The sequence below is a fragment of the Herbidospora sp. RD11066 genome (assembly GCF_054661255.1).
The window spans coordinates 231,973-287,546 of record NZ_BAAGDO010000010.1; the positions used below are offsets into that span (position 1 = coordinate 231,973).

The following is a 55,574-nucleotide window of genomic DNA, read 5'->3' on the forward strand; positions in this document are numbered from 1 at the left end:
GTGCCCGCGGGGACGAGCAGGGTGCGCCAGGGCGTGATCCGCAGCCACTCGGCCTCGGCCAGCACCAGCGCCTGGGCGGCGGTCAGGCGGCCGAGGGGGACCAGGGCGCCGGTCATCGCGCCGAAGTCGCCGACGTAGCCGCTGGTCCGGGGTTCGGGGAAGGTCGCCTTCGGTCCCGGGAAGGTGCCCTCGGGGATACGCCATTCGCCCTCGGAGAGCCGGAGGAAGGTCTGCGCGACGTGGACCGCTGCGTGGATCGCCTCAGTGGGCGGTAGCCGTAAAGAAAGATCGGTGGTTCCGGCGAAGACGGCGAAGTGCTCACCGCGGGACATCAGCACCACGTCGGCGCCGAGACCCGCCACATCCCCGGAGCCGTCGTCGACCGCGAACAGGAACCGCCCGGACAGATCGGCCAGTTCCGGTACGGCGCAGATCGCCTCGTCGAGACCCTTCACCAGCGCGCGGAAAGCGGCGGAACCGGACAGCGGCGAGGCGACGATGTTGCGCACCCGCTCGTGGGAGGCCGACGGCAGCAGCCCCGCCGCCGCGATCGCCTCGGCGAACCCGGCCGGGTCGTCGACCCCTCTGACCTGGATGTTCGCGCGCGAGGTCAGCTCCAGCACGCCCCCGCCGGCGGTCGCGAGGACCGCGAGCTGCGCCCCGGTCAGGTCGCCTCCGGGCAGCCGGACCCGGGCCAGCGGCCCGTCCGCCGCCTGATGGACCTGGAGCGCGCCGGGACAGGCGTCGCGCGAGGAATGTCCGGTAATGGCCACGTCGAGGATGGTAAAGCCCCCCGTGGGTCTTGCAAGCCGGGGGAGTCCCGTAGTCTCATCGGGCGACGGCACAAACGAGGAAGCCGGTGTGAATCCGGCGCGGTCCCGCCACTGTCACCGGGGAGCGAACCCCACCAACGGCCACTGTCACAGGGAAGGCCGGGGTGAGCCCTGATCCGGGAGCCAGGAGACTCGGCCGTCACCTGAACACACGACCCGGGGCGCGGACCCCGAGGGAGGGCTCGCCATGATCGTTTTGCTGTCCACATCGGACACCGACCTCCTGAGCGCCCGCGCGAGCGGCGCCCCCTACCGGTTGGCGAACCCCTCCCGAACCCCCGACCCGACGTCGTTACTCGACGACGCCGACGTGATCGTGGTCCGGTTGCTGGGCGGCCGCCGCGCCTACGAAGAGGGCCTGGACATCCTCCTGGCCGGCGGGAAGCCGGTTGTGGTGCTGGGCGGCGAACAGGCCCCCGACGCGGAGTTGATGGAGCTCTCGACGGTCCCGAGCGGCGTGTGCGCCGAGGCCCACGCCTACCTGGCCCACGGCGGCCCCGCCAACCTGACCGAACTGCACAACTTCCTCAGCGACACCCTGCTCCTGACCGGAAACGGCTTCGCCCCTCCGGCCGCACTGCCGTCGTGGGGCCTTGGCGAGACTGCCGGCCTCAGCGTCACCCCTCCCCATGCATTGCCCGAAATTTCGGCAGATCCGGGTGTTCGGCCCGATCCCGAAAGCCACGTGGCGGAGCCGAGCACGGCGGCAGAAACACGGACAGGGCAAACTGCGGAAGCAGCGGCAAAGGTTGGCGCGCAGGGTGCGGGGGGTCCGGACAGCGCTGCGCGCAGTCCGGAAATTTCAGGACAACCGGTGGTTGGGATCCTCTACTACCGCGCCCATCACGTCGCCGGCAACACCTCTTTCATCCGGACTTTGTCCGAAGCGATTGTCCAAGCCGGTGGACGTCCCCTGCCCGTCTACTGCGCCTCGCTGCGCACCGCCGAGGCCGGGCTGATCGAGACGCTGAGCGAGTGTGACGCGCTGATCGTCACCGTGCTGGCGGCGGGGGGTACCCGGCCCGCGACCGCGCAGGCGGGCGGCGAGGACGAGGCGTGGGACGTCGGCGCGCTGGCCGATCTCGACATCCCGATCCTCCAGGGGCTCTGCCTGACCACCGACCGCGCCACCTGGGAGGCCGCCGACGACGGGCTGTCCCCGCTGGACGCGGCCTCGCAGATCGCCATCCCCGAGTTCGACGGCCGGATCATCACGGTCCCGTTCTCGTTCAAGGAGATCGACCCCGACGGCCTCACCGTCTACGCCGCCGACCCCGAGCGCGCCGCCCGGGTGGCGGGAGTGGCGGTCCGGCACGCCCGGCTGCGCCACATCCCCGTCGAAGAGCGCCGCGTGGCGATCATGCTGTCGGCCTACCCGACCAAGCACTCCCGCATCGGCAACGCCGTCGGCCTGGACACCCCGCGCAGCGTGGTCCGGCTGCTGCGGGCCATGGGCGAGGCCGGGTACAAGATCGGCGACTTCCCCGGCGTGGCCGCCCAGGACGGCGACGCCCTCATCCACGCCCTGATCGCCGCGGGCGGCCAGGACCCCGACTGGCTCACCGACGAGCAACTCGCCGGCAACCCGGTCCGCATCCACAAGGACGTCTACCGGCGGCACTTCGACGGCCTGCCCGCCGACCTCCGCGAGGCGATGGAGCGGCACTGGGGCCCCGCCCCGGGAGAGCTGTTCGTCGACGGCGACGACATCGTGCTCGCCGCCCTCCAGGACGAGAACGTCGTCGTCATGGTCCAGCCGCCGCGCGGCTTCGGCGAGAACCCCATCGCCATCTACCACGACCCCGACCTGCCGCCCAGCCACCACTTCCTGGCCGCCTACCACTGGCTGTCGAACCGGTACGACGCCGTCGTGCACGTCGGCAAGCACGGCAACCTCGAATGGCTCCCCGGCAAGTCGGCCGGCCTGTCGGCCGCCTGCGGCCCCGACGCCGCCCTCGGCGACCTGCCGCTCATCTACCCCTTCCTCGTGAACGACCCGGGCGAGGGCACCCAGGCCAAACGCCGCGCCCACGCCACCCTGGTCGACCACCTCGTGCCCCCGATGGCCCGCGCCGAGACCTACGGCGACATGGCCCGCCTGGAGCAGCTCCTCGACGAGCACGCCTCCATCGCCGCCATGGACCCGGCCAAGCTCCCGGCCGTCCGCGCCCAGATCTGGACGCTCATCCAGGCCGCCCGCCTCGACCACGACCTCGGCCTGGACGACCGCCCCCACGACGCCGAGTTCGACGACTTCCTCCTGCACGTCGACGGCTGGCTGTGCGAGGTCAAGGACGTCCAGATCCGCGACGGCCTGCACGTCCTCGGCCAGGTCCCTTCTGGCGAAGCGAGAATCGACCTGGTCCTCGCGATCCTGCGGGCCAAGCAGATGTGGGCCGGCGACCAGGCGCTCCCCGGCCTGCGCGAGGCCCTGGGCCTGACCGAACACGGCGACGCCCGCGCCGACGTGGACGCGGTCGAGGCCGAGGCGCGCGCCTTGGTCGCGGAGATGGAGGCGGCGGGCTGGGACCCCGGCGCCGTCACGCAGGACGGCCCGGTCGGCGACATCCTCCGGTTCGCCGCCACCGAGATCGTCCCCCGCCTGAACGGCACCGCCGACGAGATCACCAACGTCCTGCACGCCCTCGAAGGCGGCTACATCCCCGCCGGGCCCAGCGGATCGCCCCTGCGCGGTCTGGTCAACGTGCTGCCGACCGGCCGCAACTTCTACTCCGTCGACCCCAAGGCCGTGCCCAGCCGCCTGGCCTGGGAGACCGGCCAGGCCATGGCCGAGTCGCTGGTCGAGCGCTACCGGACCGACACGGGGGAGTGGCCCCGCTCGGTCGGCCTGTCCATCTGGGGCACCAGCGCCATGCGCACCGCCGGAGACGACATCGCCGAGGTGCTCGCCCTGCTGGGCGTCCGCCCGGTCTGGGACGACGCCTCCCGCCGCGTGACCGGCCTGGAGATCATCCCCGCCGCCGAACTCGGCCGCCCCCGCGTGGACGTCACCGTCCGCATCAGCGGCTTCTTCCGCGACGCCTTCCCCCACGTGGTGGCGCTGATGGACGACGCCGTCAAGCTCGTGGCCGACCTCGACGAAGAGGGCAACTACGTCCGCGACCACGTCCAGGAAGACGGGTCGACGTTGCGGATCTTCGGCTCGGCTCCCGGCGCCTACGGGGCCGGGCTGCTCCCGCTGATCGACAGCCGCACGTGGCGCGACGACCGCGACCTCGCCGAGGTCTACGCCGTCTGGGGCGGCTACGCCTACGGCCGGGGCGTCGACGGCGTCCCGGCCCGGGAGCACATGGAGTCGGCGTACAAAAGGATCAACATCGCGGCCAAGAACGTCGACACCCGCGAGCACGACATCGCCGACTCCGACGACTACTTCCAGTACCACGGCGGCATGATCGCCACCGTCCGCGCCCTCACCGGCCGCGACCCGAAGGCCTACATCGGCGACTCGACCCGCCCCGACGCGGTCAGGACCCGCAGCCTCACCGAGGAGACCAGCCGGATCTTCCGCGCCCGCGTGGTCAACCCGCGCTGGCTGGCCGCGATGCGCCGCCACGGTTACAAGGGCGCCTTCGAACTGGCCGCCACGGTCGACTATCTCTTCGGCTACGACGCCACCACCGGCGTGGTCGCCGACTGGATGTACGACAAGATCGCCGCCACCTACGTCCTCGACGAGGAGAACCGCAAGTTCCTCAGCGAGTCGAACCCCTGGGCCCTGCACGGCATCGCCGAACGCCTCCTCGAAGCGGCCGGACGCGGCATGTGGGCCGAGCCCGACCAGGAGATCCTCGCCGCCCTCCAGCAGGCCTTCCTGGACACCGAGGGCGACTTGGAATCTACATCGTAAAGGCGTCGGGCGGCAGGTAGTCGGCCCGCCGCCCCGGCGTCGCCGCCGCGATGCCCTCGCGGTGCAGCAGGCCCGCGAGCAGCATCGACACGTCCTTCCCGGGAAGGCGGTCGCGCGGCCCCCGGCGCAGCAGCGCGTCGAGCACGGGCAGCAGCGCCCCCGCCTTCGACGGGGGATCGGGCTGGAGGGTCGAGGTCAGCACGGTGGCGCCCGTGCCGGGGAAGGGCGGGCGCCCCTCGACCGCGGCGTAGATCGTCGCACCGACCGACCACAAGTCGGCGGCCGGGCTGGCGGGCTCGCCGGCCATGCGCTCGGGCGCGATGAAGTCGACCGAGCGGGCCGCGCGGGCGGTCGACTCGTGTTCGAGGGCCGAGAGGCCGAAGTCGGTCAGCACGACCCGGTCGCCGGTCAGCAGCACGTTGCCCGGTTTGATGTCGCCGTGGACGACCCCGGCGTCGTGGGCGTGGCGGACCCCGGCCAGCAACTGGTAGCCGATCCAGGCCGACCAGTGGACCGGAAGTGACCCGAGGTGCTCGATGGTCTGCTTCAGGGTCAGGCCCTCGAGGAATTCGGTCACGATCCAGAGACGGCCGTTCTCCTCCAGCAGGTCGTGGACCGTGATGATCGCCGGATGGCTCAGCCGGGCCGCCGAGCGGGCCTCGCTGAGCGCCTTGCGCCGGGCGAGCTCCATGTCGAGCGCCTGGCTGCGCTGGGGCGGCTGGACTTCCTTGATCGCGACGTCGCGCTTCAGCAGCAGGTCGTGGGCCTGCCACATGATGCCGGAACCGTCGCGGCGGCTCGGGTTCCCGAGCTGGTAGCGGGCACCGAGCAGCGGTGGCTTCGGGCGATCGGGCGTCACCGGCGGAACGCCCTTGGCGAACCTGGAGCCTTCATGGTGAGCAGGCGCCGTGTGCTTACCGATCTGAACCAACCACCTGTCTGAGCCGAATCCGAGCTCCCCATGCGCTCAATATTCTGGTGGTCCGGAGGCGGTTTCGCTCCGTATCCGGGAGATCTGGAGGAACCCGATTCCGTGATGATCATACCTGGCTCCGCTGGGCCGGATCGACTGGTCGGCCATCATCTGACTGAATTGTCCGGATATACGGGTATACGTCCAAGTATGTGAACTAGCAGACTGAACCCGGGCGCGCCCCGAGCCTGATTGATCGACACCGCCGAAGATCGCATGGCGATTCAGGCGAGTTGTCGGTCGGTTCGGGGAAGATATGAAGCAGACACGTCCCCCGAGTGGAGGTATCACCGATGGCGAGCAAGGACACCGGCGGTCAGAAGCAGACCGGCCGCCAGGAGACCGAGACCGAGCAGGTCGAGGAGCAGTCCGGAAGCGACGTCCAGGAGCGCCACGAGAAGCTCAGCGACGACGTCGACTCGATCCTCGACGAGATCGACGAGGTCCTCGAAGAGAACGCCGAGGAGTTCGTGCGGTCCTACGTGCAGAAGGGTGGCGAGTAAAGGGGCCAACGCCCACCTCGTCACGCTCGGCGAACTCACAGACAGCCGTCCTCGTCGCGGTCGCGGGATCATCCGTGGCCGCGACGAGTCGTTTCCACCGAAAATCTCCGATCATGAAACTGGTCCGAAACTGGTTCGCGGTCAGCTGATCGGGAAGAGTGCAACCAGCGCTGTCACATGAGTAGGGTCGGCGTAACAACACGACCTAGGAGGGAGTCGCGTGGCATCTCAGCAGGCCTGGATGAACAACCTCTTCACCAATACGGGTTCCTCGTCCTTCACCGAGTTCGTGCGTGGCTACGCCCCGGAGATGCTCCCGGGTAACCGCGAGGCGCTGCCCGCGCCCGTCGGCGACCAGATCCCCCACGCGACCACCATCGTCGCCGTCACCTGCGCCGGCGGCGTGGTCATGGCCGGCGACCGGCGGGCCACCTCGGGCAACATGATCTCCAACCGGGACATCGAGAAGGTGTTCCGGACCGACGAATACTCCTGCATGGGCATCGCCGGCACCGCCTCGACCGGCATCGAGATGGCCCGGCTCTACCAGGTCGAGCTCGAGCACTACGAGAAGCTCGAAGGCCGCTCGCTGTCGACCGAGGGCAAGGCCAACCGGCTGGCGACCTTCGTCCGGCAGAACCTGGGCGCGGCCATGCAGGGCCTCGTCGTCGTCCCGATCTTCGCGGCCTACGACGAGAAGATCGACGGCGGCCGGATCTTCGGCTACGACGTCGGCGGCGGCCCCTACGAGCACTCGCCCTACCACGCCATCGGTTCCGGCTCGATCTTCGCTCGCGGCTCGCTGAAGAAGCTCTACCGCGAGAACGCCGCGCCCGACGACGCCGTGCTCACCGTCCTTCAGGCGCTCTACGACGCCGCCGACGACGACTCGGCGACGGGCGGCCCCGACGTCACCCGCAGGATCTGGCCGGTCGTGGCGGTCATCACCGCCGACGGCTTCCGCCGCCTGCCCGACGAGGAGATCGCCGTAGCGGTCGAGGGCCTGCTCGCGGGCCGGATGATCGATCCCGACGGGCCGACCGCCCCGCTGCGCTAGAAAGGAACCCCACAGGTGTCCATGCCGTTCCCTTACGCGTCGCCTGAGCAGATCATGCGCGACCGCGCGGAATACGCGCGGAAGGGCATCGCCCGAGGCCGCAGCGTGGTCGTGGTCCAGTACGCCGACGGCATCCTGCTGGTCGCACCGAACCCGTCCAAGGCGCTGCACAAGATCAGCGAGATCTACGACCGCATCGGCTTCGCCGCCGTCGGCCGTTACAACGAGTTCGAGACCCTGCGGCAGGCGGGCATCCGCTACGCCGACGTCAACGGTTACAACTACAACCGCAAAGACGTCACCGCCCGCGCCCTGGCCAACGTCTACGCCAGCCAGCTCGGCATGATCTTCACCGACTCGATCAAGGCCCTCGAGGTCGAGATCGTGGTCGCCGAGGTCGGCGAGTCGGCCGAGCAAGACCAGATCTACCGGCTGACCTTCGACGGCTCGGTCTTCGACGAACAGGGCATGGCCGTCATCGGCGGCCAGTCCGACACCGTCGCGACCCGGCTGAAGGAGCGCTACCGCGTGGGCGCGCCCCTGGCCGAGGCCCTCGACGCGGCGCTCAGCGCGCTGACCGAGCCGGGGGGCGAACGCCCGGCGTCCGGCCAGCTCGAGGTCGCGGTCCTCGACCGCAACCGCGAGCACCGCAAGTTCCTGCGCCTCAGCGGCCCCCGCCTGGAGCGCCTCCTCAACGAGACCAAACCGGCCGCCACCCCGGAGACCCCCGCGGCCCCGGCCGAGGGCGGCCCGAAACCCCCGCCGACGGCGCCCGACGGCGACATCGACACGGGCTCCGAACCACCCCTGTAACCAGGACGAACGCCTCACGGGGCCGCCCGCCGCTTGTCCGGCGGGCGGCCCCGTGGCATGTACGAGCCCAAAAGCGGCTTCTGTTTGGGGGTCGGCTCATCCGGGCGGCGCGCTGCTGCGGGCACCGGCTGTCAGGCGCGGTCGTGGAGGGTGACCTGGTAGCCGTCGGGGTCGGCGAAGGTGAAGGTCCGGCCGAAGGGGCCGTCGATCGGTGCGGAGACGATGGTGTGGCCGTCGGCGGCGAGGGCGTCGTGAATGGCCTGGACGTCGGTGGCGTGGAGCCAGATCGCGGCGCCGATGCCGGGCTGGGCGACGGAGGCGAGATCGGTGCCGGGAACGACGTCCCGGAGGGCGAACGCGATCGGCTTCGTCTCGAAGACGACGGCGTGCGGAGGCCCGGCCGGTGACCGGACGAGGCCGAGGTACCGCTCGTAGAACGCCTGCGAGGCGCCGAGGTCGCGCGCTTGGAGCGAGATGAAGTCGGGGCCGGTGACGGGCATGATGATGCTCCTCCATTCGTGTCAGTTTCCTGACACGGAGCAATCTATGTCAGAATACTGACATGAGTCAAAACGGTCCCGGCATCCACCTGGAGACGTCGCTGGGCTACCTGCTGAAAGAGGCGTCGAGCGCCCTCCGCGTCGCCATGGAAGAGGTGCTGCGGCCGCTCGGGATGAGCGTGACCCACTACTCCTGCCTCGAACTGCTGGCTCAGCGGCCGGGCCTGTCCAACTCCGAGCTCGCCCGGGGCGCGTTCGTGACCAGGCAGTCGATGAACGTGCTGCTCCAGGCCCTGGAACGGGATGGCTACGTGACCAGGCCCGCCGAGGCCCCCGTGGGGAAGGCCCTTCCCGCGCGGCTCACGCCCCTCGGCCGCCGGAGCCTGGAGCAGGCCACCGCGGCGGTCCGGTCGGTCGAGATCAGAATGCTGGCCGGCCTGACCGAGACCGAGCAGTCGGAGGCGTTCCGGCTCCTGAAGAGCATGATCCACTCTCTGCGCGGTGGCAGCGACGACGCATAGCCGACATGCGTCCCACGGCGGAAAGGTGGGCGCGCATAGGGTCGGCTCGAAAGTGGTGGACTTTCGGGAAGGACGGAAACGTGGACCGAGGCGCCCGCGAAGAGGTGCTGCTCCGCCTGGCCGAGGCGGTCGGGTCCATCACGGTCGCGCATCCCACGCGGGTCGCCGTCGACGGGCCGCCCGCCGCGGGCAAGACCACCCTCGCCGACGAACTGGCCGTCATCCTGCGCGGCCAAGGGCGCCATGTCATCCGCGCCACGATCGACGACTTCCTCTTTCCCCGGGCGCGGCGCTACCCACGTGGCGAGTTCTCGGGCGAGGGCTGCTATTTCGACACCCACGACAACGCCGCGCTGAGCCGGGTCCTGCTCGATCCGCTCGGCCCGGGCGGGGATCGCAGGTTCCGGCCCGCCGTGTACGACCGGGCGACGGACACCGCGCAGGCCCCGCCGTTCACCACCGCCCCCGCCGACTCCGTGCTGCTCTTCGACGGCGTCTTCCTCCTGCGGCCGGAGCTGATCGACCGGTGGGAGCTGCGCGTCTTCGTCTCGACCGCACTGGAGCAGACCGTGGATCGTGCCGTGATCCGGGAGAGCCGGGTGTCGTCCCGGGCCGACGTCGAACGCCGCTGGCGCGAGCGCTACCTCCCCGCCCAGCGGCTCTACTTCGCCACGGCCCGCCCGATGGACCACGCCGACGTCATCGTGCACAACGACGATCCCCGGGAACCCGTCTGGGCGACGCGAACCCGAGAGGGCGGATCGCCCTCGTGACCTGGAATGCCATGATTTGACCGTCCAAATAAAGAATTTTGGGAACGTCGTGGAGGACACGCGGCCATTGAGTGGGTTTCGCTAGGCTCGTGGGCGCTATGACGATCACATTCCGGCGGGCCCTGCTGGCCCTGGCCGTCCTCCCCCTCGCCGCCTGTTCCTCCACCCCCGAGGCGGCCGCGCCCGCTCCGGCGGTCACCGTGACCGTCACCGAGACGGCGACGCCGCCCGCGCCCGAGGTGACGGACACCGCGACGGGCGAGGCCACCACCCCTGCGGAGAGCGCCACGCCGACCCAGTCGCCCAAGGTGAGCGCCGACGTCGACAAGGAGGACCCGATCTCGGGGAAGATCCCGAAGATCAAGGCGGCCAAGTTCCAGTACGACGAGGGGCACGACTTCACCGCGGTCTCCCCGAGCGCCGACGGCGTGCTGCGCGGCCGCCTCATCTCGTGGGGCGACGACGAGGCCCGGTACGTCCCGGTCCGCTACGCCGGCGGTGACTTCGTGGGGCCCGAGGGCGGGATGACCTACGCCGCCCCGCTCGCCCCCGACGTGGTCTTCCTCAGCGCCGTCGGGTGCAAGGGCGACGACCAGACGATCAACTCGGCCTCCCTCGGCACCGAGCCGTGCCCGCGCGACCGCCTGGTCGAGCTCGCCGGGCAGGGCGAGCCCACCGCGCTCATCACTGTGAAGAGTGGCCAGATCGTGAAGGTCGTCGAGATCTATTACTGACGTTCGCGGGGAATGAGACGACCATGAGTTTCCTACCGCACACGACGGATCTGGGAATAGGGTGAGGTGATGGATCGTCGCATCTTCGGGCTTGAGAACGAGTACGGCGTCACCTGCACGTTCCGGGGCCAGCGCAGGCTGTCCCCAGACGAGGTGGCCCGCTACCTGTTCCGGCGAGTGGTGTCCTGGGGCCGATCGAGCAACGTCTTCCTCCGCAACGGCGCGCGTCTCTATCTCGACGTCGGCAGCCATCCTGAATACGCCACCCCTGAGTGCGACAACGTCGTGGAGCTGGTCACCCATGACAAAGCGGGCGAACGCATTCTCGAGGGACTCCTCGTCGACGCCGAGAAACGCCTCCGCGAAGAAGGCATCGCCGGGGACATCTACCTCTTCAAGAACAACACCGACTCCGCGGGCAACTCCTACGGCTGCCACGAGAACTACCTCGTCGGCCGCCACGGCGAGTTCGGCCGCCTGGCCGACGTCCTGATCCCCTACCTCGTCACCCGGCAGATCATCTGCGGGGCCGGCAAGGTGCTGCAGACCCCGCGCGGTGCCGTCTACTGCGTCTCCCAGCGTGCCGAGCACATCTGGGAGGGCGTGTCGTCGGCGACGACCCGCAGCCGTCCGATCATCAACACCCGCGACGAACCCCACGCCGACGCCGAGCGCTTCCGGCGCCTCCACGTCATCGTGGGCGACTCCAACATGAGCGAGACCACCATGCTGCTCAAGGTCGGCGCCACCGACCTGGTGCTGCGCATGATCGAGGCGGGCGTGGTGATGCGCGACCTGTCGCTGGAGAACCCGATCCGGGCCATCCGCGAGGTCTCCCACGACATGACCGGCCGCCGCCGGGTGCGCCTGGCCAACGGCCGCGAGGCGTCCTCGCTGGAGATCCAGCAGGAATACCTCGGCAAGGCGAAGGACTTCGTCGACCGCCGCGGCGGCGACGAGATCAGCAAGCGGGTCCTGGAACTCTGGGAGCGCACCCTGCGCGCCGTGGAGACCGGCGACCTCGACCTGGTCTCGCGGGAGATCGATTGGGTCACGAAATACCAGCTGATTGAACGTTACAGAAACAAGTACGACCTCCCGCTCTCGTCGCCCCGGGTGGCCCAGCTCGACCTGGCCTACCACGACGTGCACCGCAAGCGCGGGCTGTTCTATCTGCTGCAGAAGCGCGGCTCGGTCGAACGGGTCGCGTCCGACATCAAGATCTTCGAGGCGAAGTCGGTCCCGCCGCAGACCACGCGGGCCAGGCTTCGTGGCGAGTTCATCCGCAAGGCCCAGGAGAAGCGGCGCGACTTCACCGTCGACTGGGTCCACCTGAAGCTCAACGACCAGGCCCAGCGGACCGTCCTCTGCAAGGACCCTTTCCGGAGTGTTGACGAACGGGTCGACAAGCTGATCGCCGGAATGTGATCTCCTTACGTCGAGTAGACAGCGGGTTCGGGTAGTGTGACCCGAACCCGCTGTCATATCCTGAGGACTTTCACATGCGCCGCCGCACGGCCATCGCCGCCGCCGCACTTCCTTTGCTGCTGACCGCCGTCGCGTGCGGTACCGCCGAGAAGACGGCCACCGGAGCAACGCCTCCAGCCACCACCAGCGCGGCGCCCAGCGCCGCCGCCTCGAGCGCAGCCGCGGCTGCTCCGGTCGGCCCCGCCGCCGACCCGAAGGACATCAAGGTCGCGGGTGATCCGGGCAGCAAGCCCACGGTGACCTTCCCGACCGGTGGCCCTGCCCTGACGTCGTCGGCCCGGGTGATCTCGGAGGGCAGCGGCGCCGCCGCCGCCGACGGCGACACCCTGGTCGCCAAGGTCAGCGTGTGGACGTGGGACGGCAAGGAGAACAAGGCCACCGGCTCCGCCTATGACTCCGGCCAGTCGGAGTTCGTGCCGATCACCCAGCAGCAGATGCCCAAGGCCCTCTACGACGGCCTGCTGGGCGCCAAGCCGGGCGGTCGCGTGCTCGTCGTGGTCGGCAAGGACTCGATCGACCCGCAGGTGATCGAGCAGGCCAAGAGCCAGGGCACTGACTTCACCACCAGCTCGCAGGTGCTCGTCATCGACGTCGTCTCGGCGACCGCGAAGGCCGCCAAGGGCAAGGCCACCGACCCCGGCATCGAGGGTGTCAAGCTGGTCAACCCGGGCGACGACACCGCCCCGACGCTGACCACCACGACCACGGCCCAGCCGCCGAAGGACCTGACGGTCAAGACCGTCATCAAGGGCGAGGGCCCGAAGGTCACCGACAAGCAGACGGTGATGGTCCACTACACCGGCAAGATCTGGGGCACCGACAAGCAGTTCGACAGCTCGTGGGAGCGTAAGCAGCCGACCTCGTTCGCGCTCGACCAGGTCGTCCCGGGCTGGAAGCAGGGCCTGACCGGCGTGCCCGTCGGCAGCCGCGTCGTCATCACCATCCCGCCGGCCCTCGGCTACGGCGAGCAGGGCCAGCCCGACGCCGGGATCAAGGGCACCGACACCCTGGTCTTCGTCGTCGACGTGCTCGGCGCCCTGTAAGACCCGGTAAGACCCGATGGACGATCTCGCGGCGGTCGCGGCCCTGAACGACCCCGTCCGCCGTGAGCTCTATCGATACGTCACCTCGAAAGGCCGCCCGGTCGGGCGCAACGAGGCCGCGGAAGCGGCCGGTGTCGCGCGCCCCCTGGCGGCCTTTCATCTTGACAAGCTTGTCGAGGCGGGCCTCCTGGAGGCCGATTTCGCCCATCTGACCGACAGGAAGGGCCCCGGCAGCGGCCGCCCCGCGAAGATCTACCGCAGGGCCCCGGGCGAGCACCAGGTGAGCGTGCCGCCGCGTGACTACCGCACCCTGGCCATGATCCTGGCCGAGGTCGTCGACCTGCTCGGCGGCGACGAGGTGGCCGAGAAGGCCGCCCACCGCATCGGCACCCGTCTCGGCGCCGCGAGCGCGGCCCCCTCACTCTCCGATCTCCTCGGCGAACGCGGCTACGAGCCCTACGACGACGACGGGGTGCTGCGCCTGCGCAACTGCCCGTTCCACGTGCTCGCCGACGAGCATCCGATGCTCGTGTGCTCCATGAACCTGTCCCTCTGCCAGGGACTTCTCGCCGGACATGGCGATTCCGGGGAGGCGCGGCTCGATCCGCGGCCGGGGGAGTGCTGTGTGGTCTTCTCTAAAACAAATAGAAGTTGACATAGAAGGCGGGGGTTGCGACGGTGGGGCCATGCATCTGGCCCAGTTCAACGTCGCCCACATGCGCGCGCCCATCGACGACCTCCTGCTGGCCGACTTCGTCGCCGCCCTCGAACCCGTGAACGCCCTCGCCGACGCCGCCCCGGGGTTCGTGTGGCGCGCCATCGCCAACCCCGACGACCCCGAAGAGACCATCACCCACGACTTCGGCGACCACCTGCTGATCAACTACTCGATCTGGGAGTCGCGCGAGACGCTGTGGAACTTCGTCTACCGGTCGGCCCACCTGGCGATCCTCCAGCGCAGGCGGGAGTGGTTCCAGCGGGTGGCCGAGCCCTACACGGTGATGTGGTGGGTGCCCGACGGCGAGATCCCGCCGCTGGCGGAGGGCTGGCGGCGGCTGACCCTGCTCAAGGAGAAGGGGCCCACGCCGGACGCCTTCACCTTCAAGGAGTTCTACGACCCCAGCAGCGCGGCGCCGTGGCGGCCGGCCGCCGCCGAGGTGAGGAAGTAGGCCAGGTCCTGGTCGAGCTTGCGGCCCATGGTCGACAGACCCACGGGGGAGGCCTGGAGGGCGTCGTACAGGCCGTCGATCTTGACTTTTACCAGGGTGTGGCGCTCGCCCAGGACCTCGGCCTGCGACTCGACCTTCGCGCCGAACTCGCCGGCGAGCTCGGGGACCACCACGTCGGCCCTGGTCAGGGCCACGCGGCCGTAGGCGGTCAGGGAGTGGTGGGAGACGCCGATGTGGCGCTCGCGCAGGTCGCCCTCGCTGACTCGCAGGGCCCCGACGGGACGGCCGTTCAGCACACCGGCGGCGTTGATCGCCTCGCCGGCGGAGACGCCCGAGAAGCCCCACTTGGTGCCGGTGCCGAGGTTCCCCGGGCCCTGGGCCACGATGGTCAGGTCGGCGCCCAGGATGTGGCGGGCGGCGAGGAGGCCCGTGTGGGTGGTGACCGCCTCCAGGTCGCCGCCGAACGACTGGCCGACCGTGACAACGCCTGTCAACCAGCCGATGTCGCGGAGTTTCGCGCACGCCATCGAGAACCACGCCGGCAGGGCGCCGCCGTCGAGCATCACATAGGCGACCCGGGCCGAGGGGTTGTCGAGACGCAGGCCGCAGAGGATCGCGGGCAGGGCCGAGTGCAGGTCGGCGACCACGACGGGCATCCCGTCGAGTGAATCGGCGTCGCGGAGAATCTCGTGGTGGGGGGAGTCCTGCTCGTCGGCGCCGAGGACCGTGGCCTGCAGAGGGGTGTAGCGGGCCTTGACCAGATGGCCCGGCCCGGAGGGATCTTGTGGCAAACGGTCAGGAATCGCCACCACCATGGCGTAACCTCCCGTACCGAGGCCCATGGCGAGGGCGGTCGTGTTCAGCAGCACCGTGTCGCCGGGCTCGGGGCGGCCCACCAGCGGCGGATAGGCCAGCGCCCGGCATCGAGTGCCGTCGTCGACGGCGACCTCGATTTCGAGCGCGCCGGGCCATTCGCGCCTGATCTCACGGACCTCGCCCCTGCGCCATCTGATCACCGGAAAAGGGTAGCGTTCGAGTCAGGAGGGAGGGCCGATGTCGCGGCGGAAGACGGAACGGTTGCTGAATCTGGTGATCTGCCTGCTGTCGACCACACGTCCGTTGAGTGCGGAGCAGATCCGATTCGCCGTGCCCGGGTACGATCCGGCCAACGACGAGGCCTTCCAGCGGATGTTCGAGCGGGACAAGAACGAACTCCGCGAGATCGGCATCCCGATCGAGGTCCAGAAGGACCCGTGGGACGACGACCCCGGCTATCGCATCGTCAAGCAGTCCTACGAGCTGCCCGAGATCACCCTGGAGCCCGACGAGGCGGCCGTGCTCGGCCTGGCCGCGCAGGTCTGGCAGCGGGCCAACCTGGCCGAGGCGGCCGGGGGCGCGATGCTCAAGCTGAAGGCGGGCGGGGTCGAGACCGACCTGGCCGAGGGGCCGCTGGAGCTGCGGGTCGACACCCGCGACGCGGCGTTCACCCCGCTGTGGGAGGCGGTCCGCGACCGGCGCGCCGTCACCTTCCACTACCGCTCGGGCGGCAGCGAGTCGGTTCTCAAGCGCGTGGTCGAGCCCTGGGGCGTGCTGTCCCGGCGCGGCCGCTGGTATGTGGTCGGCCACGACCGCACCCGCAACGGCACCCGGGTCTTCCGGCTCAGCCGGATCGTCGGCGACGTCACGCCGTCGGGCCGCCCGGGAGTGGTCGAGGTGCCCGAGGGCACCGATCTGCGGGCGCTGGTGGCGTACGGCGAAAAGGACCAGGGCCCCGAGCGGATCGCCTCGGTACGGGTGCGCCCCGGCACCTGCCAGGGGCTCCGCCATCTCGCCCGCGAGGTCCGGCCCGGCACCGAATGGGACGAGGCCGACATCGCCTTCACCGACCCCGAACGGCTGGCCGGCTGGCTGGCGAGCCTGGGGCCCGACGCGGTCGTCGACGGCCCGCCCGACGCCCGCGAGGCCGTCATCCGCCGCCTGAAGGGTGCCCTGCATTGAACGACCGGCTGCCGCGGCTGCTCGCCCTCGTGCCCTACCTGATGTCCCACCCGGGCGCCTCCGTGCCCGAGGTCGCCAAGGTCTTCGGGCTCAACGAGAAGCAGCTCATCGACGACCTCCAGCTGGTCTGGATGTGCGGCCTGCCCGGCCACACCCCCGGCGACCTGATCGACGTCTCCTGGGACGGCGGCGAGATCCTCATCGACAACGCCGACACGATCGCCCGCCCCCTCAAGCTCGGCGTCGACGAGGCCAGCGCGCTGCTGGTCGCGCTGCGGATGCTGGGCGAGCTGCCCGAGTTCGCCGGCGGCGAGGTGCTCGGGCGGGTCGTGGCCAAGCTGGAGCAGGCCGCGGGCGACGGCGCCGCCGCGATCAGCAACCAGGTCACCGTCGAGGTCGAGGCCGCCCCGGGCGCGCTCGTGACCGTCACCGACGCCGCCCGGCGCAAGCGCCGCCTGTCGCTCGTCTACTACACCCCCGGCCGCGACGAGATCACGCCGCGCGAGGTCGACCCGCTGCGGGTGGCCCTCGTCGACGGCCGCCACTACCTCGAGGGCTGGTGCTACCGCGCCGAGGCGATGCGGATGTTCCGCGTCGACCGGATCCAGGAGGTCGCCATCCTCGACGTCCCGGCGAACCCGCCCGCCGAGGCGGAGCCGATGGACGTCACCCAGGGCGTCTTCCGCCCGTCGGAGACCGACGAACTGGTCGAGCTCGAAGTGACCCCGGCCGGTCGGTGGATCTCCGAGTACTACCCCGTCGAAGAGGTCGAGGAGCTCGGCGAGGGCCGTCAGCGGGTCGCGCTGCGGGCCCGTGACCAGGGCTGGCTGGTGCGGCTGGCGCTGCGGCTCGGCGATTCGGGCCGGGTGGTCAGGCCCGAGAGTTTGGCCGCGCGGGTCGCCGAGACGGCCAAGGGCACGCTGGCCAATTACGAGGGAAGCGCGTGATCTGGTTATTCGCCGCTCTCGGCGTGGTCGGTCTCGCGATCGTGGGGTTTCTGGCGGTTCGCGTGTTTCGTGCCGCACGCGGCCTGGGGGCCGAAATCGAGCGGGCCAAGACCCAAATGCGGCCGATTCGTCCTCCCGAAGGGTGATGAGCACCCCGATCGCAGCGTACGATCGGGCAGAGACGTGCATCACCCGCCGCGTAAGGAAGTGCCATGCCAAACCTGGGACCCACCGAGCTGATCATCATCGGGCTCATTGTCATCCTTCTGTTCGGCGCGAAGAAGCTTCCTGACACGGCTCGCGCTCTGGGGCAGTCGATGCGTCTGTTCAAGAAGGAGACGCAGAAGATGCGCGAGGAAGACGACGACAAGGACACCGTCGTCACCGCGCAGGCCGAGACGGTCACCCCGCAGCCGGCGCCGGCTCCTCCCGCGCAGATCCCCCCGGCCGTCCCGACCCCCTCGGTCGAAGACCGGCTGCGTCAGCTGGAAGAGGAGAACGCGAAGCTGCGTGCCACCTCGCAGCCCGGCGCCGCCCAGCCGTCGGACAAGCAGAACTGACCTCCGCCCCACCTTCTCCCGAGACAGGATCATGGGATGGCCCTGTTGAAGAGGTCGTCGACGCCCAAGGCCTCGGCCGCGGCGGACGACCCCGATGGGCGCATGTCGCTCATGGACCACCTCCGCGAACTGCGGAACCGCCTGACCAAGATGATCATCGGTGTGGTGGTCGGGACGATCGTCGGCTTCATCTTCTTCGACCCGATCTGGGATTTCATGACCGGGCCGTTCTGCCGGCTGCCTGACGCCTACCGGCTCGGCGGCGGCACGGAGTGCAGCCTGGTGGTCAACAGCGTCACCGGCGGCCTGTTCATCAACCTCAAGGTCGCCTTCATGTTCGGCATCGTGGCGGCCTCGCCGATCTGGCTCTACCAGATCTGGGCGTTCGTGACCCCCGGCCTCTACCGGAACGAGAAGCGCTACAGCTTCTCCTTCCTCGGCCTGGCGATCCCGCTGTTCCTGGCCGGCGCGACGCTCGCCTACCTGACGATGGACAAGGGCCTGTCGCTGCTGCTGGGGTTCGTGCCCGAGAACTCGGTGCCGCTCATCGACGTGAACGAATACCTCACGTTCCTGATGATGATGCTGCTGATCTTCGGCGTGTCGTTCCTGCTGCCGCTGCTGCTGGTGTTCCTCAACCTGATCGGCGTGGTCCGCTACAAGACCGTCGCCAAGCACCAGCGCATGGTGGTCTTCGGGATGTTCGTCTTCGCGGCCGTCGCGACGCCGAGCCAGGACCCCTTCACCATGCTGGCGCTCGCGCTGCCGATGATCGCGCTGTTCTTCGTGGCCGAGGCGTTCATGTTCGTCCACGACAAACGCGCCGACGCCGCCGAGGCCGCCAAGGCCCGGGCGCTCGAAGAGGAACTCGACGGCACCCCCGCCGAGTGACCGCCATAACGGTTCTCGCGAACCCGGCCGCCCGCGGCGGCCGGGGGATGCGCCGCCTCGACCCGGTGCTCGCCCGGCTGCGCGCCTCCGGCCGCCCGGTCTCGGTCATCTCCGGCGCCTCGCCCGGCGACACCCTGGAGCGCGCCCGCGCCGCCGTGCGCGAGCGTCCGTCGGTGCTGGTCGCGTGTGGTGGTGACGGCCTCGTCCACCTGGCCGTTCAGGCGGTGGCCGGTACGGGCGTGCCGCTCGCGATCGTCCCGATGGGCACCGGCAACGACATCGCGGCCGACCTCGGGATCCCGCGCGACCCGTTACGGGCGGCCGACCTGGTCACCGGGGGAGTGCCCCGGGTCATCGACGCCGTGACCGCGGGCGACCGGTGGTTCGCCGGGGTGCTGGCCTGCGGCTTCGACTCCCGCGTCAACGAGCGGGCCAACGCGATGACGGGCCCGGCCAAATACGTCGTCGCCGCGCTGCGTGAGCTCAGGGAGTTCGAGCCGATCCCGTTCCGCGTCACGCTCGACCACGGGCCGGTCGCCGAGGTCACCGCGATGATGGTGGCGGTCGCCAACACCAGGGCGTACGGGAACGGCATGAAGATCTGCCCGACCGCCCGGCCCGACGACGGGCTGATCGACGTGGTGATCCTCAAGGCGCTGCCCAAGGCCGCCTTCCTGCGGACCTTCCCGAAGGTCTTCCTGGGCGCCCACACGAAACACCCGGCCGTGGAGATCCATCGTGCCGCGTCCGTGACCCTGGAGGCACCCGGCGTGATCGCCTACGCCGACGGAGAACGCGTCGGGCCCACCCCGCTGACCTGCACGGCCCGTGGCGGTGCGCTGACGGTGATGACACGGCCGTAACAGGAATATCGGTAGGGTTGACGCCATGAGCACGCCTGCGGAACGCTACGCCGCCTTCCGTGACCAGCAGAACGAGTCGGGCCCGGCGCTCACCTCGTTCCGCGGGTTGTACGACTTCGAGCTCGACGAGTTCCAGCTCGACGCCTGCCAGGCACTGGAGGCCGGAGACGGCGTGCTGGTGGCGGCACCAACGGGTTCGGGCAAGACCGTGGTCGGCGAGTTCGCCGTCCACCTGGCCCTCGAGCAGGGCCGCAAGTGCTTCTACACCACACCCATCAAGGCCCTGTCGAACCAGAAGTTCAACGACCTGGCCCGTCGCTACGGCGCCTCGAAGGTCGGCCTGCTGACCGGCGACAACAGCGTCAACGGCGACGCCCCGATCGTCATCATGACGACCGAGGTGCTGCGCAACATGCTCTACGCCGGGTCGCAGACCCTGGCGGGGCTCGGCTATGTGGTGATGGACGAGGTCCACTACCTGGCCGACCGCTTCCGCGGCGCCGTCTGGGAAGAAGTGATCATCCACCTGCCCGAGTCGGTGCGGGTGGCGGCCCTGTCGGCCACGGTCTCCAACGCCGAGGAGTTCGGCGAGTGGCTCGGCGCGGTCCGGGGCGACACGACGGTGATCGTCGACGAGCACCGCCCGGTGCCGCTGTGGCAGCACATGATGGTCGGCAACCGCATCTACGACCTGTTCGCCAGCGAAGACGGCGCGACCCGCATCAACGCCAACCTGATGCGCATCTCCCGCGACGAGCAGCGGCTCAACCAGGCGCGCGGCAAGCGCGGCTACAACCGCCCGCGGCGCACCCCCCACGACCGCGCCCAGGTCATCGAGCGCCTCGACGCCGAGGGCCTGCTGCCCGCGATCACGTTCATCTTCTCGCGCGCGGGCTGCGACGCCGCCGTCAAACAGTGTTTGTACGCGGGCCTGCGGCTGACCACCGACGAGGAGCGTCACGAGATCCGCCAGCTCGTCGACGAGCGCACCGCCCACCTGCCCGACGAAGACCTCGCGGTGCTGGGCTATCTCGACTTCCGCGACTGCCTGGAGCGCGGCCTGGCCGCCCACCACGCGGGCATGCTCCCGGCCTTCAAAGAGGTCGTCGAAGAGCTGTTCACCAAGGGCCTGGTCAAGGCCGTCTTCGCGACCGAGACGCTGGCCCTGGGCATCAACATGCCGGCCCGCTCGGTCGTCATCGAGAAGCTCGACAAGTGGAACGGCGAGACCCACGCCGACCTGACCCCGGGCGAATACACCCAGCTCACCGGCCGGGCCGGGCGCCGCGGCATCGACGTCGAGGGCCACGCGGTGGTCGTCTACCAGCCCGGCATGGACCCGATCGGGGTCGCCGGTCTGGCCAGCACCCGCACCTACCCGCTGCGGTCGAGCTTCCGGCCCTCCTACAACATGGCCGTGAACCTGGTAGGCCAGGTCGGCCGCGAGCGCGCCCGCGCCCTGCTGGAAGACTCCTTCGCCCAGTTCCAGGCCGACCGCGCGGTCGTCGGGCTCGCCCGCCAGCTGCGCAAACACGAAGACGCCCTCCAGGGCTACCAGGAGGCGATGACCTGCCACCTGGGCGACTTCCCCGAATACGCCGCGCTGCGCCGCGCGCTGTCCGACCGGGAGGCCGACCTGTCCAAGCAGCGCGGCGCCGCCCGGCGGGCGCAGGCGGTGCAGAGCCTCGAGACGCTGAAGGTCGGCGACGTGATCCGGGTCCCCGGCGGGCGCCGGGCCGGGCTGGCCGTCGTCCTCGACCCGGGCATGAGCGTGCGCGGTGAAGGCCCCTCGCTGCTGGTCCTGACGGTCGGCAAGCAGGTCAAGAAGCTGACCCCGGCCGACTTCCCGGTGCCGGTCGAGCCGGTCGACCACATCCGCGTGCCGCGCAACTTCAACCCGCGCAGCCCGAAGGAACGGGCGAACCTGGTCGCCACCATGCACGCCAAACTCGCCGACGTCGACCTCGGCAAGCCCGTGCGCGCCCGCGACCACTCGGCCGAAGACGACGAGATCCTGCGCCTGCGCCGCGACCTTCGCCAGCACCCCTGCCACGGCTGCGACGAGCGCGAAGACCACGCCCGCTGGGCCGAGCGCTACTACAAGCTGCTGCGCGAGACCGAGGGCCTGCGCCGCCGCGTCGAGGGCCGCTCCCACGTGATCGCCCGCACCTTCGACCGCGTCTGCGGCATCCTCGACGAACTCGGCTACCTCGACGGCGAGACCGTCACCGACGAGGGCCGCCGCCTCGCCAAGCTCTACACCGAGCTCGACCTGCTGACCGCCGAGTGCCTGCGCGGCGGCATCTGGGAGAAGCTCGACGCCGCCGAACTGGCCGCCTGCGTCTCTTCCCTGGTGTACGAATCCCGCCAGACCGACGACAACCGCAGCCCCCGCATCCCCGCAGGGGCGGCCAAAGAGGCCCTCGCGTCGATGGTGAAGCTCTGGGCCGACCTGGAGGCCGTCGAGCAGGACCACGAGCTGTCGTTCACCCGCGAGCCCGACATGAACTTCGCGTGGGCGGCCTGGCGCTGGGCCAAGGGCCACACCCTCGACGCCGTGCTGACCGACAACGACCTGGCGGCGGGCGACTTCGTCCGGTGGATCAAGCAGCTGCTCGACCTGCTCGGCCAGCTGCGCGACGCCGCGCCGAAGGGCAGCAAGGTCCGGGAGACCTCGGTGAAGGCCATCGAGGCCATGCGGCGCGGGGTGGTGGCCTACTCGTCGCTGACGTGAACTGACCGGCCGGTCAGGAGCGAGTGGTGGTCTGTTCGCCCACCGTCACCCCTGAGGGAGATTCCGGGTGTTACACGGCGGACATCCGCTATGTACAAGCCCCGCCCTTGGAGGTCCGGATGTTCGCTCTCCTCGCCGCTGTCCTGTTCCTCGCCGCCCTCGTCTTCGCGATCGGCGGCTACGCCGTCGGCGCGGTCCTGACCGTGACCACGCTGACCATCGCCGGCGCCGTCTTCCTGGCCCTGCACCTGGGCGGATACGGCACCACCTGGAGCCTCAAGAAGTAACCTGATCACTGACTGAAGGGCCGCCCGCGACCACGCGAGCGGCCCTGCCGGTTTTCCGCGTACGGCGACCGCCCCTTCGCCGAGATCGGCGACCCCGCCCTCGCCGTCACCGACGACCGTCATGGCCTTCTGGCCGTGGCCGGAGCCACGGACTTCCTCGGCCCGGTGCCCCGTCGGCGTCTACTCCCGTCGCGACCTGACCTGCCGGGCGCTGGTCCACTGGCGCCATCCCGTCCACGCGATGGCCTTCCATCCCCGCCTGCCGCTCCTCGCGATCGGCACCGGCCGGTACGACGGCGGCCACCACTTCGGCGGGGAACTGCTCCTCCTGTCCCTGGACACCGGCGTGGCCGTGCCCCTTGTCGAGCACCTGTCCGGCGACGACGCGTCCGGTCGGCAGGTCCTCGGCCTGGAGTGGCTCGACGATCAGGCCCTACGGGTGCTGATGGCGCCCCCGGACGACTGGCAGGACGCCGCCGCGTGTACCGAGGGACATGTCGCGGTGGTGCGCCGGACCGACTGGAGCAGAGTGCCTCCCGGCTCGGTCACCTCCGACGATCTGGCCGGACCCCGGATCCCGGTGGCGCGCCCCGACGGCCGGGAAGCCGCCCGCGCGCTGGTGACACGGCTGAGCGCGGGCTGGAAGCCACGCCGCAACGTCCGCGCGGTGGAACCGCTGCCCGATGGCCGGATCCTGGCGACTCTCGACGGGGTGCTCCTGGAGGCGTGGTCGCCCTCCGGGGAGCGAGAGTGGTCGGTCGCCGACGAGGAGGGCGGCCGCGAGATCGTGGTCACCGGGGAGACGGTCTGGGTGTCGTCGATGCGGCCCGATGGGGAGATCATCCGTCTGTCCCTCGCCGATGGCGCGCTTCTGGACCGCGTCACCCCGTCCGGGCCGGTCTCGCTCGTGCGCTGCTCGGACGGCCGACCGGCACTCGCACCCCGCGCACTCGACGCGTTCCCCATCAGGTCGGCGAGCCGCCTCTACTTCCTGACCTTCACGCCGATGAAGGGCGATGAGCTCGCTCGGGGCGAGGCGTCGGTCGACGCCGTGGCGCTGTCCACACTGCCGGCGGACCGGCCGGGCGAACCCGATCCGGCCGAGATCCGGACGCTGTTCCCGCACGCATGGGAAGCGGGCGAGCGACACATCGCCGGACCCGGCGCCGAAACGCCGGACGGCACCCTCGTCCACGCAGGGCGGATCTACGACGGACGCGGACTCCAGCCGGGCGGGTCCTTCGTCGTCCGCCGCTCGGCGGCCACCGGGACACCCCTCTGGGTCTTCCGCACCGACCGACCCGCCACGACCCTGGCCCTCGACGAGGACGCCGTCTACGTCGCCTACGACGACGGCGAGATCATCGTGCTCGACCTACACGACGGAACGGCGAGGCGGCGCGGGCACATGAAGGTCGGGGCCGTTCCCGTTCGCCCCACGGCGCTCACCGTCGCGGGGCCAGGGCGGCTGCTGATCGGCACGAGCGACGGGCGGGTCGTGGACTTCGCGGATGGCTTGGAAGTGCTCACGGAATGACCCCGGCAGCGGCAGCGCGCCGTCGGTATGCGCCGACTAAGCGGGTGACGCGTATCGCCGCACCGGCGTGAAGTTCGGCCAAGCGCGGCGACCTACCGGGCGGTCCTGTGGGGAGCCCTCGGTGGCCGCCGGTCGTTACCGGTTGGTCGGACGTTGATATCCGTCAGTCGGTCGTCGGTTGTTCCCAGGTGAAGCGGATCTCCCTGGTGGTCGTGTCGGCGCGGAGCAGCCGGGCGGCGACGCGCTGGCCCAGGGGCAGGCCGGGGCCGTCGCAGCGGGCGATCACCGCGGGGTCGGAGATCTGGATCTGGCCGCCTTTGCCGTTCTCGGCGACGTCGATGACGACCGCGTCGAACGTCTCGCCGATGCGGTCGCGCAGCAGGAACGCCTCGACCAGGTCGACGCACGCCCGGTCCACCCCGGACGTCCGCCGGGTGGCCGCCGCCATCTGCTGGGGGAGGACCATCAGCGCCTCGCCGATCTCCTCGGGGACCGGCTCGCCGGCGGCCACGGCCAGGCAGACCTCGGTGGCGTAACGGTCGACCAGGCGCCGCAGGGGAGCGGTCACGTGGGCGTAGGGGGCGGCGACGGCCGCGTGCAGGGCGTCGGGGGGCGGGTCGCCGTTGAAGGCGACGTAGGCGGCGCCGCGCAGCAGGATCGTCGACTCGTGGAGGAAGGCCGCGTGGCCGGGGATCTTGGGGTCGAGGCCGTGGACGACCTCGCCGTAGCCCACGCCCTCGGGCCAGGGTACGCCGAGCGCCAGCGCCATGCGGCGGACCTTGCCCACATCGGACGGACCGGCCGACGGGAGCACCCGGAGAACACCGACTTCGGCGTCGAGCATCATCTGAGCCGCGCACATGCCGGTCAGCAGGGAGATCTGGGCGTTCCACTCCTCGCACGGCTGCGGCGAGCGGAACTCGACCCGGTAGCCGTCTCCGGAACGCACGACCTCCTGGTCGGGGGTCGGCAGGGTCACGCCCCCACGGGCGCGCTCGATCTCCAGCCGCAAAGGCCCGATCTCGGCGAGCAGCCGCAGGGTGCCGTCGGCGCGGCCGGTGTCGACGAGGGTCTGCACGTAGTCGTAGTCGAGCCGCTCCCGGCTGCGGACCAGCGCGGGACGCACGTCGGCGCCGACGACCTCGCCCTCGGTGTCGAGGTCGATGCACCACAGGGCGACCGGGCGGATCTCGCCGGGCAGCAGGCTGGCCGCGCCCTCCGACAGCACCGGCGGATGGAGGGGCACCCGCCCGTCGGGCAGGTAGACGGTCTCGCCCCGGCGCCTGGCCTCCAGGTCGATCGCGCCGCCGGGGCGGACGAAGGACCCGACGTCGGCGATGGCGTACCAGACCCGGTAGCCGTTCTGGCGTTCCTCCAGGCAGAGGGCCTGGTCGAGGTCCATCGAGCCGGGTGGGTCGATGGTCAGGAACGGCAGGTCGGTGCGGTCTTCGAGGCGGAACCGCCGCGAGGCGGTGGCCGTGGCCTCGTCGAGGACCGCCTGCGGGAACCCGGCGGGCAGGTCGAACTCCCGGCGCACCCGGTCGAACCCCTCGCTCAGGCGGGGCGGTTCGGCATCGGGTATCCGGATTCTTCGGTGGGGCACGAGCCTCAACGTAGCGGTTCAGCCCTTTCCGAGCACGGTCAGCAGCCGGTTGAGGGGGCTGTCGAGACCGTAGCGGTCGGCCAGCGCGACCAGCGCCTCGGGGTCGTGGGGCTTGGCCGGGAGGTCGAAGGACACGGCCGGGATCGGCACGTCGTGGGCGACCTTCACCACGGCGGGCGCCACCGCCAGGTAGTCGCGGGCGGCCTCCAGCTTGTTCCGCGCCCCGGCCGGGAAGCCCTCGTCGCCGGCGGCCGCGAGCAGTGCGTCCAGAGAACCGAAACGCGTGATCAGCGAGGCCGCCGTCTTCTCGCCGATCCCGGCCACGCCGGGCAGCCCGTCGGAGGGGTCGCCCCGGAGGGTGGCGAAGTCGGCGTAGGCGCGGCCGGGGATGCCGTATTTGGCGCTCACCCACGCCTCGTCGACCGACTGGAGGTTCCGGATGCCCCGGACCGTGTAGAGGACCCGCCGCTCTTTGGCGTCGTCGACGAGCTGGAAGAGGTCGCGGTCGCCGGTGACGATGTCGACCGGCTGGTCGGCCTGGCCGGTGAGGGTGCCGATGACGTCGTCGGCCTCGTAGCCGTCGACCCCGAACGACGCGATGCCCACGGCGGCGAGGACCTGCTCGATGACCGGCACCTGCGGCGCCAGCGTGTCGGGGATCTCCTCCTCGTCGCCGGTGGCGACGCGATGGGCCTTGTACGACGGAATCGCCGCCACCCGGAACGCGGGCCGCCAGTCGGCGTCCATCGCCGCGACCAGATGGGTGGGGGAGTGGGCCTTCACCAGCGTGGCGATCATGTCGATCAGGCCCCGGACGGCGTTGACGGGCATGCCGTCAGGGGCGGTCATCGACTCCGGCACGCCGTAGTAGGCGCGGAAGTAGAGCGACGGGGTGTCGAGAAGCATCAGCACTTCTCTATGCTCCCAGCACACCCACCGCGAGCAGGCACGTGTCGTCGCGCGGGTTGGGCCCGCCGACGGTTTTCAGCATCGCGTCGACCCCGTTCGGCAGGTCTTCGACCGTCAGCGAATGGGCCGCCGACAGCACCTGGGCCACGCCCTCGTCGATGTCGCGGTCGCGCCGCTCGATCAGGCCGTCGCTGAACATCACCAGCACGTCTCCCGCGCGGAGCTGGACCTTCGCCACGCCGTACATCGGCTTTTTGGTGGCGCCGAGCAGCACGCCGGGCGGGGCGACCAGGGCGCGGGCGACGCCGCCGCGCACCAGCACCGGCACCGGGTGGCCCGCGGTCGCCCACGTGAACTTCAGCGTCTTGGGGTCGAACAGGCCGACGACCGCGGTGGCGGTGGTGTCGTCGAGGCGGGTCATCGTCAGCGTGTTGAGCCAGCCGAGCATGGCGCCGGGGCCCTGGCCGGTCATCGCGAGGGCGGCCAGGCCGTGGCGGAGCTGGGCCATGTGGTTGATCGCCGGGATGCCGTGGCCGGAGACGTCGCCGACGGCGAGCAGGATGCGGCCATCGGGCAGGTTGCTGGCCTCCCACCAGTCGCCGCCGAGCACGTTGAACAGCTGCTCGGGTTCACCGGCGACCCGCCGGTGATGGCTGCCCACGGGACGGTCCTCCATCGGCACGCAGCGCACGGCGATGCGCGCGCTGGGCAGCATCAGGTCGGCGCCGGGGTCGGGCAGGATCGCGTCGCGCAGCAGGTAGGTGAGCTCCCGCTGTTCGGCGAGCCGTGACTCGGCGCGGTCGAGCCGCTCCCGCAGGGAGGTGACCATGTCGGCGGCGGTGTGGGCGCCGACGAGGGCAGGCTCCTCGACGGAGGGTAGGGGCGGCTGCTCGCCACCGGCTGCGCCGGTCATGGTGAGGCTCGCTCTCGGGAAACGCATGGTCCAAACGGGGTGAGAAGTGACAGAAGGGGGACGAGCCGTAAACGGCCCTGTGCGGAGCGTAGCATCGGTCTAGACAAGCTGCCGGGTTTTTCGCCGATCCACGCCACTTCTAGTATGACGCTGTGACAACGGAGTCTCTTGACGTGTTTTCGGCCGACCGGCTCGACCTGGTGCGATCGGCCACCGCGGCGGCCGGCGTCGGCGCCCTGCTGCTGACCCCCGGCCCCGATCTGCGCTACGTGTCGGGTTACGACGCGCACGCGCTCGAACGGCTGACCTGCCTGGTGGTGCCCGGCGACGGCGGCGACCCCTTCATGATGGTGCCACGCCTGGAGCTGCCCGCCGCGCGGAGTTCGGCGGCCGGGCGCCTGGGCGTCGAGTTCGTGCCCTGGGACGAGACCGACGACCCCTACGCCGTCGTCGCCCACCGCCTGGGCGACGTCGCGAGCGTGGCGCTGGCCGACCGCATGTGGGCCATGCAGTCCCTGCGCTTCCGGGCCGCGCTGCCGAAGGCGGAGCAGACGCTCGCCTCGTCGGTCCTGCGCGACCTGCGGATGCGCAAGTCGGCCGCCGAGGCGGCGGCGCTGGCCGGGGCCGGGGCCGCGATCGACGCCGTCCACGAGCTGGTGCCCTCGTTCCTGCGGCCGGGCCGCACCGAGCGCGAGGTCGGCCGCGACATCGCCGACGCGATCCTGAGCGCCGGTCACGTCACGATCGACTTCGTCATCGTCGCCTCGGGCCCCAACGGCGCCTCGCCGCACCACGACGTGTCCGACCGGGTGATCCGGGCCGGTGAGCCGGTCGTGGTCGACATCGGCGGCACGATGGCCAGCGGCTACTGCTCCGACTCGACCCGCAACTACTGCGTCGGCGAGCCCCCGGCCGACTACGCGCGCTACTTCGAGGTGCTGCGCGCGGCCCAGGACGCCGCCTGCGAGGCGGTGCGTCCCGGCGTGACGTGCGAGTCGATCGACGCCGCGGCCCGCGAGGTGATCGCGGAAGCCGGTTACGGCGACTACTTCGTCCACCGCACCGGCCACGGCATCGGGCTGGAATCCCACGAAGACCCCTACATCGTCGCGGGCAACGACGAGCCGCTGGCGCCGGGCATGGCGTTCTCGGTGGAGCCGGGGATCTACCTGCCGGGCGAGCACGGCGCCCGCATCGAGGACATCGTCTTGTGCACGGAAAACGGGGTCTCCCGGCTCAACAACACCACTAGGGATCTTGTCGTAATCTAAATAGGGACGTTTGGGTGTGTGGCCAAGAATAGTTAATTCTTGGCCCGCATGCTGTGATAGACCTGAGCGTGCTTGACATCAATCGCAAAGAGTTTGGGTGCTGGCGATCAGCCTAATATTTAGGAAATGCGAAGCGGTGACATGTCATTGCTGTGTCTCAGGAGAAGCCTCTGAGGCTGGATCGCTGGCTGAGAGCGATTTCACCTCGGTTCGCGTTTGACTTGTTCAAGCGGTACGTATGCCTGCCCGCATTCCCTTCGCATGGACGTTCGAACACTGCGTACAGTTCGTTTGCGCACTGTTCGCAGGAGACGCTCAGTACCTTGACTTCCTGCTGGGGGAGGATCTTGTAGTCCGCACGTGCATAGGGTAGGTCGTCCTCGTCAAGGTTGATCTCGATTCCCGCCACCCATGCATGCGTTCGGATTGCGTATTCGTCTGATCTTTTCGGAATGGCTCGAATTGGATACCCTCCACTCGGAATCCTTCCAACGTTTGTTGATATCTTGTTTTCGGAGAGTCGTTTCGCGCGTTCATGTGGGAACCCTCCCCGAAGATGTTCGTTCCCTCTGTTGATGCAGTGGTTGTCAGCCAATGCTGAATAGTCCTGGCGGCAACGGGCGCAGTAGATGCCTCCGTAGGGAACGCGGGCCCAAGTTTCAAGTTGGACAACGGTTTTTCGCTGGTGGACCGCATCAATGGCTCGGCGTGAACTGATGGGGATCAGCAGACCGGCTACCCAGGTGTGCCCATCGACGGGCAGCAGACTAGGCATCATGACCTCCTTGCAGGCGACGGTGACACCTGTGACTACAGGAGTTGCTGGTGCGACGAGGGTCATCTGTGAGTCTTGGTATACGTCAAGACCGTCAGGGGCAGTACCGTGTGCGAGATGGAGGAGATCGACAGGCGGATTGTCGCGTTGCTGGCGGCCGACGGGCGGATGAGTTTCACCGATCTGGCCAAGGAGACCGGGCTCTCGGTCTCGGCGGTCCATCAACGCGTCCGGCGGCTGGAGAAACGCGGCGTGATCAAGGGATACGCCGCGCTGGTCGACTTCGACGAGGTCGGCCTGCCGCTGACCGCCTTCGTGTCGATCAAGCCGATCGACCCGGCCGCCGCCGACGACGCGCCCGACCGGCTCCGCCATCTGACCGCCATCGAGTCGTGTCACAGCGTGGCGGGCGACGAGAGCTACATCCTCAAGGTGCGGGTGGGCTCGCCCCACGACCTTGAGGAGCTGCTCAACCAGATCCGGGCCGCCGCCAACGTGTCGACCCGGACCACGGTCGTGCTCTCCACCCCGTTCGACTACCGGCCTCCCGCCGTCTAGAAGGCCGCCCTCACGCGCTCGTAGGCCTCGGGGGCGGCGCTGAGTGCGTCCAGGCCCTTGAAGGCCGCGCCGACGATCGGGGGGACGTCGGCGACGACGAGTTTCGCGTGCGGCGCCTGGGCGGTGTACCGCGCCTCGACCAGCTCCGTCAGGAGCGGGTCGCGGGCGGTCAGCACACCGCCGCCCAAGACCACCTCACACGGCACGTCGAGCAGGTCGATGCGGCGCATGGCGACCACACCGAGCACGGCGATCTCGTCGGCCAGCCGCACGACCACCTCGCGGGCGATCGGGTCGCCCTCGCGCGCGGTCTCCAGCAGGGGCGCCACCAGGTCGTGCAGGCGGTCGTAGGCCAGGTCGCCGAAGTGCAGGGCGATGACGACCTCCTCCACGGTCGCGGTGCCGAAGACCCGGCAGACCATCCCGGCCAGCGCCGTGGCGGGACCCCGGCCGTCTTCGGCGCGGGCGGCGTGCCAGAGGGCCTCCTCGGCGATGCCGCCCCCGCCGCCCCAGTCGCCCGACAGCCGGCCCAGCGCGGGGAAGCGGGCGACCCGGCCGTCGGGGCCGACGGCGACGGCGTTGATGCCGGCGCCGCAGACCACCGCCGCGCCCCACGGGCCACTCGCGCCCGCCCGGAGCAGCGCGAACGTGTCGTTGCCGACGACGATCTCGGGGGCGAATCCGCGGCGGGCCATCTCGTCGCGCAGCCGCACCTCCTCGATCGGCAGGTCGGCGCCCGCGACGTAGGCGAAGACGTGGTCGGCGTAGGGGGCCGAGCCGTAGAGGGCGTTCTCGATCACGTCGACGGCCGGGACCACCCCGCTGCTCTGCGGGGTGAAGGGGCCGCCGCGCCAGGTGCCCAGCACGGCGCCGTCCTCGCCGACGAGCGCGATGTCGGTCTTGCTGTTGCCGCCGTCGATCGCCAGGAAGGTCCGCATCACAGGGCCCACGGCAGATGTGCACGGTTGGCGGCGATGAGCCGTGAGGTCAGGCCGGTCGCCAGGTCGGCCTGGCCGACCAGGGGGTGGGCGAGCAGGGCGTCCCGCACGCGGCGTTCCCCACCGTTGATGGCGGCGTCCAGGGCCAGTTCCTCGTACGCGGACACGTTCGCGATCAGCCCCCGGTACAGCGGTTCGACGGGATCGACCGGCACCGGCGTGGCGCCGGACGCGCCGACCACGGCGGGCACCTCGATGACCGCCTCGTCGGGCAGGAACGGCAGCGTGCCGTTGTTCCGGGCGTTGACGACCTGCACGTCGCCCCGGTCTCCGGCCAGCGACGCGATCAGCGCGACCGCCGCCTCGGAGTAGTAGGCGCCGCCCCGCTTGGCCAGCAGTTCGGGCTTCGTGTCGTTGGCGGGGTCGGCGTAGACGTCGAGCAGGGTCTGCTCCATCGCGGCCACCTCGGCCGCCCGCGACGGCTTCACCCGCTGTTCGGCCACCACGTTGTCGTGCTCGTAGAAGTAGCGCAGGTAGTAGGAGGGCACGACCCCGAGGTCGCGCAGGATCCACTCGGGCAGCCCGACCTCGGCGGCGATGGCGGCGGCGTGCTCCTCGAGGAGCGAGGGCAGCATCTCCTTGCCGTCGACGGTGACGGAGCGCTCCCACGTCAGGTGGTTGAGCCCCACGTGGCCCAGCCCGACCGACTGCCACGGCACGCCGAGCAGCCCGGCGAACCGGCGCTGCATCCCGATGGCCACGTTGCACAGCCCGATCGCGCGGTGGCCCGCGTCCAGCAGGGCGCGGGTGACGATGCCGACCGGGTTGGTGAAGTCGACGATCCAGGCGCCCGGCGCGCGGCGGCGGACCTCCTCGGCGATCTCCAGCACGACCGGGACCGTCCGCAGCGCCTTGGCCAGGCCGCCTGCGCCGGTCGTCTCCTGGCCGACGCAGCCGCACTCCAGCGGCAGCGTCTCGTCGACGTTCCTGGCGGCCTGGCCGCCCACGCGGAGCTGGAGCAGCACCGCGCCCGCGCCCTCGACGCCCGGCCCGACCTCGGCGTGCTCGGTCACCACGGCGGGGTGCCCCGCGCGGGCCAGCATGCGGCGGGACATCCCGGCGACCAGGGACAGCCGGTGGGCGTCCGGGTCGACCAGGGCGACCTCACTCAGCGGCAGCTCGTCGCGCAGCCGCGCGAAGCCGTCGATCAGCTCTGGTGTGTACGTCGAGCCGCCCCCGACAACGGCGAGTTTCACTTCATCCTCCTTGAACGGTGGAGCCGAAAACCTCGTCGCGGACCGCGCCGAGTCCCAAGTGCAGCGCCCCGGTCAGGACCGGGTTGCCCCCGACGGCCGACAGCCGCAGCGGCGGCCGGGGCAGCGTGAGGGCGTGCAGTTCGCGTTCGGTCATCGACCGGAGCGTCTCGCCCCCGGCCAGCGGCATCCCGCCCGCCAGGACGATGACGTCGGGGTCGAGGACGGCCGTGATCGAGGCCAGCCCCATGGCGAGGCGCCGGGCGATCTCCCGCAGCCCCTCGGCGGCCTCCTCGGCGTGCCGCCCGCCCTCCTCGACGACCTGGACGGCGCGTTCCACCGCCTGCGCCGCGGACGTTCCACGGATGCCCCGGGCCCGCAGCAGCCGCAGCACCGCCGGGCCGCCCGCCAGGGCCTGGAAGCCGTGGTCGACCCGCTTGCCGACCTCACGCGCGGTCGGCGCGCCGACGGCCGGCATGTAGCCCACCTCACCGGCGCCGCCGGTGGCGCCCCGGTGGAGCCGTCCGCCCAGCACGATCGCCGAGCCGATGCCGGAGTCGACCCAGAGCAGCACGAAGTCGCCGTGGCCCCCGTGGTCGCGTTCGGCCAGCGCGACCAGGTTGACGTCGTTCTCCACGTCGACCGGCACGCCGATGCCCTCCGACAGGGTCGTGACGAGGTCGGGGATGTGCCAGCCCGGGATGTGGGCGGCGTAGCCGAGACGGCCGGTGCCCGGATCGACGGCGCCCTGGATGCCGATCACGACCCGGTTCACCGGGTGCGGCCAGGCGGCCTCCAGCGCGGTGCGGACCTTGTCGACCACGTCGCCGCCCGCCCGGCCGGGGGTCGGGAGCGTGGACGTACCGACGATCGAACCGGTGAGGTCGGCCACGGTGACCTCGACCCGGTCGCGGGTGACGTCGAGCGCGGCGACGTGGGCCGCCCCGGCGTTGATGCGGTAGAGCTCGGCGGTACGCCCCGGCAGGCCCTCGCGGATGCCGTCGAGGACGACCAGCCCGGCCTCCTGGAGGCGGAGCAGCAGCTGGGAGGCGGTCGGCTTGGACAGGCCCGTCAGGGCGCCCAGCTCGGGGCGGGTCAGCGGGCCCCGGTCGAGGAGGACCCGAAGCGCCGCGCGGTCGTTGATGGCCCGCAGCAGGCTGGGGGTCCCGGGGGTCGGCTGGCTCACTTTGGAGAAAGTAAAGAAACCTAACGAAATAGTCAATCGCCCGAAACCGCATCGTGACCGGTGGCCTTCGCGGTACGCGTAGAATCTATCGGCCTATGCCACAGTCATCCGCGCCCGAGCTGACCCGTGAACGCGACTACGTCGCCGGCCTCTACGACCGGCTCGACCTGTTGCGGGTGCGCACCCGCGGCCAGCTCGACGGCGTGCTCGCCCAGGGCGCGTTCGGCACCCACCAGAACCGGTCGGAACGCGACAACTTCGCCGTCATGTACTCCCAGCGCCTGGCCCGCCTGTGGGCCGTCGAGCGCGGCCTGTGCTTCGGCCGCCTCGACCTCGCGCCCGGAGCCGAGGAGACGCGTTTCTACATCGGCCGCATCGGCCTGACCGACGACGACCAGCAGCGCCTGCTCATCGACTGGCGGGCCCCGGTCGCCCAGCCGTTCTACCGCGCCACCCCGGCCGCGCCGATGGGCGTCACCCGCCGCCGCCACCTGCACATCAAGGACCGCACCGTCGTGTCGGTCGACGACGACCTGCTCGACCTCGACGGCCTGACCGCCGACGACCGCGCCACCCTGAACGGCGAGGCCGCCCTGCTGGCGGCCCTGTCGGAGACCCGCACCGGCCGCATGCGCGACATCGTGGCCACCATCCAGGCCGAACAGGACCGCATCATCCGGGGCGACCTGTCGGGCGTGATGGTCGTCCAGGGCGGCCCCGGCACCGGCAAGACCGTGGTCGCGCTGCACCGCGCGGCCTACCTGCTCTACACCTTCCGCGAGAAGCTCGAACGCCGCGGCGTGCTCATCGTCGGCCCCAACCTCACGTTCCTGCGCTACATCGAGCAGGTCCTGCCCTCGCTCGGCGAGACCGACGTGCTGCTGTCGACCGTGGGGGAGCTGTTCCCCGGAGTGGTCGCCAAGCGGGCCGAACCGGCCCCGGCGGCGGCGCTGAAGGGCGGCCTGCGGATGGCCGACGTGCTCGCCCGCGCCATCGCCGACCGGCAGCGGATGCCGGGTAAGCCGGTCGACATCCGGCTCGACCGCTACACCCTGCGGCTCGACCGCCAGACCTTCGAGGCGGCCCGCAACCGCGCGGTCAAGTCGCGCCGCCCGCACAACCAGGCCCGCTCGGTGTTCGTGCGTCACCTGCTCAACGCGCTGACCAAGCAGGCCGCCCGCCACCTCGGCCGGGGGATGCTGTCCGACGAGGACTTCGCCGACCTGCGCGAGGACCTGCGCACCGAGGAGCCGGTGAAGGCCGCGCTCAACAAGCTGTGGCCCTACCTGACCCCCCACCAGCTCCTCATCGGCCTGTTCACCGCCACCGAGCGCATGACCGCCGCGGGGCTCAGCCCCAAGGAGGCCGCGCTGCTGCTGCGCGAGGCCCCGCGCAAGGGCGAGCACTGGTGGAGCGAGGCCGACGTGCCGCTCCTCGACGAGGCCGCCGAACTGCTCGGCGACATCGACGAGGGCGTGCTGCGGGCCGCCCGCCGCGCCGAGCAGGAGCGCGAGGAGCAGCTCGCCTACGCCCGCGAGGTGCTCGAGATGACCGGCCTGGCCGACATCATGGACGCCGAGAAGTTCGCCGAACGCCAGCAGGCGGAAGAGGGATATCTCACAACCGCCGAGCGCGCGGCCAAGGACCGCACCTGGGCCTTCGGCCACGTGATCGTCGACGAGGCGCAGGAGCTGTCGGCGATGGCCTGGCGGACCCTCATGCGCCGCTGCCCGTCGCGGTCGATGACGATCGTCGGCGACATCGCCCAGACCGGTTCGGCCGCCGGCGCGCCGAGCTGGAAGTCGGTGCTCGACCCCTACGTGCAGGGCCGCTGGCGCGAGTCCCACCTGACGGTCAACTACCGTACCCCGGCCGAGCTGATGGCGGTCGCGGCCGAGGTCCTCACGCTGGTCGACCCGGCGCTCAAGGCGCCCGACTCGGTGCGTGAGAGCGGCGAGAAGCCGACCGCCGTCCGGACCGCCGACCTGGCCGGTGACCTGCCCGGGATCATCGAGCAGCAGAAGGTCCCCGACGGCCGGTTGGTCGTGATCGTCCCCGACGGCCTCGACGTCGGCATGCCCCACATGACCGGTCCCGAGGCGCTCGACGCCGAGGTGGCGGTGCTGACCGTGACCGAGGCGAAGGGCCTGGAATTCGACGCCGTCGTGGTGGTCGAACCGGCCAGGATCCTGGCCGAGTCGCCGCGCGGCGCGAGCGACCTTTACGTGGCCCTGACCAGGGCGACCCAGCGCCTTTGCGTCGTCCACACCGGACCGTTGCCCGAGGTGCTGGCGAGCCTCCGATAGCGGCCCTTGCCCCGACCTGTCCCACCTGCGAAAACTTGGCGTTCCCGCTGCTGGGGAGCTGGTTGACATCTGCGCTCAGGTCGGTAGTTTGCTGCGCAGTCCAGCACGGGACTGACCGGTTGGCCGTCCTCAGACATCGTCGGATTCCGCGTCCGTGACGAGCGTCACCCGCACTTCGGGGCGCTCTGTAGCTCAGCCAGGCGCGGCGCCGGCGTTTTTGTCGGGGCGGGGCACTCCATCCGGGTGGGGGGTTGGACCCGGGAAGGGTTTTGGCGCCCAGTAGACAACGGAACTCCGCGCCCGCCGCCGACGGGACGGAACCGGTCCGAAGGGCGCTCAGGGCTCTGAACCGTCTCGTGAGATGGGCCTGGGCACGTGGCACCCGTGCCTTGTGCGTAGCCGGATGGTCCTTGAGTTCTCCTGTGGCCACAGGAGAACTCAAGGACCATTGCCTTCCGCCCTCGGGTGTTCAAGTGCCTGTTTTGGGGCCTGCCGTCCGGCGCGGTACCGTTCCGACCAGCCCCTGTTCGGTCTGGTCGAAGGAGACGCGTGCTCGCAACGGCGCCCGAGAGGTCGACCGCCCCGGCGTTCGCCCCGCCCGTGTGGGGCCGGGCCGCGCTCGCCGTCGCCGGCGGCCTGCTGGTCTTCCTGGCCTTCCCGCCGCTGGGGCTGTGGTTCTGCGCCCCCTTCGGGGTCGCCGCACTGATCGCTTCCCTGTACGGCCTGCGCCCCCGCCGCGCCCTGTGGATCGGCTTCCTGGGGGGCGTCGCCTTCATGCTCCCCGCCATGGCGTGGGTCCGCCCCATCGGAGAAGACGCCTGGCTGGCCCTGGTCGCCATTGAGAGCGCTTTCTGGGCCGTCCAGGCACTCCTGGTGTCCCTGGTGGTCCGGCTCCGTCTGTGGCCCCTCTGGGCGGCCTGCCTCTGGGTGCTCCAAGAGTGGGGCCGCAGCACGTTCCCCGTCGGCGGGTTCCCCTGGGCCCGGCTGGCCTTCTCCCAGGGCACCGCGCCCTACCTGAAGTACGCCTCGCTCGGCGGCGCGCCGCTTGTAAGTTTCACCGTCGCGCTGACCGGCTGCCTGCTCGCCTACCTGGCCGTTCACCTGTTCACCCGCGACTACCGCGAGCGCGTGGTCGCCCTGACCGCCGCCGGGGTGGTAGCCCTACCGGTGGCGGGGATGCTCATCCCCCTCCAGGGCGACGAGGGCAAGACGGTGAACATCGGGGTGATCCAGGGCAGCGTGCCCGACAGGGAGGGGATCGGTTTCTCCGAGACCGAGCCCGCCGTCGTGCTGAAGAACCACGCCAACCAGACCCACAAGCTGGCCGAGGCGGTCAGGGCCGGGAAGTACCCCAAGCCCGACCTGGTGGTCTGGCCCGAGAACTCCACCGACATCGACCCCTACCGCAGCCCCGAGGCCGCCGCCATCATCGACGCGGCCGTGAAGGACGTCGGCGTGCCGGTGCTCGTGGGCGCCGTGGCGGCCGTCGGCGACGAGAACAGGGCCACCCGCAGCATCGTGTGGGACCCGGTCACCGGGCCCGGCGCCTACTACGACAAGCAGAAGCTGGTGCCGTTCGGGGAGTTCACGCCGTACAAGGACCTGGTTCTGAGCCTGTTCGAGCGGGCCAACCTCGTCGGCAAGCAGTCGCTCCCCGGTGACAGGCCCGGCGACCTCAAGATCGGGCCGATCACCGTCGGCGCGGTGAGCTGCTACGAGGTGGCCTTCGACACCATCGTCAACGGGACCGTCCGGGCGGGCGGCTCGCCGCTGGTGGTGCAGACCAACAACGCGACCTACGAGCTGTCGAACCTGCCGCCGCAGCAGCTCGCGATGTCGCGCATCCGCGCCGTGGAGCACAACCGGGCGGTGATCCCGGTCGCGACGACGGGCATCTCCGCGCACGTCGCCCCCGACGGGAGCATCCTGTGGGAGACGCCCGAACTGGTGGCGGCGATGAACGTGGTCACCGCGCAGGTGCGCACGCGTGACACCGTCGCCACTCGGGTAGGTGTGTGGCCCGAGATCATTTTGATGATCACGGGTGTGGGAGCAGTGGCCGCGGGCATCGCCGCGCGGCGGAGCCGACGGGACTAGGAGGAGCCGATGGACCGGAATCCAGGGCGCGTGCTCGTTATCGTTCCCACCTACAACGAACGCGACAACCTGCCGCGCATCGTCGAACGCCTGCGTTCCGCGCTGCCCGACGCCGACCTCCTGGTGGCCGACGACAACAGCCCCGACGGCACCGGCAAGGTCGCCGACGAACTCGCCGAGCGCGACGGCCACGTCCACGTGCTCCACCGGCCCGGCAAGCAGGGCCTGGGCGCCGCCTACATCGCCGGGTTCCAGTGGGGCCTCGACCGCGACTACGACGTGCTCGTGGAGATCGACGCCGACGGGTCCCACCAGCCCGAGGAGCTCCACAAGCTGCTCGCGGCCGTCGAGGGCGGCGCCGACCTGGCGATCGGGTCGCGGTGGGTGCCGGGCGGCAAGGTTATCAACTGGCCGCAGTCGCGCGAGTTCCTGTCGCGGGGCGCCAACACGTACACGCGGATCATGCTCGGCATGCCGGTGCGCGACGCGACCGCCGGATTCCGCGCCTACCGGGCCACCACCCTGCGCAAGATCGGCATCGAGGACGTCCAGTCGCAGGGCTACTGCTTCCAGGTCGACCTGACGCTGCGCACGGTCCGCGCGGGGCTGCGCATCACCGAGGTGCCGATCACCTTCGTCGACCGGGCCGTCGGGCAGAGCAAGATGAACCGCGACGTCATGACCGAGGCGCTGTGGCGCATCAGTGTGTGGGGCGTCACCGGTCTGCCGACGCGGTTTCGCCGTCGGCGTTAACGGGAACCCCGCTCCCGCGCGCAGGCGTTCCAACCCTCGTAGGCTCGCGTGTGGAGGTGTGGCGAATGCTGCGAATCGGGCTGTTCCTGGCGTTTCTCGTAGTGCCCGTGTTGGAGATCTGGCTGCTGATTCAGATCGGTGAGGTCATCGGCGGCTGGACCACTGTGGCGCTGCTGATCGCCGACAGCCTTTTGGGCGGCTGGCTGGTGCGGCGTGAGGGCCGCCGGGCCTGGGCCGCGCTGCAGAAGGCGATCGAGTCGGGCCGGATGCCCGACAAGGAACTCGCCGACGGCGCGCTGATCGTGGCCGGTGGCGCACTGCTGCTGACGCCCGGTTTCATCACCGACATCTTCGGGTTCTTCATGATCCTGCCGTTCACCCGGCCGATCGCCCGGCGCGGCGCGACCTGGTTCCTCGGGCGGCGCGTGAAGACCATGGCGGCCCGCTCACCCTACGCGCCGTTCATCTCCGGCATGCCGCAGCAGGAGCCCTCCGCCCGGCGCGAGAACGTGGTGCGCGGGGAGGTCGTCGACGACTGACGTGAACCCTCCGGGCGGCTCGCGGTGAAAGCAGGGCGTCAAGCCGCACCGCCCGAGAGGATCCCATGAGGGAGTCCGTCGTGACGGCCCGGGACAACGACCTCGTTCGCTTATCCCTGACCGACCCCGAGTGCTTCGCCGTCCTGTTCGACCGGCACGCACCCCATCTGCACGCCTACGTCGCCCGCCGATTAGGCCCCGACGTGGCCGACGACGTCGTCTCCGACACGTTCCTGGACGCCTTCCGCCGCCGCCACGCCTACGACCCGCACCGCGCCGACGCCCGGCCCTGGCTCTACGGCATCGCCTCCAACCTGATCGGCAAGCACCGCCGCAGGGAGACGGCCCGCTACCGCGCCTACACGCGCAGCGGCCCCGACGAGACGGTCGCCGCCCTCGTGGAGGAGGGCGTCACCACCCTGGCCGTGAACCGGCCGCTCCTGCGCGCCCTGGCCGCCCTCAAGCCGCGCGACCGCGACGTCCTGCTCCTCGTCGCCTGGGCCCAGTTCACCTACGACGAGGTGGCCGCCGCGCTGTCGATCCCCGCGGGGACGGTCCGCTCCCGCTTGAACCGCGCCCGGACCAAGGTCAGGACCGCGCTGGAGGCCGGCGATGCGTGACCTCACCGCTTTTACCCCCGGCCCGCAGGGGCGACCGGGATTCGATTCGGTGGAGGCCGCCGATGCGTGATCTTGAGATCCTGTTCGACCGGCCCCCGGCCTCCGAGGCCGACCTGGCGGACGCCCGTGCCCGGTTCATGGACAGGGCCGCGAAGAGCCGCCCCCGTGGGGGGAACCGGCTCAAGCCGCTGCTGGCGGCTCTGGTGACCGCTCTGCTGGCGCTGACCGCCGCCACGGTGCTCCGGCCCGCCCCGGCGGGCCCGCCCAGGCCTCCGTCGGCCAGGGAGATCCTTCTGCGGGCCGCAGAGGTCGCCGCCGCACAACCGCCGCCCAAGGCGGTGCCCGGTGGTGGCTTCTTCCACGTCGTCATGCGCACCCTGAACGTGAGCCCCGAGTCGCCGGGCGTCGTGGCGGCACGGGCGGACGAGTGGACGCCGGTGGACGGGACCGGCCGGTGGCTGCGCCGCCTCACCCCGCTCACCTCCACGCGGAGTCGCGCGGAATCGGAAACGGTGTATCCGCGGATGTGCGACCTGGAGAACCCGGTCGTCTGGTCGGCGGATCTCCAGGCCGAACTCACCGACTACGGCGTTTCGCGGCAGCCCGTGGGGGCCGTCTCCCGGCTGCTGTGGGCGACGCCTCCGTTCCCGGACCGCACCGCCCAGTTGCTGCGGATCGCCGCCGACCTGCCGGGGCTGACCGTCACCCGGGACATCCGGGACGCGGTGGGGCTGCCGGCGATCGCGGTCGGCGCCGCAGAGGGCGAGAACCGCGTGGAGATGGTCTTCGAAGCGGACACGTTGCGCTGGGTGGGGGATCGGCGGACGGCCGTCCACGAGCGGGGGCCATCGAAGGAGGGCGAGGTGACCTCCTCGCGGGCGATCCTGTCGGTCGAGACGGTGCCCTACTTCCCGCCCCGGAAGCCCGGCGTCGCGCGCGAGACCGGTCAGACCCTCGGGCCCTGCTGAGCGGGTCCGGACATGACAGGGCGCCCTCCGGATGAACCGGAGGGCGCCCTCGCGTCGGTGGTGGGATGGGGCCTATGCGCTCTTGCGCCGCTGTGCCCGCAGAATCGCCAGCCGCTCGTTCAGCACCTCTTCGAGGTCTTCGATCGAGCGCCGCTCCAGCAGCATGTCCCAGTGAGTGCGTGGGGGCTTGGCCTTCTTCTGCTGGGGCTGCTCGGCGTCGACCCTGAGCGCGGGGGAGCCGCAGTGACGGCACTCCCAGCTCGCGGGGATCTCGGCCTCAGCGGCCAGTGGAACGGTGGTGTGGTGACCCCTGGGGCAGGTGTAGGACACCTCCTGGCGGGGTGCCAGATCGGTGTTGCGGTCGTTCTCGTAGCTGGTCGCGCCGAGCCGGGTACCGCGAAGTGCACGCTCGCCCATGTTCTAAGCCTCCTGAGGTCCCCCTATACGACGACAGCTATAGAGGGGTTGGTCTCCACCGGGTACAACGCCTGATACCGTGTGTGGATTCCCACCCAAGACGTGATCCAATCGCGCTTTTTCCGGCGCTCGTGAACCGATTCGCCGTCAAATCCGTTCTGGCACGTCGTTGCCCGCGGCTCTGATCGCCTTCGGCAGGTTCACGGTGGCGAGCAGCACCCCGCCGATCACGAAGAAGATCACCAGCGAGACGATGCCGTACCGGTAGCTGTCGGTCAGCTGCAGGGCCAGGCCCAGGGTGAAGGATCCGATGAGTGTCGCACCCTTGTCACTGATCTCGTAGAGGCTGTAATACTCGGCTTCCCGCCCCTTCGGGATCACGTGGGAGAACAACGACCTCGACAGGGCTTGTGTTCCCCCCATCACGATCGCGATCGCGAAGCCCAGGGCGAAGAACAGCAGAGGCTGCTCCGGCGGCACGAAGTAGGCGGCCGCCACGACGCCGCACCAGGCCACCAGCGACCAAAGCACGGTCTTGCGGGTGCCGACCCGGACCGCGACCCGGCCGAGCAGGATCGCGCCGAAGAACGCCACGAACTGGACCATGAGGATCGCGCCGATGCGGGTGGTCTCGTCGAGGCGGAGCTCCTGGTCGGCGTAGGTGGCCGAGAAGCTGATGACCGTCTGCACACCGTCGTTGTAGGCGATGTAGGCGAGCAGGAACACCAGCGTCAGCGGATAGCGGGTGATCAGGTCGCGGACGGTGAGCCCGAGCTGCCGCACGCTGAGCCCGACGGCCTTCACCGCGCCCTCGTCCGAGGCGCCCTCGCCGCGCCGGTTGCGCAGCCGCAGCAGCGGGATGATCGTGAACGCGCCCCACCACAGGCCCGCGGAGGCCAGCGCGAGCCGGACGGCCGTGCCGGTCTCCATGCCGAGCGCCTCGGCGTTGAGGAACAGCCCCAGGTTGATCACCAGCAGCAGGCCGCCGCCCAGGTAGCCGAAGCCCCAGCCGCGCGCCGACACGCTGTCGCGTTCCTCGGGCGTGGCGATCTGTGGCAGGAAGGAGTTGTAGACCACCATCGCCGCCGCGAAGCTGACCTGGCCGACGATGAACAGGACACCGCCCAGGATGTACGCCCCGTCGGCGACGAACCACATGAACAGGGTGGCCGCCGACCCCAGGTAGGCGAAGAACCCCATGATCTCTTTCTTGCGCCCGGTGTGGTCGGCCAGCGCCCCGGCCAGCAGCATCACGATGATCTGGCAGACCGCCGCCACGCCGACCACGAACGAGTAGTAGGCCGAGGGCCGCACGTCGAAGCCGATCACGTCGACGAACGGCGCCCCGTTGGCGGCCGTCTCGGCGATGTCGGTCAGGTAGGGCCCGAGGAAGACGGTCATCACCGTGGTGGGGAAGGCCGAGTTGGCCCAGTCGTACCAGTACCAGCCCTTTTGCTCGCGGACTCTGGCCTGCGGGCTCTCGTCGATGACCTGGGGGGAAGCCATGCTCACTCGCTCTCAGGAGGGCGCCACTGGCCGCGTGAGGTCAGGACCTCGCGCAGCCCGGTGATGTTGTCGGTCATGATCCCGTCGACCCCGAGGTCGAGCAGGCGTTCCATGGTGGGACGGTCGTCGATGGTCCACACGTGGACCTGCACGCCGATGGAGTGGGCGGTGGCGACGAATTTCGGGGTGACCACGCGCAGCCCGCGCCACCCGACGGGCACCTGCGCGCACGGCACGCCCGACCGGGCCAGCCCGGCCAGCAGCCGCCCGTAGCCGCCGCGGGCCGAGGCGGTGCGCAGCGCCGCGACCTGGCGCGGCCCCATCGCCGAGCACACCTGCGGCCCGCACGCCTTCCTGGCCTGCGCCAGCCGCATGTCGGAGAAGGAGGTCAGGCAGACCCGGTCGGCCGCCCCGGTGCGCCGCAGCACCTTCGCCAGCGGCACGATCGCCGGCGACTCCTTCACGTCGATGTTGACCCGCACCTCGGGCCAGGTGCCGAGCAGGTCCTCCAGCAGCGGGATCTCGTCGACCCCGCCGATGCGGGCCTTGGCGACCTCGGTGTAGGGCAGCCGGGAGATCCGCCCGCGCCGGTCGGTGACCCGGTCGAGGGTGTGGTCGTGGAAGGCCACGAGAACGCCGTCGGCCGTGGCGTGCACGTCGGTCTCCAGGTAGGAGTAGCCCATCGCGACGGCCTTCTCGAAGGCCGCCATCGTGTTCTCCCGCCCTTCGGCGGCGCCGCCCCGATGGGCGAACGCCAGCGGGCCGGGATGATCGAGGAAGGCGAACCGTCGCTGCACGAGCGTGAGTATGCCCGGTGTGCGAGCCCCGTTCCAGCAAGGACGGGTGAACGCTAGAGGGCGGCCCATTCCTGGCGGCGCGCCTCGGCCAGCGCGATGGCCGCCGCGACCGCGACGTTGAACGAACCCACCCGCCCGACCTGCGGGATGTAGGCGACCGCGTCGGCGGCCTCCAGCACGGCGGGGGAGCACCCGTGGTCTTCGCTGCCGACCACCAGGCACACGTCGCCGGTGAGCTTGGCCTCGTGGAGCGGGAGGGCGTCTCCGGTGAGCTCGACCGCCACGATCGTGAAGCCGTCTTCCTTCGCCGCCTTCATCGCCTGGGCGGCCGGGACCGGTTCGTGCCACTCGACGAGCCGGTCGGTGCCCAGCGCGGTCTTCTGCGCCTTCGGGTTGGTGGGCGGGGTCGCGTTGCCGGCCAGCCAGATGACGTCGACGCCGAACGCGGCGGCCGTACGGAAGATGGAACCGATGTTGAACGGCCCGGTGACCGATTCGACGATCATCCCGAGGCGGCCTGCCGTGTTACGGCGCCAGGTGCGGTTGAGCCGCTTGACGTCGGTCGGGCGGAGCTGGCGGCGCGGGTTCGGGGTGGTCATCGAGGAGTCACTTTCAGGATGCGGTAGGCGGCGCGGGCGGCGTGGCGGGTGGCTCCGTAGCCCTGGTCGGTGAGCCACTTCTGGAGGGAGTCGGAGCCGAGGTGCTTCTGGACGACGAGGTAGGCGGCCCCGTCGGGGAGGAGCCGGTCGAGCCAGCGGGTGAGCATGGCGTGGAGGGCGGGCTTGCCGATGCGGATGGCCGGGTTCGACCAGATCGCCGAGAACCGCACGTCTTCGGGCATCTCGTCGGCGTGCACGCACCTTACTTTGTTAAGGGCGGCGGCCGCGGCGTTGCGCTCGGTGAGGTCGAGGGAGCGCCGGTTGACGTCCACCGCCCAGACGGTCGCCTGCGGCGACCGGGTCGCCATCGTGAGGGCGATCGGGCCGTAGCCGCAGCCCAGGTCGAGCAGGTCACCCGACGATGGTGGGGGCGGCACGGTCTCCAGGAGGATCTTGGTGCCGGTGTCGACGCGGTCGGGGGAGAACACGCCCCTGTCGGTCTCGAGCCGCAGGTGCAGATCGGGCAGCACCAGGGTGACCGTGGCGGGGCGGCTCTCGGCCTGCGGCCGTTCGTCGAAGTAGTGCACGGCCAGGAACGTTACCCGAGCTTTCGGGGGAGAGCGGTGTCGAAGAGCCCGGTGAGGGCGGCGTCCACGTTCCGGTGGCAGGGGAGCCGCCCCGTCATGCCCATCACGGTGAGGACGCGTTCGACCTGTCCGCCCAGGCCCGCGATGGCCTTGCGGCCCGGCCCGACCGACTTCGCGACGAACGCGGCGAACAGCAGCCGGATGCCCGCGCTGTCGATGAACGTGACCTCCGAGAGGTCGAGCACAAGACCGGAGCCGTCCACGCCGGCGATGCGCTCGCGCAGGGCGCCCGCGGTCATGGTGTCGAGGTCTCCGGACACGGCCAGGACGGTCACCGTCCCGCGCCGGTAGGACGTGATCTCCATGGGTCCCCCATGTCGGTATCGTCCACGATTCTGCTCCTTCGACCGGACGGGGGCAACGGAACCCCGATCTCACCGTGCCTTAAGACGCGTGTCACCTGACCGGTGGCCAGCGGAAAAGCTCACCTGATGCGATCACCCTGCATCACATTGAGCTCCAGGAGCCGGCATGAGCTATCTCCGCTACGTCGCCGTCGGCGACAGCCAGACCGAGGGTCTTCTCGACGGTGACGAGTCGATCGGCTACCGGGGCTGGGCCGACCGGTTCGCCGAGCTGCTCGCCGTGCACCATCCCGGCCTCCAGTACGCCAACCTCGCCATCAGGGGCCACCGCACCCGCCACGTCAGGTCGCTCCAGCTCGACCCGGCGCTGGCGATGCGGCCCGACCTGGTCACCGTCATGGTCGGAATGAACGATCTGGTGCGCCCGGGGTTCGACGTCGACGCCGTCATGGCCGATCTCGACGCCGTGTACGCCGCCTTCGCGAACTGCGGGGCGACCATCCTCACCTTCACCTATCCCGACGTCACCCGCATCTCGGCGATGACCCGGCACCTGCGGCCCAAGCTGCTGGAGTTCAACCGGCGGATCCGCGAGTCGGCGCGGCGCCTCGGCGTGATCGTGGTCGACACGGAGGCGTACGAGATCGGGGTCGACCCCCGGCTGTGGAGCCGCGACCGGGTGCACGCCACCCCGCTGGGGCACTCGCTGATCGCGGCGGGCGCGGCGCACGCGCTCGGGCTGCCCGGCGCCGACGAGTCGTGGGCCGAGCCGCTGCCGCCGCTGAAGACGCCGGGGCGGCTGGCCTGCTACCGAGCGGAACTGGTGTGGGTCACCACGTTCCTCGGGCCGTGGCTGGTCCGGCGGCTGACCGGGCGGTCGTCGGGCAACGGGCGGTTCGCCAAGCGGCCCGACCTGACCGAGGTCGTCGTGAGCGAGGAGCGCACGCCGCTCTATCCGTGAGGTAACCACCACCGTCCGGAATCGGGCGTTTACCTGGCTTCGTGTCGTGTGAGCTGTGTGGTGGTGTGACCGAATACGTCCCTGGGGGTGGCGGGATGCGCTGCCCGTCGTGCCGGGACTTCCGGCCTCTCGCGGTGGCCGGGCCCGCGGTCCGGCGGCCGGTGGAGGCGCTGCGCGGGCGCCTGCCGGTGACCCTCGCCGACGAGCGGCGGGTGGTCTGCCCCCGGTGCTCGACCGTGTCGAGACCCGCGCTGCTGTCGACGCGGTGCCCGGCGTGCGCGACGCCGATCGTGCGGGAACTCGGTGGGGAGGTGCGGCCGGGGGCGCTGGTGCCGTTCGTGGTCGACCGGGAGCGCGCGGTGCGGGCTCTGGGGGTCTCGCCGGTCACGGCGGTGTTCGTGCCGGTCTGGGTGTTCGACCTGGTGGCCGTGGCCCGCCGGTTCACCGACGTTGTGGTGCCGGGGGTGAAGGGCTACCGGCCCGCGAGGCTGCCCGCGCCGACGGTGCCGTTCCGGGCCGAATACCTGTCGGGGGTGGCGACGCTGCGCTACACCGTCCCGCTCGGGCGGGCCCTCGACCGGGCCAAGGCCTCGGTGGGCTCGTCCGGCACCACGTACTCCTCGGTCGAGGGGGATCTGGTCCTGCTGCCGTACTGGATCGGCGGGCGGTTTTTCGCGATGCCATTATGTGCCGGTGCACATCACCGCAATGGCCTTCCACCAGGGCGAACTCGTCGTCGCCGACGAGAGGTCACCGGCCCGTGGTCTGGCGAGTGACGGGAACCGTCTTTTCGGGGTGGACGGCCAGGCGGTGTTCGTCCGAGACGGCGCCCACGCCGATCTGGGGCATCCGGTCCACTCGATCGCGGTCACCGCGAAGAACGTGTGGGTCGCCGGTGACACCCATCTGTTCCGGCTGACCCCCGATCTGGCCGTCGAGTGGGCCGTCGAGCTCCCCGGCGGGGTCACGACCGACTTCGACGCCTCGGAGAGGCGCGTCGTGGTGGTCAAGGACCGGCGGACGGTGCACCTGTTCGACGGGCGGAACGGGGCCGCGCTGGCGAACTGGCGGCGGGGCGGTGATGATGTACAGAACCTCTCGGTGCGGTTCGGGGCGAAGCCCGATCAGCTCTACCAGACGGTGAACCGCGGCTCACAGCTCAAGCTGGTGTCGGCGAAGAGCGGCAGGGCGGTCGGCGCGAACTCCTGGGGGCACCCGATGCCCAGCCCCTGGGCGGGGCCGATGGTCCGCCACGGCGACCTGATCGCGATCCTCCAGAACGGCACCGACGTGCTGGTCTGGGACCGTTCGACCGACGCGGCGGTGTTCTTCGCCTCCGGCGGGAACCCGGTCGTCGCCATGGCCCTGTCGAAGACGCAGATCGCGCTGGGCGACCGTGACGGTGGCGTGGTGATCCACGACCTGCGTCACCCGCCGGGCTGCGTGGGCTGGACCCGCTGGCCGGGGAGGTTCGCGCACGGCACCCGCGACGGCGAGACCTGGATCGTCAGGAACGGGATTCTGGCCAGGCTCGATTTCGCCGATCCCGACCGCCTGGAAGGTATCGCCCTTGAGGACTTCCCCGAACTGGACGCCACCGCCGAGCTGATCTTCCACGACGACCTCGTCGTGCTGCCGGCCTACCGTGAGGTCGCCGCCTGGGACGCGGCCACGGGCCGGCGAGCTTGGCGGACCGAGACCCCCGGCCTGCGCGGCGGGATCCACCGGACCGCCGAGACCCAGCCGTTCCGCGACCGCTTCCCGCTGTGGCGGGTCGACCTGCCGACGGGCGCGCTGGTCGAACTGGGTGAGGTCGTCGTCGGCGACGTCGGGCCGGGCCCGGTCAACTGGGCGAGCCTGCGCGCCGTCGGGCCGCATCTGATCGCGGTCATCGAGGGATCGCCGAAGCGGGCGTTCCTCGTCGAGGACCTGAGGATGGGACGCGCGGTCCGGCCGTCCCTGGCGCAGCGCAGGCACCACGACGGCCGGATCTTCGACGACGGGGAGATCGTCGACCTCGCCACCGGCGAGTGCCGCCCCGTTCCCGCACGGATCCGGTGGCACCGCGAACTCGACGACGGACGGCTGGTCGGCTGGGACCACCAGGCCCACCGCGTCACCATCGCGGGCACGGACGGCTCCCTCGTCGGCCATGCCGGGCACGGCTCCCACGTGCACACTTTCCTGTTTTCGGCTGGCCTGATACTCACGGTGGACATGGGTGGATACGTGCGAACCTGGAGGTCGTGAAAGCGATGGGGCGCATCGGGCTATACCCGATGACAGTTCCCCTACCGAGAGGCGACACATGACGGCAGACCTACGGCCGTCCCTGGCGGAGCCCGAACGATTCGCCGCGATCTTCGATGCCCACTTCGCGGAGATCCACCGTTACGTCGCCGGCCGCCTGGGCCCGAGCGCCGCCGAGGACGTCGTCTCCGACACGTTCCTCCAGGCGTTCCGGCACCGTGACCAGTACGACCCCGACCGTGGCGCGGTCCGCTCCTGGCTCTACGGCATCGCCACCAACCTGATCAGCCACCGCCGCCGGGCCGAGCTGCGCGCGCTGCGCGCCATGGCCCGTCAACCGGCCGAGACCTTCACCGAAGGCCCGGAGAACCGGGTCGTCACCAGCGTCACCGCACGCGCCTTCCAACCTGAGCTGGCCAAGGCCATAGCCGAGCTCAACGACGGCGACCGCGACGTGCTGCTGCTGGTGGCCCTGGCCGAACTGACCCACGAGGAGGTCGCCGACGCGCTCGGCATCCCCTACGGCACCGTCGGCTCCCGCCTGAGCCGCGCCCGCAAGAAGGTCCGGGCCGCGCTCGGCGACAGCAACCCCCTCACGAAGGAAGCATGACCATGGACGACCTCAAGATCGTGCGCGAGGCCTACGGGGAGCCCCGGCCCGACGCGCAGCTCAAGGCCCGCATCGAAGCCCGTCTCGCGGCCGAGACCCGGCCACGCCGCAAGCGCTGGCCCGTGTTCGTCCCGGCGGGCCTGCTCGCCGCGGCGGCGGCGGTGCTCTCTCTTCTGTACGTCCAGAGCCCGCCCCCGCCCGTCGCGCAGAAACCGGCCGAACTGTCGGCCAGGTCGATCCTCCTGGCGGCGGCCGAGACCGCGGCCACCTCACCCGAAGGGAGGTACTGGCGCCTGCACATGATCCAGAGCGTGACCGGGGTGGTGGCGGGCGGGGAGCCGTACACGATCCTGGCCTCTCAGCAGTTCGACCGCTGGGCGGCGAAGGAGGGCACCGAGAACATCTACCAGCGCGAGCTGGCCGCCAAGCCCCTGGGCGAGCAGGACGAGGCGGCCTGGAAGCAGGCCGGTTCGCCGGACACCTTCAAGGTCGCCAACAACGACGACTCCATCACCTACCGCACCACCGACGGCCCTTGGGACGAACGGGTCGTCACCGAAGAAGACCTGGCGCAGGCGAAGGAGATGTGCGAAAAGCCGGAATTCCGGGAGAAGTGCCGCCGGGTCCCCGACAGCGCTCCCCTGAAGGAGCGGATGTTCCCCCGCGAGGGCGGCAGCGTGGCCAACAAGATCCAGCAGGCCTACGTCTTCCTCATCGAGGCGCCCGTCTCGCCGGAGGAGCGCGCGGAGGCGTTCCGGCTGCTCGCCGAGGTCCCCGGAGTCCGTTCGAAGTCCGATGTCACCGCCCCTGACGGGCGCAAGGGCGTGGCGATCGTCGGCGACGGCGAGATGATCGACGGCAGCGGCGTGACCTTCGAGTACGAGATGATCTTCGACCCGAAGACCAGCACCGTCATCGGCGACCGCATGACGATCACCGCGGGCACCTACCGAGGCCTGACGGGCCTGCTCAACGAGAGCACGATCAAGTCGGCGGGCTGGACGGAGGCCAGCCCTTCCGCAGGAGGACAAGGGTCGTGACGACGCTGCCGATTCCCGTCAGGGCGATGGCGTGGCCGACCGTGAGGAACTCCGCGACCCCGCCGAAGACGAGGGGCCCGATCCCCTGAACGGTCATCGTGGTGGTGTTGAGCACCGCGAACCCCTGACCCTGGAGAGCTGAGGGGACCGCCTCCAGGAAGCGTCGTTGCAGGCCGAGCAGGTAGGCGGAGCCGATGCCGGTGACGACGTACAGGGCGACGGCGACCGGATGCGGCGGGTCGAGGACGATCGCGATCGGCGGCGTCCCCATGACCAGCAGCAGCGGCGGCACCAGCCGCTCCCGGACGGCGGGCGCGAACGCCCGGCCCACCACGATGTCCCCGGCCAGCATCCCGGCCGACGTGGCCGCCAGCAGCAGCCCGGTCTCCACCGGACCGAACCCCCGCTGCTCGGAGTACGGGATGAGCAGACTGCCCGCCGCGGCGAGATACGCGGCGGGCAGGCACTGCACCAGGATCAGCCTGGCGACGCCGGGCGCGGCGAACAGCGCGGCGTTCCCCTGCAACGTCCTACGCACGATCGAACCCGCCGATCGTTCCGGGCGCTCGGTCCGGGCCAGGAACAGGCGGCTGATCACCAGGGCGAGCAGATGCGCTCCGGCGGTGAGCAGCATCGTCCACTCCACACCCAGCGTCGCGACCAGCGCGCCGCCCGCCGCCATGCCGACCAGCTGCGCGCCGACGGCGACGAGGTAGTTCAGCGAACGCCCGAGCACGTAGGTGTCACCGGTGAGGATCCCGGCCAGCACTCTTCCCGCCGCGCCGGTGATGACCGGGGTCAGGCAGGCGACGGCGGCGACGAGAACCAGGCCGAGCCCGATGGGGAGCCTTCCGGACGCCAGCAGCAGGCCGACCGCGGCCTGGAGGGCGTAGCCGGAGGTGATGAGGGTCCTGGGCGGGAAACGGTCGGCCATCGCGGCGAGGAACAGGCCACCGGCGGCCTGGGGCAGGAACCCGATCGTGAACGCGACCGCCGTGAGCAGCGGCGAGCTGGTCCGGTCGAAGACCAGGACCGCCAAGGCGACCGATCGCAGGGTGTCGGACATGACGCCGAGCAGGCGCGCGGCGAACAGGGCCCGGAATTGGGCGACCGCGAAGACCTGGCCGTAGGTGGCCTTCGTCGTGAACTCGTCGGTCATCGGTGGAGATGCTCCGAAAGGCGGCCGGTCTTCTGGCCGACGGCCACGTGGGGCGCAGGCGCCGTCGAAATCCGGATCATCCGGGCACTATGCCACCGGAGTGTCGGCGGGGACCAACGGTTTGCCGGGTCACCGGAGACCTGGGCGGTGTTCCTCGCAGCGCCAGCCGCAGGCGTAGAGCCGGGCCGGGGAGTGGCCGCACGGTCCGGATCCGCTGCCGCACACCCCTCGGCGGATCACCGGCCTCGGGGGAGGAGACGGCCACGGCGTCGTCTCGGTGATCACCGCCAGGTCGGTGTCGTCATCGTCGTGACCCGGTCGTGGCGCGGTTCGGACCCCGCCGTCCTGGCCGAAGCGGCAGTCGTCGTCGAGAGGACGCGGAGCCACGATCTTCGGCTCGCGGGCGCGGAGGAGGTCGTCCTCCGTGACGATCCCGCCGCCGCATTCGGCGTAGCGGTCACGGTCCTGAGGCCGGACCCACCATCGGCGGTTCCGCCGTCGCCCGGCGACGATCACCGGCACGAACGCACCGGCCGCCGTGTCGCGCACGAGGTCGTCGAGCAGGTAGGGGAAGTGGGGGATCCACGTGCCGTGGAGCTGCAGGCATCTCCCGTGGCCGCGAGTCGGACATGGGTCGGGATTGCGGACGTTGCAGCGCGTCATGCGCAGCGCCCGGACGCCGCCCCGGATCTGCAGGTCGCCGCCCTCGGCGATGTACTTCCACGGGAAGTCGTCGGTCTGCGCCCACGGGACGTGGTTGATGAAGTCGCGCTGCGGATCGACGGTCGTCCACGACGGTGTGATGCCCTCGGCGCGGGCGCGCCGGGTCCGCCTCCGGACGGACGGGAGGCCGACGTCGGCCAACTGAACCTCGTGCCCCACGAGCAGGCCGCCGGCGCCTCTGACGAGCACATCGGTCCGGCGGCGGCCGTTCCTGGCGCGGTCTTCGATTTCGGCGGTGAATCCACCGAGAATCGCCGCCTTGGCGATCCGTTCTTTGAACGCCTTGTGCTGATCGCTCTCGCGGGACGGGTGATCTCGAATCGACGGATTGTGGTGAGTGGCGAAACGAACACCCCGCCGTTCGGTGAGGAACATCCACTCAGGACAGGAGGGCCGTTGATCCCGGCATTCCATGCACTGCAGCTGGCGTTCGGGAACCGGGCGATTTCTCTCGGCGAGCAGTTCCTCCCAGAGACCGGGTAATCCGGGGTGCCCGAGATCCGGCTCGGTGAGATTGAGCTCGAGGTCGCGACCGACGTGGTAGACGCTGGAGGCCAATATCCGCACACCTCTCTGCAGCCGATGGGGCCAGGGAAAGATTGCGCAGTGGCAACTATAAGCCGGTCATTCCGGGCGGCGGAGGCCAGCGGAAGGGCATTGTCGCATTTTCGTCAGGGGCTTTATTTTCTCAGGATCCGGGCGAACGCCGAATGGGTCGGGGTGCCCTTGTGCCGGTCCAGTACCGCGAACCTGATCAGATCGAAGGGCTGCGGTCCCGTGAGGGCCGTGGCGAAGGCGGTCGCGACCACCTCGGGGTCGTTGCCGAACACGCCGCACCCCCACGCCCCCAGCACCAGTCTCCGGTGGCCATGGGCCGCCGCGACGTCGAGAACGCGGGCGGCCCGTGCCTTCAGCAGGCCGGGGACCTCGCCCAGGGACTCGCGCTGGGTCCTGGCCATGGCTCCCGCGTTCGGTGCGGCCGAGGTCAGGAAGGCCACCCGGTAGGGCCGCTCCAGGAAGTCGCCCCTGTCGTCCCGGAACACCGGCACGTCCGGCGAGTAGATCACCCGGTCGCTGTAGCGGAGATCGCCCTGGGCGCGGTGGAAGTCGTAGAAGTCGCGGGCCGCCGTCAGGCAGGCGTACAGCGCCGAGGCCCGCGCGACGCTCTCCTCCTGCGCCTGGGCGCCGTTGAGGAAGCCGCCTCCGGCGTTCTTGGCCGAGGCGAAGACGAGGCAGGCCAAGTCGCCGCCCAGGGAAGCGGTCGCCTCCAGCGTCGTCTGGTTGACGACCTCGATCACCGGGGTCGTGTCCCCAGAGCGGGACAGGGGCTCGCCGGGCAGGTGGAGGCGGCTGGCGGCCGGGTCGACGGTGACGTCGATCCAGCGGCCGGAGGGCGCCCGGTATCGGCCGTTCTCGACGACGTCGAGGGTTTCGCGGGCGATGGCCCGTAATCTGCTGCTCATCGTTCGCGATCATGGCAGCGGCGCGGAGGTCAGCGCGAGCGGATTTCGTCCCGTAATGCACGCGCGACCTGGGCCATCAACGCCTCGGCCCCGGGCTGGCGGACCGCCGCCACCCGCGACTCGGTCAGGGCCGCGACGGCATAGGCTTGGCCGTCGGCGTGTTCCACGACGCCGACCTCGTGGCGCAGGTTGAGCATGGTTCCGGTCTTGGACGACCACGTCGTCAGGTCGGAGGCGAAGTCGGGGGCCAGGCGTTGCCGCAGGACGTTGTCGCCCATCAGTTCGCGCACCCGCCCGGCCACCCACGGGTCGATCCTGGACGGCCGCCACAACTCCGTCAGCAGGTCGACGAAGGCGCGGGCGGTGCCCGACGACGCGCGGGTCACGTCGAGCTGGGGCACCGGGTGGCCGCGCCCGGCGGTGCCGCCCTCGATGGCGAGCACGTGGGCCAGGTGGCCGCCGAGGTGTTCGACGGGGCTGTCGGTCAGGTGGCGCAGGGTGTGCCTGACGGAGATGCCGCGCAGGCCGTACTCCTCCAGGAGGCCCGCCACCATCGCGGGCGGGGTCAGCTCGAACAGGGCGTCGCCCGCCGTGTTGTCGCTGACCGACATCGTCAGCAGGAGCAGGTCGTCGACGGCGATCTCGGCCGGGTGGCGGAAGCGGCTCACGCCGGTCGGGCCGGGGGAGTGGCGGGCGCCGGGGCCGACGGTCAGCCGCGTCGCGCCGTCGAGCTCGCCGCGCCGGATGCGCTCCAGGGTGGCCACGGCCAGCGGGATCTTCACGAGGGAGGCGGTGATGAACTCGACCTCGGGGTCGATGCCGATCTCCTCGCCGGTGCGCAGGTCGCGGACCAGGAACGATCCCCGCAGCCCGCCCTCGTCGAGCATCCGGCGCACCTCACGGATCACGCGTCAACCCCCAGGCAGGTCGCCACCCGACGCCATCCCCGAACCCGCTCGGCGTCGTCCCCGATGGCGGAAGCGACAGCGTACCCGCGTACGAGCCGCAGCTCCCCGATCGGGCGCCATTCGAGGCCGAGTTCGGCCGCCTGGCGGGGGGAGCAGAGCAGCAGGTCGGCCGAGACCATCACCTCGGCGGCGGCGGTCGTCAGCGACGACGCCACGGCGACCTGCGTGGGGAGGAGCCCGGCGCCGTCCCTGACGCGGAACAGGCGGTCTCTGATGTGCGGTACGTCGTCTTCGGGCTGGATCCAGATCCTGCGCCGATGGCCGGATCTGTCGGCGCGGGCGGGGCGCAGGCTCTCCACGTACACGACCGGACCCGGAGGTTCGGCCACGCCGGCCAGGCCCAGGTCGACCGTCCACGTCGCGCCGTCTTCCGGGGTGACGACCAGGGCGGCGCGGACCTCCCGCGAGCGGGCCAGCTCGGCTCTGATCGCGGCCCCCGCCGGGACCACGTCGAGGTGGACGCCCTCCTGGCGCGCCTCCACCGTTAACAGCGCCAGGTCGCGGACCGCGCAGATCTCCGGGACCGCCAGCCTCAGCGGCTTGAGTTTGGCCTGGCCCGCCTCCCACTCCATGTCGTCGGCGAGGCGGAGCAGGCGCTGCGCCGACGGGAGGAGGTCACGGCCGAAGTCGGTCAGCAGGGCGCCCCGCGCGGACCGGTCGAACAGCTTGGCGCCGAGGTGCGCCTCCAGGGCGGCGATGCGGCGGCTGGCCACCGGCTGGGGGACCTGGGAGGCGGCGGCGCCCTCGGTGAAGCTGCCGCGTTCGCTCACGTTGACGAACACTCTCCAGGCCGCGAGTAGGTCCACGAGCTGGGATTATGCCATGAATGCATAATGTAGTCTTCAACTGTCTTTGACGGTATTTACGCTGACAGAACAGACTCACCGGCATGCTTCCACTCGTGATGTCCCTCGCCCTGCTCTCCGGCGGCGTCACCGCGCCGCCGTCGGCGGTCGCGGATCTGCGCGCGCTGGAGTCCTCCTACCAAGGCCGAATCGGGGTGTACGCCATCGACACCGCGACCGGGAAGACCGTCGCCTACCGGTCGGGGGAGCGGTTCCCGCTGGCCTCGACCTTCAAGGGGGTGCTCGCGGCGGCCGTCCTGGACAAGAAGCCCGACATCCTCGGCAAGCGGATCCTCATCAAGCGCAAGGACCTGCTGCCCCACTCGCCGGAGACCGAGAAGCACGTCGGCGCCCGCATGACCGTGGCCGCGCTGGCGAAGGCCGCCGTTACCCAGAGCGACAACGCCGCCGCGAACCTGCTGCTCAAGCAGGTCGGCGGCCCGAAGGGCCTCACCCGCTACTTCCGGGGCCTCGACGACCGGGTCTCGCGCCTCGACCGC

At 70.7% G+C, this 55,574-nt stretch carries 56 protein-coding genes and 1 riboswitch (2 of these 57 only partly in view); of the genes, 34 read left to right on the top strand and 22 right to left on the bottom strand.

The window, feature by feature from the left end:
- Nucleotides 1–773, bottom strand: the 5' portion of a protein-coding gene (locus ACYQ78_RS32425; protein ID WP_459804759.1) for a hypothetical protein. Its footprint begins 229 nt before the window's first position; the window shows 773 of its 1,002 coding nt (coding positions 1–773); its start codon is at nt 771–773; its stop codon lies off the left edge, out of view.
- A 49-nt stretch (nt 774–822) separates the two neighbouring features.
- Nucleotides 823–988, top strand: a riboswitch (cobalamin riboswitch).
- A gap of 32 nt (nt 989–1,020) precedes the next feature.
- On the opposite strand from ACYQ78_RS32425, the gene cobN reads away from it, so the two are divergent.
- A complete protein-coding gene (cobN, locus tag ACYQ78_RS32430; protein ID WP_459804760.1) occupies nt 1,021–4,704 on the top strand; it encodes a cobaltochelatase subunit CobN in 3,684 nt (1,227 codons plus the stop codon).
- Here the strand turns inward: cobN and ACYQ78_RS32435 are convergent.
- Complete coding sequence (locus ACYQ78_RS32435; protein WP_459804761.1) at nt 4,694–5,563, bottom strand: serine/threonine-protein kinase; 870 nt, start codon at nt 5,561–5,563, stop codon at nt 4,694–4,696. The genes cobN and ACYQ78_RS32435 overlap by 11 nt on opposite strands.
- A gap of 407 nt (nt 5,564–5,970) precedes the next feature.
- On the opposite strand from ACYQ78_RS32435, the gene ACYQ78_RS32440 reads away from it, so the two are divergent.
- The 3 genes from ACYQ78_RS32440 to prcA all read left to right on the top strand — a co-directional run bounded on the left by ACYQ78_RS32440 (nt 5,971) and on the right by prcA (nt 8,050).
- Nucleotides 5,971–6,180, top strand: coding sequence for a ubiquitin-like protein Pup (locus ACYQ78_RS32440; protein ID WP_061292715.1), 210 nt, complete (start codon nt 5,971–5,973; stop codon nt 6,178–6,180).
- A gap of 241 nt (nt 6,181–6,421) precedes the next feature.
- The gene (gene prcB / locus ACYQ78_RS32445) at nt 6,422–7,237 is read left to right on the top strand and encodes a proteasome subunit beta (RefSeq protein WP_459804827.1); all 816 of its coding nucleotides are present in this window, start codon (nt 6,422–6,424) and stop codon (nt 7,235–7,237) included.
- Between the two features lie 21 nt (nt 7,238–7,258).
- The gene (gene prcA, locus ACYQ78_RS32450) at nt 7,259–8,050 is read left to right on the top strand and encodes a proteasome subunit alpha (protein WP_459804762.1); all 792 of its coding nucleotides are present in this window, start codon (nt 7,259–7,261) and stop codon (nt 8,048–8,050) included.
- A 131-nt stretch (nt 8,051–8,181) separates the two neighbouring features.
- Here the strand turns inward: prcA and ACYQ78_RS32455 are convergent, their stop codons facing one another.
- Nucleotides 8,182–8,550 (bottom strand): VOC family protein, encoded by a 369-nt coding sequence (locus ACYQ78_RS32455; protein WP_459804763.1) that lies wholly within the window; start codon nt 8,548–8,550, stop codon nt 8,182–8,184.
- Nucleotides 8,551–8,612: 62 nt separating this feature from the next.
- On the opposite strand from ACYQ78_RS32455, the gene ACYQ78_RS32460 reads away from it, so the two are divergent.
- The 7 genes from ACYQ78_RS32460 to ACYQ78_RS32490 all read left to right on the top strand — a co-directional run bounded on the left by ACYQ78_RS32460 (nt 8,613) and on the right by ACYQ78_RS32490 (nt 14,278).
- A complete protein-coding gene (locus ACYQ78_RS32460; protein ID WP_459804764.1) occupies nt 8,613–9,071 on the top strand; it encodes a MarR family winged helix-turn-helix transcriptional regulator in 459 nt (152 codons plus the stop codon).
- Nucleotides 9,072–9,151: 80 nt separating this feature from the next.
- Nucleotides 9,152–9,844: a nucleoside/nucleotide kinase family protein gene (locus tag ACYQ78_RS32465; RefSeq protein WP_459804765.1), complete on the top strand. Its 693-nt coding sequence runs from the start codon at nt 9,152–9,154 to the stop codon at nt 9,842–9,844.
- A gap of 98 nt (nt 9,845–9,942) precedes the next feature.
- Nucleotides 9,943–10,578: a hypothetical protein gene (locus ACYQ78_RS32470; RefSeq protein WP_459804766.1), complete on the top strand. Its 636-nt coding sequence runs from the start codon at nt 9,943–9,945 to the stop codon at nt 10,576–10,578.
- A 69-nt stretch (nt 10,579–10,647) separates the two neighbouring features.
- Complete coding sequence (gene pafA, locus ACYQ78_RS32475) at nt 10,648–12,006, top strand: Pup--protein ligase (RefSeq protein WP_061292721.1); 1,359 nt, start codon at nt 10,648–10,650, stop codon at nt 12,004–12,006.
- Nucleotides 12,007–12,080: 74 nt separating this feature from the next.
- On the top strand, nt 12,081–13,109 hold the full coding sequence (locus tag ACYQ78_RS32480) for an FKBP-type peptidyl-prolyl cis-trans isomerase (protein WP_459804767.1): 1,029 nt from the start codon (nt 12,081–12,083) through the stop codon (nt 13,107–13,109).
- 16 nt (nt 13,110–13,125) lie between these two features.
- Nucleotides 13,126–13,764: a helix-turn-helix transcriptional regulator gene (locus ACYQ78_RS32485; RefSeq protein WP_459804768.1), complete on the top strand. Its 639-nt coding sequence runs from the start codon at nt 13,126–13,128 to the stop codon at nt 13,762–13,764.
- Between the two features lie 31 nt (nt 13,765–13,795).
- Nucleotides 13,796–14,278: a DUF3291 domain-containing protein gene (locus tag ACYQ78_RS32490; RefSeq protein WP_459804769.1), complete on the top strand. Its 483-nt coding sequence runs from the start codon at nt 13,796–13,798 to the stop codon at nt 14,276–14,278.
- Here ACYQ78_RS32490 and ACYQ78_RS32495 read toward each other — a convergent pair.
- A complete protein-coding gene (locus tag ACYQ78_RS32495) occupies nt 14,221–15,294 on the bottom strand; it encodes a DUF3866 family protein (RefSeq protein ID WP_459804770.1) in 1,074 nt (357 codons plus the stop codon). The two genes, ACYQ78_RS32490 and ACYQ78_RS32495, sit on opposite strands and share 58 nt — an antisense overlap.
- Nucleotides 15,295–15,331: 37 nt before the next feature.
- Here ACYQ78_RS32495 and ACYQ78_RS32500 point away from each other — a divergent pair, with 37 nt between their 5' ends.
- From ACYQ78_RS32500 to ACYQ78_RS32540, 9 genes are all read left to right on the top strand, one after another.
- Nucleotides 15,332–16,276: a helix-turn-helix transcriptional regulator gene (locus ACYQ78_RS32500; RefSeq protein ID WP_459804771.1), complete on the top strand. Its 945-nt coding sequence runs from the start codon at nt 15,332–15,334 to the stop codon at nt 16,274–16,276.
- Nucleotides 16,273–17,223 (top strand): helix-turn-helix transcriptional regulator, encoded by a 951-nt coding sequence (locus tag ACYQ78_RS32505; RefSeq protein WP_459804772.1) that lies wholly within the window; start codon nt 16,273–16,275, stop codon nt 17,221–17,223. The genes ACYQ78_RS32500 and ACYQ78_RS32505 overlap by 4 nt, the downstream gene beginning before the upstream one ends.
- Nucleotides 17,220–17,369: a hypothetical protein gene (locus ACYQ78_RS32510; protein WP_459804773.1), complete on the top strand. Its 150-nt coding sequence runs from the start codon at nt 17,220–17,222 to the stop codon at nt 17,367–17,369. Before ACYQ78_RS32505 ends, ACYQ78_RS32510 begins: the two co-directional genes overlap by 4 nt.
- A 66-nt stretch (nt 17,370–17,435) precedes the next feature.
- The gene (tatA, locus tag ACYQ78_RS32515; RefSeq protein ID WP_459804774.1) at nt 17,436–17,783 is read left to right on the top strand and encodes a Sec-independent protein translocase subunit TatA; all 348 of its coding nucleotides are present in this window, start codon (nt 17,436–17,438) and stop codon (nt 17,781–17,783) included.
- A 36-nt stretch (nt 17,784–17,819) separates the two neighbouring features.
- Nucleotides 17,820–18,674: a twin-arginine translocase subunit TatC gene (tatC, locus tag ACYQ78_RS32520; RefSeq protein WP_459804775.1), complete on the top strand. Its 855-nt coding sequence runs from the start codon at nt 17,820–17,822 to the stop codon at nt 18,672–18,674.
- Nucleotides 18,671–19,537: a diacylglycerol/lipid kinase family protein gene (locus ACYQ78_RS32525; protein ID WP_459804776.1), complete on the top strand. Its 867-nt coding sequence runs from the start codon at nt 18,671–18,673 to the stop codon at nt 19,535–19,537. Before tatC ends, ACYQ78_RS32525 begins: the two co-directional genes overlap by 4 nt.
- Before the next feature lie 25 nt (nt 19,538–19,562).
- Nucleotides 19,563–22,271: a DEAD/DEAH box helicase gene (locus ACYQ78_RS32530; protein WP_459804777.1), complete on the top strand. Its 2,709-nt coding sequence runs from the start codon at nt 19,563–19,565 to the stop codon at nt 22,269–22,271.
- 119 nt (nt 22,272–22,390) lie between these two features.
- Nucleotides 22,391–22,558 carry a hypothetical protein gene (locus ACYQ78_RS32535; RefSeq protein WP_198168135.1) on the top strand — a complete coding sequence of 56 codons (168 nt, stop codon included), beginning with the start codon at nt 22,391–22,393 and terminating at the stop codon, nt 22,556–22,558.
- A 121-nt stretch (nt 22,559–22,679) separates the two neighbouring features.
- Complete coding sequence (locus ACYQ78_RS32540) at nt 22,680–24,095, top strand: outer membrane protein assembly factor BamB family protein (RefSeq protein WP_459804778.1); 1,416 nt, start codon at nt 22,680–22,682, stop codon at nt 24,093–24,095.
- 163 nt (nt 24,096–24,258) lie between these two features.
- Here ACYQ78_RS32540 and ACYQ78_RS32545 read toward each other — a convergent pair whose 3' ends face one another.
- Genes ACYQ78_RS32545 through ACYQ78_RS32555 form a run of 3 tightly spaced genes read right to left on the bottom strand, consistent with a single transcriptional unit; the run spans nt 24,259 to nt 27,547 of the window.
- Nucleotides 24,259–25,698, bottom strand: a complete 1,440-nt coding sequence (locus ACYQ78_RS32545; RefSeq protein ID WP_459804779.1) for an RNB domain-containing ribonuclease — start codon at nt 25,696–25,698, stop codon at nt 24,259–24,261.
- Nucleotides 25,699–25,716: 18 nt separating this feature from the next.
- On the bottom strand, nt 25,717–26,604 hold the full coding sequence (locus ACYQ78_RS32550) for a 5'-3' exonuclease (RefSeq protein ID WP_459804828.1): 888 nt from the start codon (nt 26,602–26,604) through the stop codon (nt 25,717–25,719).
- Nucleotides 26,605–26,614: 10 nt separating this feature from the next.
- Nucleotides 26,615–27,547 (bottom strand): PP2C family protein-serine/threonine phosphatase, encoded by a 933-nt coding sequence (locus ACYQ78_RS32555; protein WP_459804780.1) that lies wholly within the window; start codon nt 27,545–27,547, stop codon nt 26,615–26,617.
- A gap of 146 nt (nt 27,548–27,693) precedes the next feature.
- On the opposite strand from ACYQ78_RS32555, the gene ACYQ78_RS32560 reads away from it, so the two are divergent.
- The gene (locus ACYQ78_RS32560) at nt 27,694–28,791 is read left to right on the top strand and encodes a M24 family metallopeptidase (RefSeq protein ID WP_459804781.1); all 1,098 of its coding nucleotides are present in this window, start codon (nt 27,694–27,696) and stop codon (nt 28,789–28,791) included.
- A gap of 157 nt (nt 28,792–28,948) precedes the next feature.
- On the opposite strand, the gene ACYQ78_RS32565 is transcribed toward ACYQ78_RS32560, so the two are convergent.
- Nucleotides 28,949–29,632, bottom strand: a complete 684-nt coding sequence (locus tag ACYQ78_RS32565) for a hypothetical protein (RefSeq protein WP_459804782.1) — start codon at nt 29,630–29,632, stop codon at nt 28,949–28,951.
- 51 nt (nt 29,633–29,683) lie between these two features.
- Here ACYQ78_RS32565 and ACYQ78_RS32570 point away from each other — a divergent pair, with 51 nt between their 5' ends.
- Nucleotides 29,684–30,124 (top strand): Lrp/AsnC family transcriptional regulator, encoded by a 441-nt coding sequence (locus ACYQ78_RS32570; RefSeq protein WP_459804783.1) that lies wholly within the window; start codon nt 29,684–29,686, stop codon nt 30,122–30,124.
- On the opposite strand, the gene ACYQ78_RS32575 is transcribed toward ACYQ78_RS32570, so the two are convergent.
- From ACYQ78_RS32575 to ACYQ78_RS32585, 3 genes are read right to left on the bottom strand one after another with little or no spacing between them, the layout of a single operon-like run.
- Nucleotides 30,121–31,062, bottom strand: a complete 942-nt coding sequence (locus ACYQ78_RS32575) for an N-acetylglucosamine kinase (protein ID WP_459804829.1) — start codon at nt 31,060–31,062, stop codon at nt 30,121–30,123. The two genes, ACYQ78_RS32570 and ACYQ78_RS32575, sit on opposite strands and share 4 nt — an antisense overlap.
- Nucleotides 31,062–32,318: a 6-phospho-beta-glucosidase gene (locus ACYQ78_RS32580; protein ID WP_459804784.1), complete on the bottom strand. Its 1,257-nt coding sequence runs from the start codon at nt 32,316–32,318 to the stop codon at nt 31,062–31,064. The genes ACYQ78_RS32575 and ACYQ78_RS32580 overlap by 1 nt, the downstream gene beginning before the upstream one ends.
- 1 nt (nt 32,319) lies before the next feature.
- The gene (locus ACYQ78_RS32585) at nt 32,320–33,501 is read right to left on the bottom strand and encodes an ROK family transcriptional regulator (protein ID WP_459804785.1); all 1,182 of its coding nucleotides are present in this window, start codon (nt 33,499–33,501) and stop codon (nt 32,320–32,322) included.
- A 95-nt stretch (nt 33,502–33,596) separates the two neighbouring features.
- On the opposite strand from ACYQ78_RS32585, the gene ACYQ78_RS32590 reads away from it, so the two are divergent.
- The 6 genes from ACYQ78_RS32590 to ACYQ78_RS32615 all read left to right on the top strand — a co-directional run bounded on the left by ACYQ78_RS32590 (nt 33,597) and on the right by ACYQ78_RS32615 (nt 40,784).
- Nucleotides 33,597–35,807: a HelD family protein gene (locus ACYQ78_RS32590; protein ID WP_459804786.1), complete on the top strand. Its 2,211-nt coding sequence runs from the start codon at nt 33,597–33,599 to the stop codon at nt 35,805–35,807.
- 549 nt (nt 35,808–36,356) lie between these two features.
- Entirely contained in the window at nt 36,357–37,904 is a 1,548-nt protein-coding gene (gene lnt, locus ACYQ78_RS32595) for an apolipoprotein N-acyltransferase (RefSeq protein WP_459804787.1), read from the top strand.
- Between the two features lie 9 nt (nt 37,905–37,913).
- Nucleotides 37,914–38,657 carry a polyprenol monophosphomannose synthase gene (locus tag ACYQ78_RS32600; protein WP_459804788.1) on the top strand — a complete coding sequence of 248 codons (744 nt, stop codon included), beginning with the start codon at nt 37,914–37,916 and terminating at the stop codon, nt 38,655–38,657.
- Nucleotides 38,658–38,722: 65 nt separating this feature from the next.
- The gene (locus ACYQ78_RS32605) at nt 38,723–39,196 is read left to right on the top strand and encodes an FxsA family protein (protein ID WP_459804789.1); all 474 of its coding nucleotides are present in this window, start codon (nt 38,723–38,725) and stop codon (nt 39,194–39,196) included.
- 80 nt (nt 39,197–39,276) lie between these two features.
- A complete protein-coding gene (locus ACYQ78_RS32610; RefSeq protein WP_459804790.1) occupies nt 39,277–39,816 on the top strand; it encodes an RNA polymerase sigma factor in 540 nt (179 codons plus the stop codon).
- A 62-nt stretch (nt 39,817–39,878) separates the two neighbouring features.
- Nucleotides 39,879–40,784: a hypothetical protein gene (locus tag ACYQ78_RS32615; RefSeq protein WP_459804791.1), complete on the top strand. Its 906-nt coding sequence runs from the start codon at nt 39,879–39,881 to the stop codon at nt 40,782–40,784.
- 72 nt (nt 40,785–40,856) lie between these two features.
- Here the strand turns inward: ACYQ78_RS32615 and ACYQ78_RS32620 are convergent, their stop codons facing one another.
- The 6 genes from ACYQ78_RS32620 to ACYQ78_RS32645 form a co-directional block, all read right to left on the bottom strand.
- Complete coding sequence (locus ACYQ78_RS32620) at nt 40,857–41,201, bottom strand: RNA polymerase-binding protein RbpA (RefSeq protein WP_030453745.1); 345 nt, start codon at nt 41,199–41,201, stop codon at nt 40,857–40,859.
- A gap of 147 nt (nt 41,202–41,348) precedes the next feature.
- Entirely contained in the window at nt 41,349–42,707 is a 1,359-nt protein-coding gene (locus tag ACYQ78_RS32625; RefSeq protein WP_459804792.1) for an MFS transporter, read from the bottom strand.
- Between the two features lie 2 nt (nt 42,708–42,709).
- Complete coding sequence (locus ACYQ78_RS32630) at nt 42,710–43,504, bottom strand: glycerophosphodiester phosphodiesterase (protein ID WP_459804793.1); 795 nt, start codon at nt 43,502–43,504, stop codon at nt 42,710–42,712.
- A gap of 53 nt (nt 43,505–43,557) precedes the next feature.
- Entirely contained in the window at nt 43,558–44,103 is a 546-nt protein-coding gene (locus tag ACYQ78_RS32635) for a TrmH family RNA methyltransferase (protein WP_459804794.1), read from the bottom strand.
- Complete coding sequence (locus tag ACYQ78_RS32640) at nt 44,100–44,696, bottom strand: class I SAM-dependent methyltransferase (protein WP_459804830.1); 597 nt, start codon at nt 44,694–44,696, stop codon at nt 44,100–44,102. The genes ACYQ78_RS32635 and ACYQ78_RS32640 overlap by 4 nt, the downstream gene beginning before the upstream one ends.
- A 5-nt stretch (nt 44,697–44,701) precedes the next feature.
- A complete protein-coding gene (locus tag ACYQ78_RS32645) occupies nt 44,702–45,055 on the bottom strand; it encodes an STAS domain-containing protein (protein WP_459804795.1) in 354 nt (117 codons plus the stop codon).
- A gap of 166 nt (nt 45,056–45,221) precedes the next feature.
- Here ACYQ78_RS32645 and ACYQ78_RS32650 point away from each other — a divergent pair, with 166 nt between their 5' ends.
- The 5 genes from ACYQ78_RS32650 to ACYQ78_RS32670 all read left to right on the top strand — a co-directional run bounded on the left by ACYQ78_RS32650 (nt 45,222) and on the right by ACYQ78_RS32670 (nt 49,916).
- Nucleotides 45,222–46,016, top strand: coding sequence for an SGNH/GDSL hydrolase family protein (locus tag ACYQ78_RS32650; protein WP_459804796.1), 795 nt, complete (start codon nt 45,222–45,224; stop codon nt 46,014–46,016).
- A gap of 65 nt (nt 46,017–46,081) precedes the next feature.
- Nucleotides 46,082–46,792 (top strand): hypothetical protein, encoded by a 711-nt coding sequence (locus tag ACYQ78_RS32655; protein WP_459804797.1) that lies wholly within the window; start codon nt 46,082–46,084, stop codon nt 46,790–46,792.
- Nucleotides 46,710–48,266, top strand: a complete 1,557-nt coding sequence (locus ACYQ78_RS32660) for a hypothetical protein (protein ID WP_459804798.1) — start codon at nt 46,710–46,712, stop codon at nt 48,264–48,266. The genes ACYQ78_RS32655 and ACYQ78_RS32660 overlap by 83 nt, the downstream gene beginning before the upstream one ends.
- A 58-nt stretch (nt 48,267–48,324) precedes the next feature.
- Nucleotides 48,325–48,876: an RNA polymerase sigma factor gene (locus ACYQ78_RS32665; RefSeq protein WP_459804799.1), complete on the top strand. Its 552-nt coding sequence runs from the start codon at nt 48,325–48,327 to the stop codon at nt 48,874–48,876.
- 2 nt (nt 48,877–48,878) lie between these two features.
- The gene (locus ACYQ78_RS32670) at nt 48,879–49,916 is read left to right on the top strand and encodes a CU044_5270 family protein (RefSeq protein ID WP_459804800.1); all 1,038 of its coding nucleotides are present in this window, start codon (nt 48,879–48,881) and stop codon (nt 49,914–49,916) included.
- Here ACYQ78_RS32670 and ACYQ78_RS32675 read toward each other — a convergent pair.
- The 5 genes from ACYQ78_RS32675 to ACYQ78_RS32695 form a co-directional block, all read right to left on the bottom strand.
- On the bottom strand, nt 49,861–51,075 hold the full coding sequence (locus ACYQ78_RS32675; RefSeq protein WP_459804801.1) for an MFS transporter: 1,215 nt from the start codon (nt 51,073–51,075) through the stop codon (nt 49,861–49,863). The two genes, ACYQ78_RS32670 and ACYQ78_RS32675, sit on opposite strands and share 56 nt — an antisense overlap.
- 129 nt (nt 51,076–51,204) lie before the next feature.
- On the bottom strand, nt 51,205–52,173 hold the full coding sequence (locus ACYQ78_RS32680; RefSeq protein ID WP_459804802.1) for a competence protein CoiA family protein: 969 nt from the start codon (nt 52,171–52,173) through the stop codon (nt 51,205–51,207).
- Nucleotides 52,174–52,478: 305 nt separating this feature from the next.
- On the bottom strand, nt 52,479–53,261 hold the full coding sequence (locus tag ACYQ78_RS32685) for a TIGR02452 family protein (protein ID WP_459804803.1): 783 nt from the start codon (nt 53,259–53,261) through the stop codon (nt 52,479–52,481).
- Nucleotides 53,262–53,290: 29 nt separating this feature from the next.
- A complete protein-coding gene (locus ACYQ78_RS32690) occupies nt 53,291–54,148 on the bottom strand; it encodes a serine hydrolase (protein ID WP_459804831.1) in 858 nt (285 codons plus the stop codon).
- A 17-nt stretch (nt 54,149–54,165) separates the two neighbouring features.
- The gene (locus ACYQ78_RS32695; protein ID WP_459804804.1) at nt 54,166–55,035 is read right to left on the bottom strand and encodes a LysR family transcriptional regulator; all 870 of its coding nucleotides are present in this window, start codon (nt 55,033–55,035) and stop codon (nt 54,166–54,168) included.
- Nucleotides 55,036–55,118: 83 nt separating this feature from the next.
- Here ACYQ78_RS32695 and bla point away from each other — a divergent pair, with 83 nt between their 5' ends.
- Nucleotides 55,119–55,574: the 5' portion of a class A beta-lactamase gene (bla, locus tag ACYQ78_RS32700; RefSeq protein ID WP_459804805.1), read on the top strand. 390 nt of this gene lie beyond the right edge of the window; 456 of the gene's 846 nt are visible here — the first part of the coding sequence; it begins with the start codon at nt 55,119–55,121; the stop codon falls past the right edge of the window.

Coding starts and splice junctions, on each gene's coding strand:
- cobN (WP_459804760.1), top strand. CDS start 1,021: ATGATCGTTTTGCTGTCCACATCGGACACCGACCTCCTGAGCGCCCGC.
- ACYQ78_RS32440 (WP_061292715.1), top strand. CDS start 5,971: ATGGCGAGCAAGGACACCGGCGGTCAGAAGCAGACCGGCCGCCAGGAG.
- prcB (WP_459804827.1), top strand. CDS start 6,422: ATGAACAACCTCTTCACCAATACGGGTTCCTCGTCCTTCACCGAGTTC.
- prcA (WP_459804762.1), top strand. CDS start 7,259: ATGCCGTTCCCTTACGCGTCGCCTGAGCAGATCATGCGCGACCGCGCG.
- ACYQ78_RS32455 (WP_459804763.1), bottom strand. CDS start 8,550: ATGCCCGTCACCGGCCCCGACTTCATCTCGCTCCAAGCGCGCGACCTC.
- ACYQ78_RS32460 (WP_459804764.1), top strand. CDS start 8,613: ATGAGTCAAAACGGTCCCGGCATCCACCTGGAGACGTCGCTGGGCTAC.
- ACYQ78_RS32470 (WP_459804766.1), top strand. CDS start 9,943: ATGACGATCACATTCCGGCGGGCCCTGCTGGCCCTGGCCGTCCTCCCC.
- pafA (WP_061292721.1), top strand. CDS start 10,648: ATGGATCGTCGCATCTTCGGGCTTGAGAACGAGTACGGCGTCACCTGC.
- ACYQ78_RS32480 (WP_459804767.1), top strand. CDS start 12,081: ATGCGCCGCCGCACGGCCATCGCCGCCGCCGCACTTCCTTTGCTGCTG.
- ACYQ78_RS32485 (WP_459804768.1), top strand. CDS start 13,126: ATGGACGATCTCGCGGCGGTCGCGGCCCTGAACGACCCCGTCCGCCGT.
- ACYQ78_RS32490 (WP_459804769.1), top strand. CDS start 13,796: ATGCATCTGGCCCAGTTCAACGTCGCCCACATGCGCGCGCCCATCGAC.
- ACYQ78_RS32500 (WP_459804771.1), top strand. CDS start 15,332: ATGTCGCGGCGGAAGACGGAACGGTTGCTGAATCTGGTGATCTGCCTG.
- tatA (WP_459804774.1), top strand. CDS start 17,436: ATGCCAAACCTGGGACCCACCGAGCTGATCATCATCGGGCTCATTGTC.
- tatC (WP_459804775.1), top strand. CDS start 17,820: ATGGCCCTGTTGAAGAGGTCGTCGACGCCCAAGGCCTCGGCCGCGGCG.
- ACYQ78_RS32530 (WP_459804777.1), top strand. CDS start 19,563: ATGAGCACGCCTGCGGAACGCTACGCCGCCTTCCGTGACCAGCAGAAC.
- ACYQ78_RS32535 (WP_198168135.1), top strand. CDS start 22,391: ATGTTCGCTCTCCTCGCCGCTGTCCTGTTCCTCGCCGCCCTCGTCTTC.
- ACYQ78_RS32540 (WP_459804778.1), top strand. CDS start 22,680: ATGGCCTTCTGGCCGTGGCCGGAGCCACGGACTTCCTCGGCCCGGTGC.
- ACYQ78_RS32550 (WP_459804828.1), bottom strand. CDS start 26,604: ATGCTTCTCGACACCCCGTCGCTCTACTTCCGCGCCTACTACGGCGTG.
- ACYQ78_RS32555 (WP_459804780.1), bottom strand. CDS start 27,547: ATGCGTTTCCCGAGAGCGAGCCTCACCATGACCGGCGCAGCCGGTGGC.
- ACYQ78_RS32565 (WP_459804782.1), bottom strand. CDS start 29,632: ATGACCCTCGTCGCACCAGCAACTCCTGTAGTCACAGGTGTCACCGTC.
- ACYQ78_RS32570 (WP_459804783.1), top strand. CDS start 29,684: ATGGAGGAGATCGACAGGCGGATTGTCGCGTTGCTGGCGGCCGACGGG.
- ACYQ78_RS32575 (WP_459804829.1), bottom strand. CDS start 31,062: ATGCGGACCTTCCTGGCGATCGACGGCGGCAACAGCAAGACCGACATC.
- ACYQ78_RS32590 (WP_459804786.1), top strand. CDS start 33,597: ATGCCACAGTCATCCGCGCCCGAGCTGACCCGTGAACGCGACTACGTC.
- ACYQ78_RS32600 (WP_459804788.1), top strand. CDS start 37,914: ATGGACCGGAATCCAGGGCGCGTGCTCGTTATCGTTCCCACCTACAAC.
- ACYQ78_RS32605 (WP_459804789.1), top strand. CDS start 38,723: ATGCTGCGAATCGGGCTGTTCCTGGCGTTTCTCGTAGTGCCCGTGTTG.
- ACYQ78_RS32615 (WP_459804791.1), top strand. CDS start 39,879: ATGCGTGATCTTGAGATCCTGTTCGACCGGCCCCCGGCCTCCGAGGCC.
- ACYQ78_RS32620 (WP_030453745.1), bottom strand. CDS start 41,201: ATGGGCGAGCGTGCACTTCGCGGTACCCGGCTCGGCGCGACCAGCTAC.
- ACYQ78_RS32625 (WP_459804792.1), bottom strand. CDS start 42,707: ATGGCTTCCCCCCAGGTCATCGACGAGAGCCCGCAGGCCAGAGTCCGC.
- ACYQ78_RS32635 (WP_459804794.1), bottom strand. CDS start 44,103: ATGACCACCCCGAACCCGCGCCGCCAGCTCCGCCCGACCGACGTCAAG.
- ACYQ78_RS32645 (WP_459804795.1), bottom strand. CDS start 45,055: ATGGAGATCACGTCCTACCGGCGCGGGACGGTGACCGTCCTGGCCGTG.
- ACYQ78_RS32650 (WP_459804796.1), top strand. CDS start 45,222: ATGAGCTATCTCCGCTACGTCGCCGTCGGCGACAGCCAGACCGAGGGT.
- ACYQ78_RS32665 (WP_459804799.1), top strand. CDS start 48,325: ATGACGGCAGACCTACGGCCGTCCCTGGCGGAGCCCGAACGATTCGCC.
- ACYQ78_RS32670 (WP_459804800.1), top strand. CDS start 48,879: ATGGACGACCTCAAGATCGTGCGCGAGGCCTACGGGGAGCCCCGGCCC.
- ACYQ78_RS32675 (WP_459804801.1), bottom strand. CDS start 51,075: ATGACCGACGAGTTCACGACGAAGGCCACCTACGGCCAGGTCTTCGCG.
- ACYQ78_RS32680 (WP_459804802.1), bottom strand. CDS start 52,173: ATGTTCCTCACCGAACGGCGGGGTGTTCGTTTCGCCACTCACCACAAT.
- ACYQ78_RS32685 (WP_459804803.1), bottom strand. CDS start 53,261: ATGAGCAGCAGATTACGGGCCATCGCCCGCGAAACCCTCGACGTCGTC.
- ACYQ78_RS32690 (WP_459804831.1), bottom strand. CDS start 54,148: ATGCTCGACGAGGGCGGGCTGCGGGGATCGTTCCTGGTCCGCGACCTG.